This is a genomic window from Bacillus sp. ISL-7 (genome assembly GCF_018613065.1).
On sequence record NZ_JAGGQW010000035.1, the window covers coordinates 1 to 57,671 of the forward strand.

A 57,671-nucleotide genomic window follows, 5' to 3' on the forward strand; every position below is an offset into this window, starting at 1 on the left:
CCAATATTCGGGTTATAGTTCAGAAAAGGAATCAGGGTCTTCATTAGCCAACATATGTTAATCGTTCACGATTTTTAAAGACGTGGTCAATTGTCCCTCCGCCCAGACATTCATCGCCATTGTAAAAAACAACGGCTTGTCCTGGAGTGATGGCACGAATCGGCTCATCAAAAACGACCTCAACTTGAGCATCTTCTAAAAGACGCACGGTCACTTTATGGTCTTCCTGACGATAGCGGAATTTTGCCGTGCACGTAAATTCAGCTGGCTTTTCTCGGTCCGATACCCAGCTTACTCCGACAGCAGTAATGGAATCTGAATATAGTTTTTCATGATGAAAACCTTGGCCCACATAAAGAACATTTCTTTCTAAGTCCTTACCGATGGCAAACCACGGTTCACCCGCTCCACCAATTCCTAAGCCATGTCTTTGACCGATCGTATGATACATTAACCCCTCGTGCTTGCCCTTGACCTCACCATCGAACGTCTCCATGTTTCCTGGCTGAGCCGGCAGATATTGACCTAGGAAATCTTTAAAATTTCGTTCCCCGATGAAACAAATCCCTGTGCTATCTTTCTTTGTAGCAGTGGCAAGATTCGCTACTTTGGCAATTTCACGAACTTTTGGTTTTTCAAGATTACCTATCGGGAACATAACTTTACTAAGCTGCTCCTGCGTCAACTGGTTCAAGAAATAGGTTTGGTCCTTATTTTCGTCAAGACCGCGGAGCATCTTATATTCTCCATCACGATATTCAACTTGTGCATAATGACCAGTAGCCAGATAGTCCGCACCTAATTTCATTGCATGCTCTAAAAAGGCTTTAAATTTAATTTCCTTGTTACACATTACATCCGGATTAGGTGTCCTGCCTGCTTTATATTCTTCAAGGAAATAGGTAAATACCTTGTCCCAATATTGTTTTTCAAAATTTACCGCATAATAGGGGATCCCGATTTGATTACAAACGCGAATGACATCCTCATAGTCTTCGGTTGCCGTACAAAAACCGGTATCATCCGTGTCATCCCAGTTTTTCATAAAAATTCCGATGACATCGTAGCCTTGCTGCTTCAACAAAAGTGCTGCCACAGAAGAATCTACTCCCCCTGACATTCCAACAACAACCCTTGTGTTTTTTGGATCTTTTCTTTCCATTGATTTTCACCTCTCTTATGCTGCAAAGTCGTCGAAGATTTATTTTTTCAGACGAGTAACAACTTTAGCTGTTTCCTCAGCCGCCTTGATTACTTCCTCGGTAGTCGTATTAAAGCCAAAGCTGAAACGAATCGAATTAGTTAATCGTTCTGATTGTTTCCCAAACATGGCAACAAGCACGTGGGAAGGTTCAATTGAACCCGCAGTGCATGCTGAACCGCTCGAAACAGCAATTCCCGCTAAGTCGAGATTCACTAGCATCGCTTCCACACTTGTTCCAGGAAAGCTTAAGTTTAATACATGTGGTAATGAATATTCAAGCGATCCGTTTCTGTCAAATTCTACATCTAACTGACGGAGCCTTTCCATCAAGGTCTTTTTCAAATCAAAGAATCTATTACGCTTAGCTGTACGATCTTCATTTGCAATCAACACAGCTTCATGAAATCCAACAATCGCCGCAATATTTTCCGTCCCAGCACGTCTTTTTCTTTCTTGCTCACCGCCGAAGGAACGAGGAGACAGCTTCACATTGGACCTGGAATAAAGAAATCCTGCTCCTTTAGGCCCGTTTATTTTATGGGCAGAGACAGATAATAAATCAATCTGGCTTTCATTGACATCAATGTTTTCGACGCCGTAAGCCTGAACGGCATCGGTATGGAATATCGCTTGATGATCTTTTAATAACTGTCCAATCTCGGTAATTGGTTGGAGTGTGCCTACTTCATTATTACCATACATAATCGACACCAAAATGGTATCTTCCCTTAAGGCAGCACGAAGTTCAGTCATTGATATTCGCCCTGTTTCATCCACAGGTAAATACGTGACTTCAAAGTCCATTTTTTCTAACTTTTTGCACGCATGAAGAACCGCATGATGCTCCGCTGCGGAGGTAATAATATGCCTGCCATTTTGCTGATAGGTTTCCGCAACCCCAAATAACGCCATATTATCTGCTTCGGTTCCTCCACTTGTAAAAATAATCTCGTTTTCCTTTGCACCAATGCTGTCCGCTAGCACCGCGCGAGCTAAGTCAATCGAGTGCCGTGCTTCCCTGCCAAAAGAATGGATGCTTGAGGGATTTCCGAAAGTAGATTTCATCACCTCGAGCATTTTTTCAATAACCCTTGGATACATGGGAGATGTAGCAGCATGGTCGAGATAGATTCGTTCCACATTTACACCTTCTATCAAAATAATTCTCCAATGTTACTTTTTACCCTAAATATAAAACATATAACCATCCGGCTCTTCATCATTACTATGATTTGCTAAATCTTCTAACGTAGTGTTTTCCAAAACATCTTTAATAGCATCCCGAATCCGAATCCACAGCTCCCGTTTGGCCGGTTCTTCATCTTCAATACCTTCAACAGGTGTGATCGGTCCTTCTAGGACACGAATGACATCCCCTGCCGTAATTTTAGATGGAATGTCTGTTAAGATATAGCCACCGTATGCACCCCTAATGCTTTTTACTAAACCTGCATTACGCAATGGGGCAATTAATTGTTCCAAATAATGTTCCGATAAATCATTTGCTTGCGCAATCGTTTTTAATGAAGTCGGGCCCTCACCATGTTTTTTAGCAAGTTCAATCATGATCGTCAGACCATAGCGACCCTTTGTTGAGATTTTCATACCGCACCTCTATTCATATCTATATTAAAAATAAAAATCCTTAGTAATTTGATAGGCATTAAAATTATATCATATTCTTCTTTAATATGCTTTTTCAAGGAAAAATGATAATGTAAAGCTATACATAATCTAAATGACAATAGAAAAACCTTTTTTTGGAGAGATGTAACATGCAGCAAAAGCCTTTAGCCTTTCGGATGCGGCCTCGAACGATTGATGAAGTTGTCGGACAGGAGCATCTGGTAGGTGCAGGAAAAATAATTTCAAGAATGGTGAAGGCCAAACAGCTGACCTCGATGATCTTGTATGGACCTCCGGGTATTGGCAAAACTTCGATTGCCAGTGCGATTGCCGGCAGCACAAAGTACGCCTTTCGAACACTGAACGCGGTGACGAATAATAAAAAAGATATGGAAATTGTTGCTGCTGAAGCAAAAATGTCAGGAAAAGTTATTCTGCTCCTCGACGAAGTCCATCGTTTAGATAAAGCAAAGCAAGACTTTTTATTACCTTATTTAGAAAATGGAATGATTGTATTAATCGGTGCTACGACTAGTAATCCCTACCATGCCATCAATCCTGCGATCCGGAGCCGCTGTCAGATTTTTGAGTTAAAGCCGCTAACTCCGGATGAAGTCAAGCAGGCCTTGATTCGTGCTCTTGAGGATGACGAACGCGGTTTTGGTAAATTAAGGGTTGAAATTGAGGATGCCGCGTTAATGCATTTTGCACAAGGTTCGAATGGTGATGTAAGGAGTTCTTTGAACGCACTAGAATTAGCAATCCTTTCAACAGATAAGGATGAATCTGATATCATCCTTATCAATGTCGAAACCGCCGAAGAATGTTTGCAAAAGAAAAGCCTTGTTGCCGATAAAGACGGGGATGGCCACTATGATGTCTTGTCAGCCTTTCAAAAGTCGATTCGGGGCAGCGACGTCAATGCTGCTCTTCATTATCTAGGCCGATTAATTGAGGCCGGTGACCTGCCGAGTATCAGCCGCAGATTGATTGTCATCGCCTATGAAGATATCGGACTAGCCAGCCCACAAGCCGGCGCGCGCACGTTAGCGGCGATTGAAACCGCCGAAAGAATTGGTTTTCCAGAGGCAAGAATTCCACTTGCAAATGCCGTGATTGAACTATGTTTATCACCAAAATCTAACTCGGCTGTCTTAGCCATTCAGGCCGCGCTCGAAGATATTCAAAAAGGCATCGTCGGCGAAGTACCTGACCATCTAAAGGATGCCCATTATAAAGGGGCAAAAGAGCTTGGCAGAGGAATTGACTACAAATACCCACATGACTATGAAAACGGCTGGGTACCGCAACAATATTTACCCAACAAATTAAAACACAAACAATACTACCAACCAAAGAAAACCGGAAAATTCGAGCAGGCACTTGCAATTGTCTATGAGAAACTATCAAGGAAGAAATAATAATAAGGGTGTCAGGCACCATGTGAAAAATTCACATGGTGCCTGACACCCTTTTCTTTATCTAGGCAGCCACGTCTCGTTTTTTAAAGACAAGAAAGGCTAATAATTGGAATATTACAAAGTAGATGAGGAGCATGATGACTGAAAATGACATCGACATTCCTTCCATCATGGGTGTACCGTCCACATATTGCATTAAGTCGGTGTTGGCAAACAAGATGTATTTAGCCCAGCTAAATTTTATCGAAAGCAATACTGTAAATTGAGCCCCTGTGAATAACAAAAATAATGATAAGCCAATTGCTAGAGAACTGTTCCGGAAAACTGATGAAATCATAAACGCCATCGTTGCAAGCATTATCGTGTCAATGGATCTAAACCCATAATAATTCATTAGATAAACAATGATATTTTGCTCCGTTACCTGCCCATTGGAATAATTCAAATATGGCATAGGATGGTCAGGCGTTCCAAACAGGATGGAACCAAGTAAAGTAGAGAATGCAAATAGGATGGCCAACATCAGCAACGCAAACAACATAACGGTAAGATATTTGGATGCTAAGATTTTGCTGCGATTTATCGGCCGGATTAATAATAGCTTGATGGTACCCCAGTTGAATTCACTCGCAACAATCCCTGCCGAAATAATTATCGTAAATAATCCTGCTAGGATAATCAGTTGTGAAGCGTCTTTCACGAACGTCCAGACATTATATTTTTCATTATAGGGAATATGATGCTTTATCCGGTAGTCATTAATAGCAATTTCTTCCTTATAAAACTGCTTCTCCAGCTTCGAATTGCTTTGCTCCAACTGCTTCTTTAGTGCATCATTTTCCTGCTGTAAAGTTTGTTCCCAGTTTTTATCGAGGTTGAAATCCTGTTCCTGGTATTTGTGAAAAATACCAAAAATAGAAATGATAACAACCAGGATTGAAATCATTACATACGTTCCAGGGCGTCTAAAAATTTTCATCCATTCATTTTTAATTAAATTAACCACGACTTGGCGCCCCCTTTTCGGTGGTCAGTTCAAGGAAGCGATCTTCTAAAGTCTTGGCTACTTCTTTGATCGCAAAAACTTGAATATCCTCTGAAACAAATGTTTTCACTAGATTCGGAATTTCTTCTTTTGGAAGCTCCACATTTATACCATTCCTTGAACGGTTTGCTCGAACATTGGGATAGTGGGTCTCCAAAAGAGCCAAAGCCTTATCACTAGGGGCCACTTCGAGTTCATAGGTCATTTTAGTTTCACCGTTGACTAGCTCGTGAACAAGCTGCACATCGATCAAGCGCCCATTTTGAATAATCCCAATCCGGTCACACATCATTTCCATTTCTGAAAGCAAATGACTTGACACGATCACGGCTAGGTTTTTTTCACGTGCCAGGAGGCGGACATAGTCACGAATTTCCCTTATTCCAGCAGGGTCTAAACCGTTGGTTGGTTCATCAAGGATTAACACCTGTGGATCATGCAATAGACACTGCGCTAACCCTAATCTTTGTCTCATACCCAGGGAGTAGGTTTTTACCTTGTCATTTATGCGGTCAGTTAATCCCACAAGTTCCACTGTTTCGGCAATCTTCTCCTTGGAAATTCCTTTTGACATTCTTGCATAGTGGACCAGATTTTGATAGCCAGTTAGAAATTTATACATTTCCGGATTTTCAACAATCGCACCAATATGCCGCACCGCATCTTCAAAATCACTTTTAATACTTGAACCGCCAACACTGATATCACCTGCTGTTATACCCATTAAACCAACTATCATTCGAATAGTTGTAGTTTTCCCTGCTCCATTTGGACCTAAAAAACCAAATACCTCTCCTTTATTTACTTGAAAGCTAATATTATCTATTATTGTTCTTCCTTTAATTACTTTTGTAACATTTTTTAACTCAACGATTTTTTCCAACCTCTCACTCCTCTCAAGTATCCTCACCTAGTTTATCTTATTGCAGAAGTATTTACCTCATAATAGGGTTATTACCAAAAATGATTTCGGCAAATTTTAACAAAATATTCATATACTTTCCACTAAAAGTACCCTCTTTTTTGTAAAATAAGATTAGGTTCTATTAAAATGAGAGGAAGTGGACTATGGCATTAAAGTCTCGTTGTGAGTCGAAGGAATTAAAAATTATGAGATCTTTAAACATACGAAGTAATTTATCTCCAACAGAAAAGAAGTACTTTTTTAAGCTTGAAAAAGGATACCAAGGTGAATTTATGTTTGATCTGTTAACCGAAAAGCTTCAAGGTGATATGTTAGTAATAAACGACTTGTGCCTTGAAATTAACGACACTGTGTTTCAAATTGATACTTTAATCATTGCTCAAGATAGGATCTATCCATTTGAGGTAAAAAACTACTCCGGAGATTATTATTACGACACTGAAGGGTTCCATAAAATATTCGGGACAGTTATAACTAATCCATTAGACCAGATAAGACGCAGTAAATTATTACTCCTCCAGTTGCTTCAAAATCTTGGCTATAATATACCCGTTGAACCAACCATCATTTTTATTAACCCCGAGTTTACCTTATATCAAGCGCCTCTTAACCAGCCGATTATTTATCCAACTCAGATTGATTGTTTTATGAAAAAGTTTGATGGGACACCGTCAAAACTAAATGACAGACACAAAAAGTTAGCGGACCGATTAATATCTTTACATTCGAACGAATCACCCTATGCAACCCGATTACCTACTTATGAATATCGAAAACTTAAGAAAGGTATGGCTTGTAAAAAGTGCGACTCATTGATGATTTCTGGTGAGGATAATATTATTGTTGTGTGTAAAAAATGTAGGTATGTAGAAACGGTTGAATCAGCAGTACTACGTAGTGTCGTGGAACTAAAGTTCCTTTTCCCAGATATAAAAATTACTACTGTTTTGGTTTATGAATGGTGTCACGTAGTAAAGTCTAAAAAGATGATTAGAAGGGTACTAATGGAAAATTATAAAGCAATAGGGTATGGTCGATGGTTCTATTATGAATGAAGTGTGGATTGTATCTTAAATTGAGAAAAACATTTATCATAAATACCCTTTCCTTCTTTTATTAATAAGTTTGGTCACTTAGTGGATCCTAAGTGACCATTTTCTTTTGCTCTTCATATTTACAGTCACATAAAACATAAGATGTTGCCATCCCATCGTTCTTTTCACGGGTTCGGTCACGTAGACGGTTCCCTAACATCCTTTTATGAATGGTTCCGGTCACATAGAGCCCTCCTACGTTACCCTCTCATCCTTTTTGGAACGGGTTCGGTCACGTAGAACCCTTCCTACGTTACCCTCTCATCCTTTTTGGAACGGGTTCGGTCACGTAGACCCTTCCTACGTTACCCTCTCATCCTTTTTGGAACGGGTTCGGTCACGTAGAACCTTCCTACGTTACCCTCTCATCCTTTTTTGAATGGTTCCGGTCACGTAGACCCTTCCTACGTTACCCTCTCATCCTTTTTGGAACGGGTTCGGTCACGTAGAACCCTCCTACGTTACCCTCTCATCCTTTTTGGAAGGGTTCCGGTCACGTAGAACCCTTCTACGTTACCCTCTCATCCATCTTTGAACCATTTCGGTCTCGTAGAACCTTCCTACGTTGCTTTTTCCATTTATCCCGAGTTTAAGTAAGCCTTGTACCTACTTCGTAAAAAAAATAACCCTAAACGAATAAAAGTTTAGGGCCCCACTATAACGCTTATTTCTCATCAGATACTCGTTGGATTTTTATGCTGCTTAATAATTGTCTTACCACATAGCTTGCCATGATCAGACCTGCTGCAGATGGAACAAAGGCATTGGACGCTGGAGGCATCTGTGCTTTGCGGATAGGTGCATTTTCATTGCCGACTTCCTTTTTAATATCCTCACGAATAACTATCGGACTTTCATCGGAAAAAACAACCGGAATCCCTTTATGGATTCTTTCCTTGCGCAGCTTCGTGCGGATGACTTTTGCAATCGGATCCGTATGAGTTTTCGAAATATCAGCAATCTTAAAACGGGTTGGGTCCATTTTATTGGCTGCTCCCATACTTGAAATAATTGGGATATTTCTCTTCAAGCATTCCTTCATTAAATGAATTTTATAGACAATCGTGTCAGAAGCATCGACGACAAAATCCAAATTATGGCTAAAAATCTGTTCATATGTCTCTTCTGTATAAAACATTTTTAATGAAATGACTTCACAATCTGGATTGATATCTTTGATCCGCTCTTCCATAATCTCTACTTTAGGTCGACCAACAGTTGAAAGCAAAGCAATCAGCTGTCGGTTGATGTTGGTAATATCAACATCGTCTTTATCTATTAAAATTAACCGGCCAACGCCAGAACGGGCCAGGGCTTCAGCAGCAAAGGAGCCTACCCCGCCGATACCTAAAACAGCAACCGTGCTATTTTTCATAATATCAAGGCCTTCTTTGCCGATGGCAAGTTCATTACGTGAAAATTGATGCAGCATTATGTTCACTCCAATATATTAAATTCGTTAAGTTTCTTTTTCCCGATTAAAAATATATCATACACTCCATTAAAAACAAGTATCTTGATAGGAATAATAAAGTTGGAAAGCAAAATAAAACCTCCCGCAACGTTCAGGAGGTTGATTTTAAGCAAATAGAAAAGAGTCCCAATTATGCCGTCACTCTTAATTCCTTAGTTTTGATCCCGCCCTCAGCAGGTGGGTGTCCTGTTCCCGAAATTGTAAGTCCCCTTACCCGTATAAGGGTGAGGCATTTACGCAATCAGGAAACTCTAGACTCCCGTATAAATAATGTTCGGTCAAAACTTCAGGCAACGCAACGTACATTTCAGGACTCTTCTTTGATGCTTTTATAATAGCATATTAAAAATCGGTATTCAAGGTTTCATGAAAGCGATTTCCTGCTATTTTTTGACATTTAGTGACAAATTTAATTCCTTTAATTGCGCCTCAGAAACTTCACCAGGAGCGTTCGTTAACAAGCAGCTTGCACTTGCGGTTTTTGGAAAAGCAATCGTGTCCCTTAGATTCGTACTGCCAGCAAGCAGCATGACTAATCTATCAAGACCGAGCGCGATACCGCCGTGTGGAGGTGTCCCATATTCAAACGCATTTAACAAGAAACCAAATTGTTCCTTTGCTTCTTCAGATGTAAACCCAAGTACGCTGAACATCTTTTCTTGGATATCACGTTCAAAAATCCGGAGTGACCCTCCGCCTAGTTCATACCCGTTTAAGACAATATCATACGCTTGGGCACGTACTTTTGAAGGATCTGAATCTAAATACTCTAGATCTTCTCTAAACGGCATCGTAAACGGATGATGGGCAGCGTAATAACGGCCATCCTCTTCATCATACTCAAGAAGCGGCCAGTCCGTGACCCATAAGAAATTGAACAAACTTGGATCAATTAAATCTAAATCTCTAGCTAGCTTTTGTCGAAGTGCACCTAAAGCATCGGCGACAACCTTCTTCTTATCAGCAACAAAAAGTAGCAAATCTCCAGCAGAAGCTTCAAGCGTACTCGTAAGTGCCTTTGTGTCTTCTTCAGAGAAGAATTTTGCAATCGGACCCTTAAGCCCATCTTCGTCCACTTTAAGCCAAGCAAGCCCCTTCGCGCCATACACAGCAACGAAGTCTGTTAAGGCATCAATGTCTTTACGAGAGTATTTCTCAGCCGCACCTTTTACATTGATCGCTTTTACTTGACCGCCATTTGCCACTGCCGAAGCGAATACTTTAAAGCCTGAGTCCTTGACGATTTCTGAAAGATCGACAAGCTCTAGTCCAAAACGAGTATCAGGTTTATCCGATCCAAACCGGCTCATTGCTTCGTCGTAAGTCATGCGTGGGAAGGCAGCAGGTACGTCTACTCCTTTTACTTCTTTCATTAACTTCGTCATCATTTTTTCCATCATACCCATGATATCTTCTTGGCTTAAAAAGCTGGTTTCAATATCGATTTGTGTGAATTCCGGCTGACGGTCGGCACGTAAGTCCTCATCACGGAAACAGCGCGCAATTTGATAATAGCGTTCAATTCCCCCCACCATAAGTAACTGTTTAAAAAGTTGGGGTGATTGTGGTAACGCATAGAATTCTCCCGGATGAACACGGCTTGGCACTAAATAATCACGTGCACCCTCAGGCGTACTTTTTGTCAAAATGGGTGTTTCAATATCTAAAAAGCCTTCACCGTCCAGGAAATCCCTGATCTGCTTTGTTACTTGGTGACGCATTTTTAAGGTTTCAAAAATCACCGGACGGCGGAAGTCTAGGTAACGGTATTTTAACCGAACATCCTCTGAGGCATCGGTTTTGTCAGAAATCATGAATGGCGGTGTTTTCGCTTCATTAATGATCGTTACTTTTTCCGCTTGCACTTCAATTTTACCTGTTTTCAAATTATCATTGAAGGTTGCCTCATCGCGGGCTACCACAGTACCCACAATATCTAAAACAAATTCGTTACGGATCTTTTCAGCAATTTGCAACGCTTCTTTAGATAAATCAGGGTTAAACACTACTTGAACAACTCCTGAACGGTCGCGAAGGTCGATAAAAATTAATCCGCCTAGGTCGCGTCTTTTTTGGACCCAGCCTTTCAAGGTTACTTTTTCACCAACTGCTGATTCAGGTATTTCCCCACAAAAATATGATCTGCCAAACATAAAATATCCTCCCCTTATTCCTGCAACTCTTGGAATTGTTTAATAAAAGTTGCTAAATCGATTTCTACTTGCTCACCAGTCGCCATATTTTTCACATTAATCTTATTATTTTTAAGCTCCTCATCACCAAGAACCGCCACATATTTTGCTTTTAGACGATCGGCTGCTTTAAATTGAGCTTTAATTTTTCGATTTAAATAATCTCTTTCTGCTGAAAAGCCCGCCCTGCGCAGCTGCTGCAAAAGTCCGACCGTGTAATCCTTAGCTTCTTCCCCTAGTGCAGCGAGATAGCAATCAATGCTTTCGTTAATCTCCAGCTCGATTCCTTCTGCATTAAGAGCAGCAATAAAACGTTCGATACTTAAGGCAAAGCCGATTCCAGGCGTTTCAGGACCGCCAATTTCTTCTGCTAACCCGTTATAACGGCCGCCTCCACAAAGCGTGGTAATTGCACCAAAGCCTTCCGCATTACTCATAATTTCGAATGCGGTGTGGTTATAATAATCCAACCCGCGTACTAAGTTGGCATCCACTTCAAAGGGAATATCAAGTTGGGTTAAGTAGCGCTGTAATTTTTCAAAATAATTCTTTGAAAAATCATTCAGAAACTCAAGAATCGATGGCGCTGTTTCCATTAATTCATGCTCACGGTCCACTTTACAATCCAGAATACGGAGCGGATTTTTTTCGAGACGATTTTGACAATCATGACAAAACTCGCCAATTCTTGGTTTAAAGTGATTGACTAACGCATCACGGTGGGCGTTCCGACTTTCCTTATCACCCAAACTATTGATAATCAGCTTCAGCTTTTTTAAGCCCATTTCTTTATACAAGTTCATCGCGAGCGAAATAACTTCTGCATCGATGGCAGGGTCATTACTGCCTAAGGCTTCAATTCCAAACTGGACAAACTGGCGAAACCGTCCTGCTTGTGGGCGTTCATATCTAAACATGGGCCCCATATAATAAAGCTTTACAGGCTGATTAGGCAGCCCAAACATTTTTTTCTCAACATAGGAACGAACTACCGCTGCAGTTCCTTCTGGTCTAAGTGTGAGACTCCTTTTGCCCCTGTCTTCAAATGTGTACATTTCCTTTTGAACAATATCGGTGCTATCGCCAACGCCTCTTGAAAAAAGATCGGTATGTTCAAAAATTGGGGTGCGAATCTCCTTGTATTGATATTTCTCACAAAGTTCTCTCGCTTTTTCTTCAATCAGCTGCCACTTTTCAACCTCTCCGGGTAAAATGTCTTGCGTTCCCCGTGGAATGCTTATTGACATCGTGGAAAACCTCCTCATTTAATCAGTTATGTAAGTATTGTGTTTTGCTCCATTAGAGTAATCTTCGAAATCGATACCTCGCACGAAAGAAAACCGTTAGCTTTTCTGAAGATCGTCCAGCGTCTAATGAACTTCGCTAAACGGACGCTTCCGCTTTTCTTTTAAACAACAAAAAACTCCCATCCCTTGTATGAATACAAGGGACGAGAGTTATAATAATCCCGCGGTGCCACCCTAGTTGAAGGCATAGACTTCATGCACTTCCTCTTTAACAGTTAACGCCTGCTACGTTCTTCTCCTACTAGAGTTGATCCTTTTTCAGAGAGAAGCCTACGGAGTGTTCCTTCATTAAGTTCCATGTAGAAATGCTTTCAGCCTAGGGCATTTCCTCTCTTTTCATGACTGTGCTTAATTACTATGCTCCATCATTGGTTATGTCGCAATATGTCATTTTATTTTATTTATATTACGGAGCATCGAAGGTAATGTCAATAGTGTTTTAAGATCTTTCTAAATGTTTTTTTAACTTTCTGACATCACCGATCGTTAATCCAAATTCAGATGCCAGTTCAAACGAGGTAGTATTCTGTTCCTTTTGAATAAAATCATGAAAATCAACGCCGAAAAGTCGTCCATCCATTGACTGGATGTTCATTCCTTTTTCACTTGCTCTCATTACTTAATCACCTCTGCCCTTTCTTCAATACTGATATTATTTCCACCATTCGTGAAAAACTTGCATAATCAATAAGTATTTCTCAATGTTATTGGATTATATTTGCAATTTAGGAATGATTTTCAGCTTTTAATACGTTAAAATTGAATTAATAGAAAAGGAGGGTGTTATGGTCAAGAAGCATAGTTTATTGCTATTATCTTTTATTCTTATTTTTGGAGCCTTCCTGCCTCAAGGGAAAAGTGTAGCAGCTTCAGGTTCCATTACTATTTCCACCGATTTAGTCAATGTCCGCGGCGGCCCAGGCTTGAGTTATCCCCTTGTAAAAATAGCCAATCGGGGCGAGAAGTATCAAATTGTAAAGGAGCAAGGTGATTGGATTCAAATCCAATTATCATTTGGTAAAACTGGCTGGTTAGTTAATTGGCTAGTCGCAAAAGATAACGATTTCCAACAAGAAAGTAAACCAGAAAGTACTGCTACGAAAAATAATACAGGGATCGTCAATGGTGATACATTAAACATAAGACGTGAACCCTCCACATCGAGTCCCGTTATTGGGAAATTAACAGGTGGGACAAGCGTAACCATTTATTCTAAACAAAATAATTGGTTAGAGGTTGGCTTTTCTAATTTCAGGGGATGGGTCATTTCTGAGTTTATTGACAGCCAATCATCGAGTGCTCAAAATGGCACGACTCAAAACGAAAAGACTGCCAGTACCGTCACCGGAACCGTAACAGCGAATAGTCTTAGTGTTCGCTCAGCGGCCACATTAAATTCAAACCTCATTGGAACTGTAACCTATGGTTTAAGTTATAAGATAGTAGAAGAGAAGAATAACTGGGCAAAAATAGAATACAAGACTGGTAGTTTCGGATGGGTTGCCGGATGGTATCTTGATAAAAAAACAGTGAAATCCCAATCTGGACAAGCTGTGAAGGAAAGTATCATTACGATAATACATAACGGGACAAATATCCGAAAAGAACCAAATGTGCAATCAGGTGTCCTCGAGCGTGCAAACAAGGGCAGCAATTATCCCGTTAAAAGGGTAATTAATGACTGGTATGAGATTAAGCTGAAGAACGGAAATGCAGGGTATGTTGCTGGCTGGCTTGTTTCCATTAACGGAACGAAACAACAGATTGAAAAGCCCGGAGCCGAATTATATCTTAAAAATAAAACCATTGTTCTGGACCCAGGACATGGAGGAGTGGATAAAGGGGCTACTGGAGCGAGCGGAACATATGAAAAAGAGCTTACACTTAGGACTTCCCAGCTTTTATCTAATAAATTAAAAGCCGCAGGAGCCAATGTTTACGTAACGAGAAAAAATGATTCTTACTTACAACTCGCTGCTCGAGTGAATATGGCAAGTAATTACAAGGCGGATGCTTTTATCAGCCTTCATTACGATAGTAATTTAGATCGCAGTGTTCGAGGAATGACTGGCTTTTATTATCATTCCTATCAAAAAGCCCTGGCTGAATCCATTTTTACATCAACCATTGGACAAACAAAATTGATAAACCGTGGGGTGCGTTTTGGCGATTTCCATGTGATCCGTGAGAATAGTCAAAAAGCCGTTTTAATAGAACTTGGCTATTTAAGTAACCCGGAAGAAGAAATGACGATAAAATCCAGTGGATTCCAAGAAAATGCCGCTTCTGGTTTGTTTATTGGATTAGCCAGATATTTTAAAGAGAATGAATAAGGACCCTGGCAGGTTTCTACAAATTCCTCGAACTAGCAAACGCCAAAATTATAGGTACTCCTAGGAGCAAAAAGATAAATATTTCCAAATCAATGTAAGGCACCCTTTGCTAACTGTTACTTTAAACTGAAAAAAAATAGTATAAGAAAACAAACAAGCACACGACAATAACGTGTGCTTGTTTTGTTGTGGGCTACCGAGGCTGCTCTCCACCCATAATTTGGATCGCCTATAGGCTCCATTACCCAGGTTCGTAAAACAATTAGAATGTAATTATAACATCACAGTAAAGGTGCTTAATCGATCTTCCATTTGTTTTTTAGCATCATTCATCATGCCGTCGAGCAGTTCTTTCACGGTTGGAATATGTTCAATGAGTCCGGCCACCTGCCCGCTATTCATGAAACCATTCTCAGCATCTCCCTGGATCGCACCAGCAATGTGATGGTCCTCTGACGTCATTTTGAGGTATTGTTCTGAAGCCACTCCACTTCGTTCCGATTCGATAATGCTATCAGCATATGGTGCTTTTAAAACGCGTCTTACTTGTCCGACTGACCGGCCTAAAATAACGGTTTCGTTATCCCCAGCATCAAGAAGCCTTTGTTTATAGGTTGAATGAAATGGTGCTTCTTTCGTTGCTATCAAGCGGGTACCTAACTGTACACCAGCTGCTCCGAGCATCAAAGCCGCTGCCAGACCTTGACCATTTCCAATTCCACCCGCTGCCACAACCGGGATTGTGACATGGCGGCTTATTTGTGGAATGAGCGTAAATGTGGTTAATTCCATACTTGAATTAATACCAGCTGCTTCAAACCCTTCTGCCACCAATACATCTGCCCCTGCAGCCTCTGCCTTTTGAGCTTGTTTGACTGACGCGACAACCGCAATTACTTTTATTCCTTTTTCATGCAGGAGTGGAATAAAAGGAGCAGGATTGCCAGCCGATAATGAAACAATTGGTATTTCATGCTTAAACACAAGTTGAATCATTTCTTTTGTATAAGGACTAACATTAATTGGTATATTCAATGCAAAACTGTTATTCGTTTTATCTTTCGTTTCAAGAATAATGGCTTCGACCTGCTCAAGGGACATCGTTCCACATCCTATCGTACCAAGACCTCCAGCTTCAGATACAGCAGCCGTAAGTTGAGCATTGCTTATATTCCCCATTCCCCCCTGAATGATTGGATATTGAATAGAAAAAAGTTCGCAAATATATTTCATTTTTTCAACCCCCTATTAATTTCATGTTATACTATAATCAATAGAAAAACAATTCTGATTTTTTTAAAAGGAGCGAAAGAAATGATCATCCCATTCAATGGCATAACCCCTTCCATTCATAAAACAGTTTTCGTGGCACCTGGTGCTCACTTAATTGGCGATATTACGATTAAAGAAGAATCTTCCATCTGGTTTAATGCTGTGTTACGAGGGGATGAGGATTCGATTATTATTGGCGCAAGGTGCAGTATTCAAGATAACTCTACCATTCATTTATTCGAAGGATGTCCGTTATCATTGAAGACGAGGTTACAGTCGGGCACAACGTTATTCTGCACGGCTGCAAAGTGGGTAAACGTTCAATTATAGGTATGGGCTCTACCATATTAGACAACGTAGAAATCGGCGAAGAATGCATTATTGGTGCGAATACACTGATTGCCGCGGGCAAAAAGATACCGCCTCGCTCACTTGTCGTTGGATCACCGGGAAAAGTCGTCAGGGAATTAACCCATAAAGACCTAGAACTTATTCGCCTCTCTACTGATTCATATGTACAAAAAGGACGGGAATTTAAAGAGATCCTTAAATAGATAATTAAAGATTTTAAGAACAAAAGGCGGAAGCCCCTTGGCGCTGAAGCTAGACAACACGGAGCTGCGGAACAAAAAAGCTGCCCCGAAAGTCTTCCATTAAAGACTTTTGGGGCAGCTTTTATTTTTTTGAATGAATAATTAAAGGATGATTTTTCGCGTCATAGGAATGATCCTTTCTGCGCAAATCATTATCCGCTTCAAAGACATTTTCAAAAAACCTGCTAGCTGGTTCCGCTAAAAGTTGATAATACTGACTAAACAGCAGTGCCGCATGATTACCACTCCACATTGGCGGTAAAAGTTCCTTTGGCAGACCTGGATCAATGAACAGAAATTTTCTGTATTCATGAACAAGATTTGTTCTCTCCACAAAGCACTCTGAGTCGGACATTTCTCCTTTGCTTAGCACACTTTGATGTACAATGAATTGCTTACTGTACTTTGAGATAAACTCCTCATACTTACTCTCTATTTCCTCAAGCGGCCAGCTTTTTTCCACAAGGGATTGACTATCTTTTGGCCCTTTATAGTCAGAGACGAAGAAATCAACGTATTCACTAGTATCATACTTTTCGATTAAAAGATTCACTTCTTTTTCAAGGTTATTCGGTGAAATCCAGCAGGCATTAGAGAAACTGCCAAATCCACTCCACAATAGTTCCTGTCGAAGCTCATCACGAATCTGCCGTTTTTCTTCCGGAATCGAATACATTAAAATACGCCATTTTCTGTCCCATTTATGCGGGTTCAGTTTAAAAATTCGGTTGGCGGCCTCATCCATCCGGGAAACACCTCGTTCAGTCAAAAAGTAAAAACTTTTGTTTCCCTGCTTTTCTGACTGAATCCATCCTTGCTTCACCATTCGCGAAACAGCGACACGAACGCCCTGTTCATTATGCCCAAACTCTTTCAATAAACGAACCAAGCTGCCAATCCAAATTTTATTTCCATAGTGACGTAAATAATCTCCATAAATGGTGAAAATCATCGATTGTGTGTTTGCACCCATAACCTCTTCACTCTTTCTTTTCCCCTGTCCATTACTAATTTTGAACGAGACGTTTTTTTCTATTATATCATAAACGTCAATATCATCTCCCTGAAAATTGAGGTATTCTCCGCTCACTAAATGCATCGAGCGCCTCGATTCGGTCTTCTGTTGGAATCGTCAGTTCATACGCTTTCGCTTCAATTGCAAGCCCCGTCTGTAAATCTGTGTTCATTCCCTGAGTAATCGCATATTTCGCCTGTTTTAATGCAACAGGCCCATTTTTCATCATGTTTGCCGCAAATTGTTGACACTCTTTAGAAAGCACATCACGCGGCACCACTTTTAATACAATACCAAGGTCGAGCGCCTCCTCAGCTGAGATTTTTTTCGCCGTTAAAATTAATTCTTTGGCCTTCATTTCACCAATCAGTCGTGGAAGGCGCTGTGTTCCGCCTGCACCCGGAATGATTGCCCAGCTCGTTTCGGTCAACCCCATGGATACACCTTGTGCCGCAATCGCAAAGTCACACGACAGTAGCCACTCAAATCCTCCGCCCAGCGCGTAACCATTAACCGCTGCGATTGTCGGCTGCGGCAAGCTGGCAATACTATTAAACAAATCACGAATCGCTTTCACATTTCTTCTTACCTCTGACTCATTTAAGGTTTTTCTTTCTTTCAAATCAGCGCCGGCACTGAATGCTTTTGGGCCGGCTCCTGTAAAAATAACAACGCGTACCTCAGGATTTACATGAATGGAATCAACAGCCTCCTGCAGTTCACGAATTGTATCATAGTTAAAACAATTCAATACGTCCGGTCGGTTTACTGTTACATATCCGATATGACTTTTCACTTCATATAATACGTTTCCCATGGCCATTCCCTCTCTTTTTTTAAATAAAGGCCATCTCACATATTCGAGACAGCCTCTTTAGTTCTAGTCTATATTTTCAATAATCGCCGCTATCCCCTGACCGACTCCTACACACATTGTCGCCAGTCCATATTGAACATTTTGTTTTTTCATTTCATATAAAAGCGTCGTCAAAATACGGGCTCCACTTGCACCAAGTGGATGTCCAAACGCAATAGCACCGCCGTTTACATTGACCTTTTCCTGATCAAACTCAAGCTGGCGTATGCATTCCAGCGACTGTGAGGCAAAGGCTTCATTTAGTTCTACAAGACCGATATCGTTTACCGATAATTTTGCCCGATCAAGCGCTTTTCTCGTTGCATAAATTGGACCAAGGCCCATAACCGCAGGCTCAAGACCGGCAACCGCTCCAACCACATATTTTGCAAGGGGCTTCAAACCAAGTTCTTTTGCTTTATCCGCACTCATTAATAACAAAGCGGATGCACCGTCATTTACTCCGGATGCATTACCAGCTGTTACTGTGCCGCCTCCAAAAATCGGACGCAGTTTAGCAAGTTTTTCAATCGTTGTATCTGGACGTGGATGCTCGTCTTGATCAAAGACAACCTCGTTTCCTTTCCGATCATGAAAACGAACGGGTACAATTTCTTCCGCAAAACGATTGGATTCCATTGCTTTTTTTGCCCGCTGCTGGCTTTGAAGTGCAAACTGATCCTGTTCTTCCCGTGAAATTGAGCAGCGTTGCGCCACATTTTCAGCTGTCTGAGGCATGGAATCTGCTCCATACATCTCTTCTAGCTTTTTATTCGTAAATCGCCATCCAATCGTTGTATCCTGAAGCTCCATCGATCCCCGAGGGAAGTCACTCTCAGGTTTTGCCATGACATATGGTGCTCTTGTCATACTTTCCGTTCCCCCTGCGATGTAAATATCGCCTTCCCCTACAGCTATAGATCGTGCAGCATACATAACCGCATCAAGTCCTGATCCGCACAAACGATTAATAGTAGTTCCACCAACGTTCACTGGAAGACCAGCTAAAAGTGCGGACATTCTCGCTACATCTCGGTTATCCTCTCCTGCCTGATTCGCATTTCCGAAGATGACATCTTCAATTTGTTCCGGCGGCAGCCCTGGATTCCGCTCTGTCAGCGCTTTAATGACAATTGCTCCGAGATCATCTGGACGTACACTTTTTAATGCTCCTTTATACTTCCCGATAGGTGTTCTTACCGCATCAACAATGACAACGTCCCTCATTTTCCCACCAGCTCTTCAATTTTTGTATAGTCGTACACACCTTTACCAGACTTACGGCCCAGCCTTCCCGCTTTTACATACTGTTCAAGCAGTGGTGCTGGACGGTATTTTTCACCAAGTTTTTCATGTAAATATTTTAAATTATTTAAACGGGCATCTAGTCCTACTAAATCCCCCAGCTCAAATGGGCCCATCGGATAATTCAATCCTAGCTTGATTGCTTTATCAATTTCTTCAGGTGTTCCTAACCCTTCTTGAAGCATATAGAATGCTTCATTCCCAACCAGGCAGCTGATCCGGCTTGTTACAAAACCAGGAAATTCGTTAATGACCACTGTCTCTTTCCCCATCTTCTCAGCAACCTGTTTTATGACTGCTGCTGTTTCATCACTCGTTTCGAGGCCGCGTACAATTTCGACTAGCGGCATTTTCTGTACAGGATTGAAGAAATGCATCGCAATCGTTTTTTCAGGACGCTTTCCATAAGAACCAATTTCTGTCGGGCTCATAGTGGAAGTATTAGTAGCAAAATAGCAGTGATCCTGTGCATGTTCTTCTATTGTTTCGAAAACAGCTTTTTTAACTTCTGCACGCTCTGGAACGGCCTCTATAATTAAATCAGCTTTAATAGCAGCTTCTTTTAAATTGGAAGAATATAATAATCGACTTTTTCCTGCATCCGCTTCTTCAGAAGTGATTTTTCCGTAACGTACACCTTTTTCAAAAATAATATCAATCTCTTTTTTCGCGCTATCTAATGCAGATGGATTCACATCTACTAATGTTATGTCAAATCCTCCAGTTGCTCCTACATAGGCGATCCCTCTGCCCATTACTCCAGAGCCTACGACTACTATGTTTGTAATCATCTAACTTTCTCCTTCCACATAATAGAGGCTGACTGCGATAGAATCAGATTTGCATCCAGCTATACCCGAATGATTTTTCTGAAATATGTTTCAGCCAGCCTTTATTCACTATTTTGTATCTCGGTTTAATATCCATCAACGGCAGGACCCTGATAGAAGTCTCAACTTATTAAATGCCGAAAGGATTTAATGGGCGGCTTCCATAATAGGAAATAAAACTTTTCGTTTCAGTATAAAGATCTAATGTCTCAATACAAAGCTCCCGTCCGAAGCCTGATTGTTTATAACCGCCGAAAGGTGTTCCTGGGAAAGCTGAGAATGGGCAGTTTACCATGACAATCCCTGCTTGGATTTGGTTACCCACACGAGTTGCACGGGCACCATCTTTCGTCCAAAGGGCTGAACCAAGGCCGAACTCTGTGTCATTTGCTAGTTTAATTGCCTCTTTTTCATCTTTGAATTTCATGATTACAACAACTGGTCCAAAGATTTCTTCTTTCACTACTTTCATATTGTGATTTACATTACCAATGACCGTCGGCTCATACCAATAACCGCCTTCGAATCCTTCAACTACTGCCGGCTTTCCACCCACTAAGATTTCAGCTCCATCTGCAATAGCTGATTGAACATAACTATCAACAACATCTAATTGACCTTGATCGATAACTGATCCAACATGTGTTTCTTTATCTAATGGATTTCCTAATTTAAGCTTTTTCGTTTTTTCTACGAATCTAGTAACAAATTCATCATAGATATCCTCGTGCACGTATAAGCGAGATCTCGCCTCACAAGATTGTCCTGTATTATAGAAAATACCGAATAGTGACCCATCTATAGCCGCTTCAATATCAGCATCCTCGAACACGATATTCGGAGATTTCCCGCCAAGCTCCAATGTTACACGCTTTAATGTTTTAGAAGCCTTACCCATGATATCTCTACCAATTGGTGTAGAACCTGTGAAAGCGACTTTATTTACATTCGGATGTTCAACAAGATAATTTCCAACGTCAGAACCAGAACCAGGAATAATATTAACAACTCCCGCAGGAACTCCTGCTTCAATACAAATTTCCCCTAAAACAATGGCAGTTAACGGAGTTAATGAAGCTGGTTTCACAATGACAGAACATCCAACCGCGATTGCAGGTGCAATCTTCCACGCCGCCATCATCAATGGGTAGTTCCAAGGAATAATTTGTGCACATACACCCACAGGTTCTTTCTCTGTATAGTTATGGAATTGACCTGCCATATTATTTACGGAGCCACTATGTCCTACAATGGCACCTGCATAAAATTCAAAAACTTCAACAGCTTGCATAACTTGACCTTGTGCCGCTGAAATGGATTTACCACTATTTAAGACTTCTAATTCAACTAATTCATTAAAACGGGAACGCATAATTGCCGCAATTTTATTTAAAATTCGAGAGCGTTTATTAACAGGTGATTTTTTCCATTTCCCGTTTTCGAAAGCTCCAAGAGCTGCTTGTACTGCTCTTTCAGCATCTTCTTGTGTAGCCTTTGCAACCCTGGCAATGATTTCACCAGTGGCAGGATTGTAAGCATCAATAGTGGCTCCATTAGAACTTTCCACTCTTTCACCATTAATAACTAGATGGTAATAATCACGCTTCATTTCTACTTTTTCAAAAGTTGCTGCTTCTTGTACTTTTACCATTTCATCCCACTCCCTTTTTTATGTTACTCACCAATAAATTGAGCTTTGCGTTTCTCTGTAAATGCCGTTACCCCTTCAACATAATCTTTCGTTAAGCCGGCAATTCGTTGTCCTTCCGCTTCTTCTTTCAAATATTCTTCAAAAGAAATATGGTAGGAGGCTTCTAAATATCTTTTGATTAAGCCGATTGCTTTCGTTGGTCTGCTGGCAATATTTTCTGCAAAGGCTGTCACTTGTTCGTTCCAGTCCTCTACTCCGATTACTTTTGTAGCAAGACCCATTTTTTCTGCCTCAGCAGCAGGTACTTTTTCTCCCAATACAGATAGCTCTAATGCCTTTGCATGACCCACAATTCGTGAAAGGAAATACAGATTACCCGAATCAGGAATTAACCCAATATTGACAAAGGCATTTAGAAAGCTTGCTTTCTCAGAGATAAGACGGAAATCGCAGGCTAATGCCAGACTGAAGCCTGCCCCTGCAGCCACACCGTTTACTGCTGCAATAATTGGTTTTTCACAACTGACGATTTCCTTCATCATCGGACCGTAATCGTCACGGAGCATTTGCCCTAAATTCATGCTGTCATCCACATCTGCTAAGTCTTGACCGGAACAAAAGGCCCTTCCTTCTCCGGTAATGACAATCGCACGCACCTCATGAGACTTTGACGAGTGTTTAATTGCCTTTTGGATTTCTTTATTCATTTGTGATGTAAAAGCATTCAGTTTATCAGGTCGGTTTAGACTGAGCCAAGCTACCCCGTTTTCAATCCGAAAAGTAATTGTTTCGTACATAGCATAACTCCTTATCTGCCTGTAAAATTAGGCTTTCGTTTTTCTACAAACGCTTCCATGCCTTCCTTTTGATCTTCAGAAGCAAAGAGCAAGTAGAAATTCTTTCTTTCATATTGCATTCCTTCATATAAGGAGTAATCCACTGCCTTATTAACAGAGTCTTTGATTATTCTGACTGCTAAAGGCGGCTGTGCCGCAATCTTTCTTGCGAAGCCAATTGCTTCCTCCATCAATAATTCAGGTGCGACAATTTTATTAATAATGCCATATTTTAAGGCTGTTTCTGCATTGATTCTTTCGGCGGTCAAGATCCATTCAAGTGCCTTTGTTTTACCCACTAGCTTCGTCAGTCTTTGTGTCCCTCCTGCTCCAGGCATAACTCCAAGTGTTACTTCTGGAAAGGAAAACAGTGTATCTCCAGCAGCTATAAGTAAGTCACATGATAAGGCAAGCTCAAAGCCACCGCCGAATACAAAGCTTTTGACTGCACCAATGATAGGCTTTTTAACGAAACTTAACCGGTCCCAATCAGCAAATTGATTCAACAATTCCAATCTAACAGGATTGTCATTGGCCATCTCATCAATATCCGCTCCAGCAGAAAATGCTTTTCCATGACCGGATAATAAGATTACTTTCACTTGGGTATCACGGTCGAATTCTTCTGCTGCAGAAACAATTTCACCGACCATAGTCCGGTTCAGCGCATTCAATTGTTTCGGTCGGTTCAAAGTGATAAAGCCTATCCCATCCCCAATTGATGTCTCAATAAATTGAAACTGGTTCATTTTATACTTCCTCACCGATCATCATGGTTACGAGTTTCCCAGCAAAACCCATCAAGTCTTTTCCTGATGCTTTTCCTTCAGGGGAACGCATACCTTGTTGAAGTGCTTCATGATTTTCATAATACATTTCGCATAGAATGTGATATTCAGAGTCTTTCCCCATTGGTGTTCCGACTATTTTCGTAACGACCATTTTTTGAAGACCTGGGATTTTTTCTGTGATAGGACCGTGAACACTGAAATAATGTTCATCAAATTCTTCTTTATTTTCCGGCTGCTTATATAGAGCAATTAACTTTACCATTTTATTCCCTCCGTATTTTACATAAATTTAATCATTGGTTTCATTGCTTCAAATGGGTTTTTACATGATTTGCAATATAAAATGCTGCGGCACGCTGTTGGTCCGAATATGTTTTCCATCGTGACATACGTGGATTCACAATACGGACAATCTATATGCCACGATCCATCTTCTTTCATTTGTCGAGGGGGAGGGGAGATTCCGAATACCTTTAGCCCCGCTTTCCCCTTTTCCGTAATCCGGTCAGATGTCCAGGATGGGGAACGTAGGAATTCTACGCTCACTCCATCAACGCTTGGCAGTTGCTTAACGGCTGTTTCAACATTTTTTTGAATGATAGACAAAGCTGGACATCCTAGAAAGGTAGGCAGTATTTTTACTGAAACATCTGATCCTGATATCTCCACATTCTCCACCATTCCTAAATCTAGAATGCTGACTGTATTAATTTCAGGATCTTTTACGTTTTCCAGTAGTTTATATATTTCTTCTGATGTTAATAACACGGTAGACATAGTCCCCCTCCCCCTTTTCCTCTTGTATTACCAGGAAGCTGCTTTATTACTAGCGTATACTTCACTTAAAGTTTCGAGTGCCTTCACTAAATCCTCTGTGTGCTCCCCATTTCGTCCATCTCCTTGAGCCATTCCTACTTCAATGGGTTCTTGGAGCCCAACACTTTTCAATACAGGTGCAACGGCCTGATTCCACTTATTCAGTAAAACCGCTTCGCTTTCAATTAAACCTTGTTGCACAATTTTATTTCGATGTTCTCCAAGAGAGAAAACACCTTGAAAATCTTGAAACGTTTTTTCAATAGCTGCTTTCATTCGGGAAACAGCTTCTTCATGACCTGAACCTAAAAGTTGAACGAACCATGTTTTCCAGTGCATTAAATGATAGTAAAGTTCCATTTGCACCTTTGCGGCAACTTCAGCCAGCGGCTCATATGAACTTGAATGTAGTGATTGAATCTTAATCATTTTAGCTTGGGTATAAAAGTAATTTCGTACAACTGCAAAAGCCCAATCATAATCCGGTTCTTCCATATAATAGCCAGGTCCATTCACGAGTTCCAGGATAATCGCATTGCGCCTTGCATTCGCTGGACGGTCATGGGCCAGCTGATTTGCATTCCCTTCACCGAGTTCTTCTAACAATTGATAGAATATGGCCGCATGACCCATTGTATCTTGGGTGATGGATGAAGTTGCTACGTCTTCTTCAATGTGAGGAGCGAGACCCAGCCATTCAGATCCACGATAGGAATGGATAAAATCATCGTCTGCTAGTTGAAATAGCAACTCTTTAATTGCCGTATTCTCTACTGATGAATTATTTGCCATTTTTTACGCCTCCTGCCCAAGACAAAATTTCCTTCTCATCAAGCATTTCTTGTTCATATTTCCGCCATTTTTTTTTTAAATAGCCATACCCTTTTGTTGTGCGGTATTCTTTATTATCTAAACGTTGAAGCGTTTTCTTTTCTTCCGAAGTCATTTTACGTATATTCTGACGTTTCACAACCCAGATATCATCCACTGCTTCACGTCGCATAAAGTTTTCCTGTGCCATGAGGATCGCAATATCCTCATTTGGTGCGAGCAAGCTAAAATGATATTGTACTGGTGCAGTTGGGGTCTTGCGGCTAAATACTTCAAACTCTTCAAAATATGATTCTTGCCTAGTTTCCATGTTCCTTCCCCTCCCTTAGACAGTCTTTGGTGACAATGCTTCACGTACCCATTGGTTATTTTTGTAAGAAATTCTTCTAAGATTCAAGCGCTCTTGTGAACGAGGTCCTTCATTTCTAGCAATCTTCTTCAATTTATTCCAGTCAGGCTGTTTATAAATCCATTTTCCTGTTTCTTCATCAAAACGCAGCGTTTCATCCGGAATGGTAAAACCAAGTGAATGAATCCGCTTAATATACTTGCTAAAGAAAGATTGACGAAGTCCTTCATTCGTGCCCGTTCTGATTCTATACTTTAAGGTAACATCTTGTTTTGATGCACCCATTTCATTCTTGCTTGGCGGTCCGAAGAAAAGCAGCAAAGATTCCCACCAATAATTAAGGGCATCTTGCACCATTTGTCTCTGTTCTTCTGTCCCTTCAGCTAAAGCCATAATAATGGCTTCTCCGTGTTGAGCGTGGAAAACCTCTTCTGCACAAATTCTGTGTAAGGCACGGGCATATGGACCGTAAGATGCACCAAGCATATCCGTTTGGGTGATAATGGCCGCTCCGTCAACTAACCAGCCAATCAGCCCTGCATCTCCCCATGATTTAGCTTCCATATGGAAAACATTATGGAACTTTAAATCTCCAGTAAAAAGATCCTGCATCAGATCGTCCCGCTTTTTTCCATATGGTTTCAATAAATCTTCCGCCACACGAAGCAATAATTGTCCGTGTCCCATTTCGTCTTGTACCTTCGCCATAATCCCAAGTTTTCTATGCAAAGTAGGAGCTTTTGGTACCCATTCCTTTTCAGGAAGTGCTCCCATTATTTCGCTCATACCATGCATGGAAATTAATTTGATTAATGTATTCCGATATTCCTCTGGCATCCAATCATCTGCTTCAATTTTATCTCCAGCTTCGATCCTAGCTATAAATTGCTCCAGCTTTTCCTGTTCTGTTATTTCATTTAAAAGAACGCTCATTTCAAATCCCCCTTTTCTCAAAAGCAATATAACGTTTATTTAACGTAATTATATTTTATTGTTATATAAAAAGCAAGAATATTGCGTCATTTTTTTAAAATAAAAGAATGGGCGATACTCTCCTTTATTTCAACGATACTTTGAACCGTGACGACCTACTTTATCTTCGCTAAATCGTGGATGCGGTGCACGGGCACCAGAAATTTTTGATTACAATGACAAGGGAATGGCATTTGTTCTTCTTGACGAAAATGAAGGAACAGCATGCATCATTCCCTGCTGGGATAATGACAGATTCATTATACGCTGATCATAGCACTTTTTCGCTTATCAACAATACGAATGGCCTTTCCTTCAGAACGCGGGATGCCTTTTGGAATGTTGACGACGATATCCATCGTCACTAGACATGTGTTTTTCATATGGTGCTGGACCGTCTTCTTCAATTTCTGAACATTGGCATGTGTTAAGTCTCCATCAATTCCAGTATAGAAATCGCTTTCAATTTCAACATGTAATTCAACACTGTCCATTGCACCTTTCTTAACAAGGTGAATCTGATAATGAGGAACGAGTCCCTTCACTTGCAACAATGCCCGTTCAATTTCAGAAGGGAAAACGTTTACACCTCTGACAATGAGCATGTCATCTGTTCTGCCTTTTACCCTGGACATTCTCGTTGTCGTACGTCCACATTTACATTTTTCTCGGGTAATAGCGGCAAGATCCCCAGTTCGATAACGAATAATTGGTAGGGCTTCCTTCGTTAAGCTAGTAAAAACAAGTTCTCCAACTTCTCCATCTGCTACCGGTTCGAGTGTATCTGGATTAATCACTTCAATCAGGAAGTGATCATCTGCGATATGAAGTCCATCCTGTGCTTCATGACATTCTATCGCAACACCCGGTCCCATAACTTCACTTAGGCCGTAAATATCAACCGCTTTCAATTTTAGTTTCTTTTCAAGTGTCGCTCTCATTTCTTCCGACCAAGGCTCAGCGCCAAAAATACCATATTCAATTCCATTATCAGCAGGGTCTATCCCCATTTCTTCCATCTTTTCAGCCATATTTAGAATATAAGATGGCGTTCCGCAAATACCTCTCGGTTTCAAATCATTAATAAGTGTAATTTGCCGATCTGTGTTTCCCCCCGAAATTGGTAATGTTGCAGCGCCTAGCTTTTCTGCTCCGTAATGAAGACCAAGCCCGCCTGTAAACAATCCATAGCCATAGGCATTATGAAAAATATCTGATTTCCGACCGCCTGCAGTGACAATAGCACGGGCAACCATTACTGACCAGTTTTCAATATCATTTTTTGTATATCCTACAATTGTCGGCTTTCCGCTCGTTCCAGATGATCCATGAACGCGGACAACCTCATCCATGGGAACTGCAAATAGACCGAATGGGTATTGCTCACGAAAATTCTGTTTTTTGGTAAATGGAAGCTTTGTCACATCGCTTAACTGCTGAATATCTTCTGGCGTAATACCCAGTTCATCAAATTTCTCTTTGTAAAATGGTACATTCTTAAATACATTTCTAACCGTCTTTTGAAGTCGTGCCAGCTGCAAACTTTCCATTTCAATACGGGTAGCAGTTTCAATTTCTGGATTGTACATTTTGTCAGTCCCCCTCATTTGCTTTTCATTGTTCCTGAAATTACATAACGAAATTAAAACGAAAATAAAAAATCTAGTAATATACTTTTTCAGATTAATACGACATTTCCACGTTGTCAATAGTGTTAACTTTGAATTTTAATAGAAAATATAAAATTTTATTAAATATTTTAATTTACTTAATATTCTAATTATGATAGCTTTAAAACGAGAGTGACATATATCACTTTTTATCATTACCGTTTTAAAATCGTTCTATTCAAGGAGGGGTTATTATGGAATCACCAGTAAAAAAAAGCTACTTAACCGAAGAACATGTCGAAAAGAAGCCCTATTATCTATTGGTTGAAACCGAAGATTTTAAGGATTTACTTCAAAAGAAAAAAGCATTTATTATCCCTGTCACCACTTTCTTCCTGACGTTCTATTTTGTTCTACCTGTGTTAGCTGCTTATACATATCTATTAAAAGGAGAAGCTTTTCTCGGTATAACATGGGCATGGGTTTATGCACTTCTTCAGTTCGTTGTGGTTTGGATCGGTGGTATTGTCTACCTTAAGAAATCAGAGAAGTATGACAAAATGGCCCAAAATATTTTAACTAAATACCGGAAGGAGCTTGGCTGATGAGTACATTATCTCTTATACTTTTTTTAGGAATTATCTTGTTAACGCTTACAATAACCTATTATTCTTCTAAGAAAACGAAAAACGCGAGCGATTTTTATACAGCTGGCGGCGGGTTGACTGCATGGCAAAATGGATTGGCTGTAGCTGGTGACTTTATGTCTGCCGCTTCTTTTCTAGGTATTACAGGGGCTATCGCTCTGATTGGTTTCGATGGATTTTATATGAGCATTGGCAATCTTGTCGCGTTCCTTGTCTTATTATACTTTGTTTCGGAGCCGCTTCGTAATCTTGGAAAATACACGTTAGCCGATATGATTTCTGCTCGGTTTAAGTCCAAAAAGGTACGTGGGATCGCTGCAGCGAACACTCTTGTCATTTCTATTTTTTATATGATTGCTCAACTTGTTGGTGCGGGTGGATTGATTAAACTTCTTCTTGGGATCGATTACGGTCTTTCCGTTCTTCTCGTTGGTGTATTAATGACAATTTATGTTATTTTCGGTGGGATGCGGGCGACAAGCTGGGTACAAATAACAAAAGCCGCGCTTTTGCTGGGCGGTTCTTCCGTTTTGACGTTTATTGTATTTTCCCGATATAACTTTAACATCTCAGAAATGTTCCACCATGTTAAGACAGCAACACCCCTTGGTAATGACTTTTTAAATCCAGGTAATAAATACACGAATGGACTTGATATGATTTCATTTAATATGTCACTTGTCCTCGGCGCAGCAGGACTTCCGCATTTACTTGTCCGCTTCTTTACTGTAAAGGATGCGGCGACGGCACGAAAATCTGTTGTATATTCAACATGGTTTATTGGCGTATTTTTTATTATGACGATTTTCCTAGGGTTCGGTGCTGCTTCATTCGTCGGTTTTGACCGTATTGTTGAGGCTAACCCTGCTGGAAACATGGCCGCGCCGCTTCTCGCATTAACCGTAGGCGGTGAATTCTTGTTTGCATTCGTCTCAGCTGTCGCATTTGCCACTATTTTGGCGGTAGTATCCGGCCTTGTTTTAACGTCAGCATCCGCCTTTGCACATGACATTTATGGAGAAATTATTAAAGACGGAAAAATGACTGAAAAGCAGCAAGTTCTTGTAGCACGTATCTCGGCAATTAGTGTTGCGTCTATTTCAATCGTGCTAGCCTTGTTCGCACAGTCACTGAATGTTGCTTTCCTTTCGGTACTTGCATTAGGTATTGCAGCAAGCGCCAACTTGCCGGTTATTCTTTGCACAATTTACTGGAAACGATTTAATGCAATCGGAGCGATCACCGGCATGCTGTTTGGGTTAATCAGCTCTCTAGTTTTAGTTTTGCTTAGTCCGAATGTATGGAATCCCCAACCTGGAATGGGTATTTTCACAGGAGACCCTATTTTCACAATGAGCAACCCGACCATTTTCACCGTGCCTCTTGGCTTTATAGGTGCCTATATAGGTACAATGTTGTCTAAAACAAAAGAAGACGAAAATAAATTCGCAGAAGTATTGTTTAAATCAAACACTGGGTATGGCATTAGCTCAGCAAAAGATCATTAAGGAGAGGAAAATTCCATGACAATTCAATTAGATGATCAGGCAATTCACGATTTACATTACGATGAAATTAAGCAAGTTCTAAAAGACGAACCATTTGCATCTTTTCTTGGCATGAAGCTGACAAATCTCGGACCCGGCACAGCGGAAGCGGAATTAATTCCTGACGACCGGATGCTTAATGCACATGGAACAGTTCACGGTGCCATTATCTTTTCACTTGCAGATTACGTATTTGCCGCAGCGAGCAACTCATATGGTAAAACAGCTGTGGGTGTCACAACCAATGTTAACTTTATATCAGCTGGCACACGTGGCAGGACTTTAACTGCAAATGCAAAAGAAATAAAGAAAAATCACAAACTCGCTTGGTACAAAATCGATGTCCAAAGTGAAAATGAACTAATCGCAACAATGGAAGCGATGGTTTACAGAAAGAGCCATTATTTTGTTAAACAGGATAAATAAAGCTTTTATTAACCGGACAAATCAATCGATTCGTCCGGTTATTTTTTACAATGGAAGTAAGAAGTAAAACCAAAATTAATGGTACTCAAATTAAAGACGAACGATTTGTGATTCATATGGTCTCATATTGTTTCTTCATTTTTTTCTACTTGAGTGTTGTAATTTGAAATAATGATTTCCCGGCCTTCAATTGAAAGGGCTTTTCGTATACAAAAACAAAAAAGACTTAGCACCTAATCGAAAGTGCCAAGCCTTTTTTATGATTTACTTTCAAGTATCAACGTCACGGGACCGTCATTGATGAGTTCGACATCCATCATCGCACCGAATATGCCGGTTTCAACACGAATCCCTTTTTCTCGCAGCAAGCTGTTAAGTAACTCATATAGTTGAACAGCTTGGTCTGGCCGGGCCGCATCCATGAAGTTTGGCCTTCTCCCCTTTCGGCAATCACCGTAAAGAGTAAATTGCGAAACAGAAAGAATTTCACCGCCAACATCTAATAAAGATAGATTCATCTTTTCATCGGCATCCTCAAAAATACGGAGGTTGGCAATTTTATCGGCTAGGTAGATGGCATCCTCTTCCTTGTCAGCATGGGTGATACCGACAAGTAAGACAAGCCCCTTTGTTATTTGACCAGTTACTTCCCCGCCAACAGTTACGTTGGCACCTTTACTTCGTTGAACAACTACACGCATTTTTTGAAACTCCTTAATTCATCATTCGACGGACGGAATAAATATCGTGGATCTGTTTAATTCGTTCAACCACCTTTTGCAAATGGTTCACATTGTGTATGGCAATCGACATGCTAATCGTCGCCATTTTATTCCGATCCGATTTGCCTGAAACGGCAGAGATATTTGTTTTCGTTTCATTTACAGCTTGAAGTACTTCATTCAGAAGCCCTCTACGGTCATAACCGTTAATTTCAATATCAACATTATATTCTTTCCGATCATTTAAGGATGATTCCCACTCTACCGGGATTAACCTTGACTGAGCATCATTAGAATCAATGTTCGTACAGTCCGAACGATGTACAGAGACCCCGCGGCCTTTTGTAATAAAACCAACAATTTCATCGCCTGGAACCGGATTACAGCATCTTGATAACCGAATCAGTAAATTATCAATCCCGGAAACTCGGACACCGGATTCACGTTTTTTGGAAGATGGGAAGGTTTTTAGGTCCGTTATGGCATTAGTAATATTCGAACTCTGCTCCTGATCCCTCTTTTTGCGCCATTTCTCGGTTAATCGGTTGGCGACCTGTAAAGCCGTTACACCATTATAACCAACCGCTGCATACATATCTTCTTCACTGGAAAAATTAAACTTTTCAGCAACCTTTTTCAGATTGTCAGAGGTCAATATTTCTTTGATATCGAACTCCATATTACGAATTTCTTTTTCAACCATCTCTTTGCCTTTATCGACATTTTCATCGCGGCGCTGCTTCTTAAAGAAGGCCCGGATCTTATTTTTCGCTTGCGATGTTTGCGCCAGCTTCAACCAATCCTGACTTGGACCGTATGAATGTTTCGATGTAAGGATTTCGATGATATCACCAGTCTTAAGCCGGTAGTCCAGCGTCACCATTTTGCCATTCACTTTTGCGCCTATCGTCTTATTGCCAATTTCGGAGTGAATTCGATAAGCAAAATCAATAGGAACAGAACCAGACGGCAACTCCATGACATCACCTTTTGGTGTAAACACAAAAACCATATCCGAAAATAAGTCAATTTTCAATGACTCCATAAACTCTTCCGCATTGGCGGTATCATTTTGGAACTCCAGTATTTCTCTGAACCAGGTTAATTTCTGTTCAAACGAAGTGCTCTCGTTAAGTGCTTCTTTGCCCTCTTTATAAGCCCAGTGTGCTGCCACCCCGAATTCAGCAATCCGATGCATCTCATACGTTCTAATTTGAACCTCAAGCGGATCTCCTTTTGGGCCGATTACGGTAGTATGCAAGGATTGATACATATTAGGCTTCGGCATCGCGATATAATCCTTGAAACGGCCGGGCATTGGTTTCCAGCAAGTGTGAATAATCCCTAAAACAGCATAGCAATCTTTAATACTGTTTACGACGATTCGAACAGCTAGCAAATCATAAATTTCACTGAACTGCTTGTTTTGCAAAGCCATTTTCCGATAAATGCTATAAATATGCTTCGGACGGCCAGAAAGCTCTGCTTTAATGGACACTTCACCCATTCGGTTCTTTACTTCTTCAATGACATCCACTAAATATTGCTCACGTTCAGCGCGCTTCTTTTTCATTAAGTTAACAATTCGATAATATTGCTGCGGATTTAAATACCTTAAGGCTGTATCTTCCAGTTCCCATTTAATCTTAGAAATACCAAGACGATGTGCCAAAGGCGCAAAAATTTCAAGTGTTTCATTTGAAATCCGACGCTGCTTTTCTAAAGGAAGATGTTTAAGTGTCCGCATATTATGCAAACGGTCGGCAAGCTTAATTAGGATGACCCGGATATCCTGGGCCATTGCCACAAACATTTTTCTGTGGTTCTCTGCCTGCTGTTCCTCGTGAGATTTATATTTAATTTTCCCTAATTTGGTTACGCCGTCGACAAGCATGGCCACTTCGTCATTAAAAGAAGACTCAATATCTTTTAAAGATATACTCGTATCTTCAACGACGTCATGAAGAAAACCAGCTGCAACCGTGGCAGGATCCATCTCCAAGTCAGCTAGAATGCCAGCAACCTGGATCGGATGAATAATGTACGGTTCGCCCGATTTTCTATATTGTTCACGATGAGCATGTTTTGCAAATTCGTATGCTTTTTCCAAAAATTTAACATGTTCATCATTTAAATAATTCCGAGTCTTGTCGATGACTTGGTCGGCTGTTAACACTAGATCATTCGCCATGAAATCACCTTTATTTTCGTCTCATTTTATTTATATAAATGTCATTCTCTAAAAATTTGTTCTAAATAGGAATGATTGTTATTATTATCGAAAAAAAAAGCCAAGATGTAAAGAGATTGAGAGTCTTTTTCCACACTATTCAGAAAAAATTGTGCTAAACGCGCGCTTCCGCTTTTTTATATAAAGAGAGCACTCGCCCTGAGTGCCCTCTTTAATGGTTTAATAATGCATCAATGTTAAAACATCATAACCATCAAGTTTTTTTCTACCTTCTAAATAACTTAACTCAACTAAGAAAGCAATTCCTGCAACCACGCCGCCAAGTTGCTCCACTAATTGAATCGTCGCATCGATTGTTCCGCCTGTAGCCAATAAATCATCCGTGATTAAGACACGTTGGCCTGGTTGGATGGCATCTTTATGGATGGTTAGAACATCTTTACCATATTCAAGCCCGTAACCAACTTTAATCGTTTCCCGTGGAAGTTTACCTTCTTTACGGACTGGGGCAAAGCCTATGCCTAAGGCATATGCAACCGGACAGCCAATAATAAATCCTCGGGCTTCAGGTCCAACAATCAGATCAATTTGTCTTTCTTTTGCATAAGCAACGATTTGGTCTGTTGCATATTTATAGGCCTCACCATCATTCATTAAAGGGGTGATATCTTTAAATTTAATTCCTTCTTTTGGCCAGTCAGGTACGATTGTAATAAATTCTTTTAAGTCCATTCTTCAATTACCTCCTCAGTTTCAACCGACTCTTTAATAACTTGATCGAACCAGGCTTTTAAATCCTGGAAGGATGAAAACAATAGTTCTCTTTCAAGTTCATATTGTGCTTGTTTTATTTGGTAGGTTCGAGAGTCAGTTAGGTCACGCTTTTGCGCTCCGGTGTTTAAAGTTATAAATCCATTGTTTATTGTAACAAAATCCAGGTCAGAAAACACCTTTGACATAAAGTTTATCGTTTCCTGCGACCAACCGCGATGCTTTGCGAGGTCACCCCCATGTCGTTTAAGATCGATCGGACCCTTTTTTAACAGAAAAGCATAAAACCATTTAAAATGGTCACGGGTCGGGACAGTACTAAAGAAATCACTGGATTCTTTATAAAAATAAGCATAAATCCTAGCTGGTTGTTTCCCTTTAAATAAAAACTTTAGGATTTCTTTTGATGATGGAAAGTCAACCAGAACAATATTTGCCTTGTTCCCATCGAACGATTTTGCATCTTCCACATCTTTAATAAAAATGGTCTCATCGATTATATTAGGATTTATTTTTTCAAGGTGTTCTTGATTAAAAATAATAAATTTCCTGTTATCAGCAGGGACAGCATTTGAAAGGCTGTTGATTCGCTTTTGTCCACGATAATCAAATAATTGCCATGACTCCACGGCAATATCGTGGATGAAAATTTGTGGTTTACGTATATTGTTCCATTCGTTAACAGATAATTCTCCAATTAACGAAATTTTTGATGCAGGTGAAATATGATCCACTAAGGGTCCTAAACCAAAGCCTACCCCATCCAGATTAGCACCACTTTCATTCACTAATACCTTTAAGTGGTTTTGCTCACTCCCAATTTTTCTGATATTTGTAATATCGACATTGTTTATTAAAACCTTTGGTTTGGGATTGTCCATTCCAAAAGGAGCAAGTAGACTCATTTCATCTAATGATGATAGATTCACATGTTGAAGTTTAATTTCCTCATCGAGAAATGTTACTGGAATTAAATCCTCAGGAGTCAGTTGTTCTTCTGCCAGTAAATTTAACCTTGTGCGGAGTTCCGCAACATTCTCTAGGTTTAAGGTCATCCCTGCTGCCATGGGGTGACCGCCAAAATGCGGCAAAATATCACGGCAGGTTGATAAATTTTTAAATAGGTCAAAACCTGCAATACTGCGGGCCGAACCCTTTGCCACTCCCTTATCCGGGTCAAAATTCAGTACAATCGTTGGCCGGTAATACTTTTCAACGAGTCTTGAGGCAACAATTCCGATGACTCCGGCATTCCAGCCTTCCTTACCGATGACTAGAACTTTATTAGACTCAATCGGGAAATTCTTTTCAACCTCTTCCATCGCCTCAGTCGTAATCGAATTAACAATCGACTGTCTTGACTTATTGAGAGCATCCATTTCTGATGCTAGGCTTTCTGCTTCAAGTGGATCATCGGTTAAGATCAGCTGAACGGCTAAGTCAGCATCTTCTAAACGCCCCACGGCATTAATCCTTGGCGCGAGGGTAAAGCCAATTGTTTCTTCATTTATCGACATGGGATCGACCCCTGCCAGCTTTAAAATGGCTCTAAGGCCAATATTATTCGTTGTTTTTAGTTTTTCAAGTCCTTTTTTAGCGATCAGGCGATTCTCATCCTTTAACGAGACTAAATCCGCAATCGTCCCAATCACAGCTATTTCTAACAAATGCTCTGGAACCACTCCGTAAAGGGCATGGGCAAGTTTAAAGGCTACACCCACTCCTGCCAGTTCACGAAACGGATAGGTACTATCAGGAAGCTTGGGATGAATAATCGCAAGCGCCTCAGGTAATACCGGCCCAGGCTCATGGTGATCGGTAATGATGAGATCCATGCCTAGCTCTTTTGCAACGGATGCCTCATAGGTAGCTGATATTCCAGTATCCACAGTAATAATTAAATTTATTCCATTTTCTGCTGCACTCCGGAAAGCGGCCTCATTCGGGCCATATCCTTCAGTAAAACGATTAGGGATGTAAAATTGAACATTTGCACCAAGGTCACGAAGCGTGATCATTAATACTGATGTGCTGCTTACTCCATCAGCGTCATAATCGCCGAATATGAGGATTGGCTCTTGGTTTTCGATAGCTTCACGAATTCTCGTAACTGCAATATCCATTCCTGTTAGGAGAAAGGGATCGTGGAATTCTTCGTTTCCAAATAAAAAATACCGTGCAGACTCAACGGTATTAAAGCCACGGTTGACAAGCAGTGAAGCGACAAGAGGCGTTATTTTCAATTCAGTTTCTAGCTTTTTGATCAGTTGTTCATCGGATTTCCGAACAATCCATCTTGTTTTCGAACTTAACATGTGTATGTTCACCCCTCAGACCTTCTTATTATACAGGAGTAGGATACAGCTTTCAATCAAAAGAAAAACCGCAGGATATCTGCGGTTTTCAACTAAATTTATACTTGTGGTTGATCAGAGTACTTTCTTTTCTCTTTTACCGTTTTAATAACACCCTTCTTCTTCAGCTCTTTACATTTCATCACATACCATAAAGAACCTGCGACAAAGACGGAGGAATATACCCCAATAATTAATCCAACGAATAAAGCGATAGAGAAATTGCGAATCGCCGGGCTTCCAAAAATCATTAAGCATACTGTCGTAATGAGCACTGTTAAAACGGTGTTAAACGACCGTGTTAAAGTTTGGCGAATACTAACATTTACCACTTCAGCAATATCCTGAACTGTTTTAAGCCGTTTTTTCTTTTGCATATTCTCGCGAACCCTATCGAAAGTAACAATCGTATCATGGTTTGAGTAACCAATAATGGTCAAAATCGCGGCGATAAAGTTTAAATCTACTTCAAGTCTTGTAATACTAAAAATAGCAATCATGAAAAATGCATCATGAAGGATCGCAGCAATCGCGGCGATTGCCATATAAGCTTCAAATCGAATCGAAACGTAGAGAATGATACCAATTGAGGCAATCAAGACGGCAAAAAAGGCATTTTTCGCTAGTTCTTTTCCAATCGTCGGAGAAACGGTACTAACATTCGGCTCATAGCCAAATTGCTTTTTAAAATCTGCTTTTAAAGTTGAAATCTCATCTTTTGACAGTACCCCAATCATTCGGACGGCACCAATTTGCTTTTTATCACCAGAAATGACGACATCATCTGGAGTTAAATGAAGTTTGTTAAAAGCATTTTCCACCTGGGTAGTGGTTAAAGGTGTTTTTGATTGAACCTCTACACGCGTTCCGCTTGAAAAATCAATTCCTAAATTCATACGGAAAATAGCGAGAATGATTACACCCGCAACTAGAAGAACACCGGATAGGATGAATACTTTATTCCTAAGTCTAACAAAATCAATTTTATCAAATCGAGTAGGAAGATCGATTGTATCTACATTATCGTTAATAGATTTAATTTGGGACTTGCGTACTGAAAACCAACCAGGTTTATTATTTAATAAACCGCTTTGGACCCATAGCCCCAGTAATAACCTTGCACCGTAAACATTTGTGAGGAAGCTCATCAGGACACTCACTATTAACATTGTCGCAAACCCTTTTACAGAGCTTGTCCCGTAAAAGAATAATACACAAGCTGTTAAGATTGTTGTTAAGTTTGCGTCAAGAATAGCTGTAAAAGCATGCTGCTCACCAGCTTGGAACGCTGATTTAATGCTTCTACCTACCTTTAGTTCTTCTCTAATCCGTTCATAAGTAATAATGTTGGCGTCGACAGCCATTCCGATTCCGAGAATGATCGCGGCAATTCCCGGCAAGGTCAGAACCCCATTCATCCAATCGAAAATTAATAAGACGAGAAATATATAAATTGATAACGTAACAGTAGCAATGAAACCTGGAAAACGGTAATAGAAAAGCATGAAAAGATATATAATTACAACACCAATGATTCCGGCTAAGACCGTATCATGCAATGCCTGTTCCCCGAACTTAGCTCCGACGGAAGTTGAATACACCTCTTTTAACTTAACCGGTAAGGAGCCTGCATTTAAAAGCGAAGCCAAGGTTTGAGATTCTTTTGCAGTAAAACTGCCTACAATCGAAACTGTATTTTGATTAAATATTTGCTTTACTGTTGGGGCTGATAAAAATTTAGGGTTCGCTTTTGTTACTTCCTTTTTAAAAGAGTCTTTTCCTTCTTCAAAATCCAGCCAAATAACTAGAACATTGTTTGGTGCCATTTTCATAATTTCTTCGGACACCTTGCGGAATTTATCGGCACTTTTTAATGTTAAAGAAACGCTTGGTGCACCATTTTCATCAAAAGTTTGCTTAGCTCCGCCTTGTTTTAGGTCAGAACCATCCATCATCAGACGGTCATTAGCATCACGGAAGGTTAGATTTGCTTGAGTAGATAAGATTTCGCGAGCTTTATTCTGGTCTGTTACCCCAGCAAGCTGCACACGAATCCGGTTCTTTCCTTCAATTTGAATACTAGGTTCACTCACCCCAAGGACATTGATCCGCTTGTCGAGTGCCTCAGCGGTACTTGCCAAAACCTCTTTGTCAATCTTTTGACCTTTTTTCGCTTCCTTAACATCGTACAAAACCTCAAATCCACCTTGAAGGTCTAGTCCTAGCTTCATATTGTTTAAGATGTTCTTAGTTGTTGCTCCCATTGTGCTTCCTATAATTAGGACGACAAGAAAAAAAGCAACAATTCTACTGCGCTTTACCATTATGTATTGTTCCTCCTTAGTGCTTGTGCATTAGCACTGTTCCGTATAATCCTTATATAAATTACCAAAAAGTCACTTCCTTCATTATGAAAGAAGTTAGATTGGCTGTCAATTTACAATAATATGAATTCATAAGGCATTTTTATTTTAAAAGCTCTTTCAATTCATCTTCATCATCTAATGAGAATTCGGTCGTTTTATATGCCTCAATCGTCGCGAAACTGAGATAATCGCTCGCCTTAACAGACAGGATTTCTTGGATAATTTCGTACAGTTTCATTTCTTCCTTTACCTTTTTCCACTTTTTCTTAATTAAAAAATCCCAAAGTTCCTTCTCCGTTACAGAATCAATCCCTAGCAATTGAAACTCCGTGAGTTTACTTGCTACTGCTGGTTGGACCTGGGTGCGAAAATGTTCGAATCTGTGACTATTATCCATTATGACTGCCTCCTTGGGAGCTCTCCCAACTGAATTGAACTTTTCAAAAAGCTTTTACTACTTGTCATGCTTTGTCCACCATTAGGCATATAGATAATTGTATATGAATTCTTCTTATTTGAGAAGGTGGGAATCTGCATGTCGAAGTTTTTAAAGGGGACTTTTATCCTATTAATCGCAGGTCTTGTTACAAGAGTCCTTGGTTTTATTAATCGGATTGTAATAGCAAGGAGTATTGGGGAAGAAGGTGTTGGCTTATACATGATGGCGTTTCCTACATTCATCCTAGTAGTGACGCTTACTCAGTTAGGGCTCCCTGTTGCTATTTCAAAAAATATCGCGGAGGCAGAAGCAAAAGGAAATTTTGCAGAGATTAAAAAAATTCTTGTTGTATCCCTAGCGACGACTATTTCTTTATCACTTATATTTACGCCAGCGCTAATTTTACTTGCACCGATTCTATCAAAAACATTGTTTACTGACCCAAGAACCTTTTATCCTTTAATTGCAATAGCTCCTGTGGTTCCAGTAATTGCGATTTCCTCTGTGCTTCGGGGCTACTTTCAAGGCAGACAAAACATGCGTCCCTCGGCAATCTCACAAATTTTAGAACAATTTGTGCGAATAACTTTGATTGCTGTGATGACAAAAGCGTTCCTTCCTTATGGAATTGAATATGCCGCTGCAGCAGCAATGGTTTCTTCTGTAATCGGCGAACTTGTCTCACTCATTTACTTAATGACTGCCTTTAAATTAAAAAAACGTTTTAGGCTTAGGAAAAATTTCTTTCAATTTGTCCACAGCGGGAAACAAACCTTCAAAGAACTCATGGATATCGCTTTACCGACAATGGGGAGCAGAATGATTGGATCTGTGGCATGGTTCTTTGAACCCATAGTTGTCGTCCATAGCTTAGCCCTTGCTGGTGTCATCACTGTAGAAGCTACCAAACAATACGGTGCCTTAACGGGTTTTGCGATGCCACTGTTAATGTTACCGTCTTTCATCACCTTTTCTTTAGCTACATCACTTGTGCCTGCGATTAGCGAAGCCAATACGCAGAACAACAAAAAATTGATTGAATACCGGTTACAGCAAGCATTGCGCTTTGCCTTTTTATCGGGTGGACTGGCCGTTGTCGTTCTATATGTGCTGGCTAACCCATTGATGGAACTCATGTATGGCTCAGCAAAGGGCTCTTATTTTATTAGATTGATGGCTCCCTTCTTTTTATTTTATTACTATCAAGGACCGTTACAAGCTGTGTTACAAGCATTAAATCTTGCACGAGCAGCGATGATTAATAGTCTTATTGGTGCCATCGTTAAGACAGCTGTGATTTTTTTACTGGCTTCGCAAGCCTCATTTGGAATTAACGGGGTGGCATTAGGAATTATCGTTGGCTTTGTATTAGTCACTGTTCTTCATTTTGCAACGGTATTAAAAAAGATTTCCTTCTCATTTTACGTTCGCGATTATCTGAAGGGACTTCTAGTCATGGGAACTACAGGTTGGTTAGGCTATTGGTTATTTGAGAACACCTTCCTAACTGAACCGTTAACCATTAAGGTAATATTTTCGTTAATGGCCATGTCCATTTCCTATTTGATCATGATTATTTTGTTAGGTCTTATTAAAAAGGAAGAGCTAAAACGTATTCCCTGGCTTCGAAACTTGTTTGCCTAATTACTTTCTAAATAATAAGACACGCATTCTTAGCGTGTCTTTTGTTCATTCATCTTGTAGATCAATAAAGAATTTCCCATTTTCATAACTGCAAAAAGAAATCTTCTTTACATCGCGATAGCCCTGTTTTTTCAATTCCTGCCGAAGCCAGAGATTTGTTTTGTTAATTCTTTTTAAACTTTCTTCTTCAATGTTTCCATCTAGGATTAAAGGGATGGTAATATCGCCTAGTTCAGATTCATTATTATTATTCTTTAATTTTTCAATGACAGACAAACTTCCGGAGGATTCTAATATTGCAAACTCCACGTCTGCAATACTGCGAATGTTCTTTTCTCGGAGCTGGGTCATTAAATCATCAAAATTGTACCGCTGCTTCCGCATTGCGTTCTCATCTATTTTCCCCCTATTAATAATAATGCTTGGCTGCCCATCAATCAGATTACGAAATTTTTTACTTTTCAACGAAAAGATGGCTAAGGTTATTTGAATCAACATGAGCAACACCATTGGAACCACCGTATGGAACAAAGGTGTATGAATTCTTTCGATGGCCACAACTGCCATCTCACCAATCATAATAAAAACAACTAGATCTAAAATGCTTAATTCCCCAATTTCCCTTTTCCCCATGACTCGAAAAATGACTAGGATAACTGCATAAAATAAAAGCGTTCGAAATACAATCGTTAAATAATCCTCCACAACCGTCGCCCCTTTTTTTACGTTCAACGGTATTATTTGCAGAAATGGACAAAAAATTAGCGGAATAAAATACCAACCCGCTCTTACATTTGAAAAATTTACGGAAACTTATTCTACTTTCCGCCTTCTACGAATACGCTTGTACTAGGAGTGAAACATGTATCTAGGGTCTGGCGGTACTTTACATTTAGGCCTATTTGCCGGCCTGAATGCGACTGAAGGGGGAGAGTTAAAATCGAATCGAAAAGCTTTGGTACTTCAATTCTGTACGGATTAATTTTTATTCTTGTATTTGCCGTGATATGCAGCATTATTTTTGCGTTTATTCTCAAATTTACGTCTGCTCGTGAAGTATCACTACAATATGTCGTCACGGCATTATCATTCATCGGGCTATTCGGAGGCGGTTTTCTATCTGGCGGGAAAAGAAAAGAAAAGGGTTGGCTTATTGGTGGACTAACTGGACTTATCTACTCGATCGTTGTCTTTTTATTCCAATACTTAGGATATGATCGCCTGTTTAACGCCGAACAAGTAATTTATCATACTTGCTATACCTTAATTGCGATGATGGGTGGAATTCTAGGGGTAAACATTTCTACCAACAATTCACGGAGATCCGCTTAACATCGAAAAGAGGAAGGGCTGGGGCTGCTGGGCGCTGGAGCTAGACAATTAATAAATTAAAGGAAGCCATACAGGACGGCTTCCTTTTCGTTTGTTCTTATTTTGTTAGATTGACGCTTCCTTCACTTGCATCCGCTGTGACTTCACGAATGGCATTACGGTCAAATGTAAGACGGCTTCCGTCACCACATTTAATTACGGCTTTATTCTCATCAATTGAATCTATAAAACCATGTAATCCACCAATCGTGACTACTTTATCACCCTTTTTTAAATCACTTTGCATTCTCTGAACCGCTTTCTGGCGCTTTTGCTGCGGGCGAATTAATAGGAAATAAAATAACACAAACATTAATATTAATGGAACAATGGTACCAATTCCTCCTGACATCTTGTTTCCCTCCTTTCAAAAATTATCTATTAGAAATTTTTCGCATTCGGTTTGTTAAAACCATATTGCTCAAAAAATTCTTCTCTAAAATCACCAAGCCGGTCTTCCATGATGGCTTGTCTGACTTTCTCCATTAATCTTAACAGAAAATAGAGATTATGGTAAGACGTTAAACGAATTCCAAATGTTTCGTCACATTTAATTAAGTGACGAATGTATGCACGGCTATAATTTCGGCAGGTATAGCAATCGCAATTTTCATCCAGCGGGCCAAAATCTCTCGTAAATTGTGCATTTTTTACAACAAGTCGACCAGTGCTTGTCATCAATGTACCATTTCTGGCAATTCGTGTAGGCAGCACACAGTCGAACATATCAATTCCGCGAATCGAGCCATCAATTAATGAATCAGGTGATCCTACACCCATTAAATACCTTGGTTTATTTGTAGGTAAAAGTGGTGTCGTGTGTTCAAGCACGCGATTCATAATGTCCTTTGGTTCACCCACTGACAAACCGCCAACTGCATAGCCAGGGAAATCTAACGAAACAAGATCTTTCGCACTCTGCTTGCGAAGCTCCTCATATTCTCCCCCTTGGACGATTCCAAATAAGCCTTGGTCATTGGGGCGTCCATGTGCATTTAAACAGCGCTCCGCCCATCGTGATGTTCTCTCGACAGACTTCTGCATGTACTCATATGTTGCAGGGTATGGAGGGCATTCATCAAAGGCCATCATAATATCGGAACCAAGGGCATTTTGAATTTCCATCGCCTTTTCTGGTGATAAAAATAATTTTTCACCGCTCATATGGTTACGAAAATGAACTCCTTCTTCCTCAATTTTACGGAATTCACTTAAACTAAAAACTTGGAATCCACCCGAATCTGTTAGGATGGCTCGGTCCCAGTTCATAAATTTATGTAGTCCGCCTGCTTCTCTGATGATTTCGTGTCCCGGCCTGAGCCACAGGTGATAGGTATTACTTAAAATGATCCCCGCTCCCATTTCTTTTAAATCTTCGGGAGACATTGTTTTCACAGTTGCCAGCGTTCCTACCGGCATAAATGCAGGGGTATCAAACGAACCGTGAGGAGTATGGACTCTGCCAAGCCTGGCCCCTGTTTGTTTACATGTCTTGATTAATTCATAACGAATCGCAGTCAAATTTTTTTCTCCTTCCTTATGTACCTCTTAGATGATGAACATTGCATCGCCAAAGCTAAAAAAACGATACCGCTCTGTAACGGCAGTTTGATAAGCATGTAAAACATGTTCTCTGCCTGCTAACGCACTGACGAGCATAATCAGGGTTGATTTTGGCAAATGAAAGTTCGTTATCATGCCATCAATGGCTTTAAATTCGTACCCTGGGTAAATAAAAATATTGGTCCAGCCGCTGCCCTCGATAAAACGGCCATCATTTGCGGAGGCAATTGTTTCAAGGGTTCGTGTTGAGGTAGTCCCTACGGTAATAATTCTGCCCCCATTGTTCCGTACCTCGTTAAGCAGACGTGCTGTCCCCTCTGTGACGATATAAAATTCAGAGTGCATATCGTGTTCCAATACATCATCTACACTTACAGGACGGAAGGTTCCGAGCCCTACATGAAGGGTAATAAACGCGATATGAACACCTTTTTCTTTAATCGCTTCTAATAAGCTGTCTGTAAAATGAAGCCCTGCCGTTGGTGCCGCGGCTGAACCAGGTTCACGGGCAAACACGGTCTGATACCTATCCCGGTCCTCGAGCTGCTCTTTTATGTAGGGAGGAAGCGGCATTTCACCTAATTGGTCAAGCACCTCATAAAAAATACCTTCATATTTAAAATCTAATATTCTCCCGCCATGGTCCGAGGTCCCAGTGCAAACGGCCGTAAGAAGGCCATCACCGAAATCTATTTCCGTACCTTCCTTTACTCTCTTTGCAGGCTTGATAAGGGTCTCCCATTGATCGCCTTCCAGCTGCTTCAAGAGTAAGACTTCTATTTTTGCACCTGTATCTTTTTTGACGCCAAAAAGACGTGCAGGAAGTACCTTGGTATCATTTAAAACAAGGCAATCTCCTTCACGCAAATAGTCGATAACATTTTTAAACACTTCATGCTTTATTTCGCCTGATTCCTTATCTAGAACCATTAATCTGCTGTCCGTCCGATTTTGAAGCGGAACCTGTGCAATTAATTCCTCAGGCAAATGAAAATCAAACAAATCTACCTTCATATTATGACACCCTAATCTAAATTTAATAATCAATCAGTGGCAGGCGAATCCATCCCAAAATGGTGATAGACCAATGAGGTTACCACCCTGCCCCGTGGAGTTCTTTGCAAAAAGCCAATTTGTAATAAATATGGTTCATACACATCTTCAATCGTTTCGGCTTCTTCCCCAATCGATGCGGCAATCGTATCAAGGCCGACAGGGCCGCCGCGGAATCTTTCGATAATACCCTTCAGCAGTTTATGGTCGATATGGTCTAAACCAAGTCGATCTACTTGGAGGAGTTCGAGTGCTTCTCGTGCTAGGGCCAGCTCAATCGTCCCATTCCCTCTTACTTGGGCAAAATCTCTAACCCGGCGAAGAAGACGATTCGCAATTCTCGGGGTCCCTCTTGATCTCCTGGCTATTTCTTGCGCTGAAAGGTCATCGATTTCGGTACCGAACACTTCCGCTGTTCGCAGGACAATATTTTTTAATTGATCTTCCTTATAATACTCGAGTCTGCTTAAAACTCCAAACCGGTCTCTTAAAGGAGCTGATAGGGAACCTGCCCTCGTAGTCGCTCCAACAAGCGTAAAGGGTGGGAGGTCGAGGCGGACTGATCTCGCACTTGGGCCTTTACCAATGACAATATCAAGACAAAAATCTTCCATCGCTGGGTAAAGTACCTCTTCAATCGTCCTTTGCAGGCGATGAATTTCATCAATAAATAAAACGTCCCCAGGTTCGAGTGCAGTAAGAATCGCAGCTAAATCACCAGGCCTTTCAATCGCAGGTCCTGATGTGGTGCGAATGTTCACACCCATTTCATTGGCGATAATCACAGCGAGTGTTGTTTTCCCTAATCCGGGCGGACCATAAAGGAGCACATGGTCTAACGTTTCCTTACGCATTTTTGCGGCCTTAATATAAATATCAAGATTTTCCTTTACTTGATCCTGTCCGATGTATTGTCTTAAGGTTTGCGGCCTAAGGCTTTGTTCTATGCTGATTTCACTTTCATTGACTTCACTCGAAATAATTCGGTCATCCATGAATCATCACCTATTTTAAAAGCCGCTGAAGGGCTTTCTTAATGTATTGGTCCGTTGACATTTGTTCTTTTCTTAACTCAGGTGAAATCTTTTTGATTTCCTTTTCGGAATAACCCAATGCTTTCAGAGCAAGAATTGCTTCTTCCAAGTTCGAGTTGGTTGCTTGTGTATGTAAGTGAAGTTGGTCGGTATTAAATAAATTGGGGAAATAGTCGGGAACGATATCCTGCAATTTTCCTTTTAAGTCCAATATCATTTGCCGGGCTGTTTTTTTGCCGACCCCGGGGAATTTGACTAGGAAGCTTTCATCTTCATTTTCAACGGCAGTAACCACCTGTTGTACTTCACCGGAAGCAAGGATGGCCAACGCCCCTTTTGGACCGATTCCAGATACATTTAGTAATTTTGTAAAAAGCTTTTTCTCTTCTCTTGTTTCGAAGCCGTACAGGGCCATTACATCCTCACGAACGTAGTGGTAGGTATAGACTGTTACCATTGTTTCCATTTTACTAGCATAAATAAACGGATTGGGTGTAGATATTTGGTAGCCAATGCCGCTGTTCTCAACAACTATATATTCTGGTCCGACAAAATCGACGGTCCCTTTTATAAATTCGTACACTACATTCTCTCCCCTAGTTTTTCACTGTATTTCATTCTATCATACAATTTTAGGTTAGTTGTAGAAAATAGGCTGGTAGACGAAACATCAAACTATTCGGAATTCGGGATTCGCTGATAGAACTGAGAAATTCGCTGATTGAAGTTTGGGATTCGCTGATAGAGTTGGATTCGCTCATTGAATGACGAAATTCGCTCATTAAACCTCAAAATTCGCCCATTAAACTCTATTTTCCGCTAATAAATCATTAAGATTCACAAAATTACGACTCGAACAAAGAGAATTCAAAAAAAAAACCAGGCTGAAGTGGCGGCATCAGTCTGATTCGGTGATATTACTATTCTTTTTTTAAAGAATAAGGCTTAAATGTCTCTAAAACTTCAACAAATCGATCTTTTGTTTTGATTGGTATACCTTGAAGAAGTTCTTCCTGCTTCGTACTTTCCAACTTCTTAATATCTATTTGAAAAAATGATTGAATAATTCTCAATTGGTCCGGTCTTCCATTAAAAATGCTCAAAACACCATCTTCTGTTATCCCAAAAAAGCCATTCGCTTTAAGCAATGGTGATATGTCATTGACCTGTCTCCGAAATACCATGGTCGAATCATCGATATCAGCCAGCTGCCATTGGTCATATTTTGCCCAGAAATTCTCGGCAGACCAGCAAGTCTCGTGGACTACTTCTTGACTTATTTCCCCATCTAAATAGACCCTTTCCAAAATAACGGTTACATGTAAAGGTTCAGTCTTTTTATGGGTATCCATTTGTGAAGCAGTGGCGATAATGGTCATTCCTTTGGCATTAAAAATAAACATGAAGAGAAGAACAGCGAATCCGGCGAGACTATTCCGATACCATGCCATCCACTTATACCTCATGCTACTCACCTCTTATTGTTAAAAATTGAACAATCTATCCAGTACTAGTTTAGCCTTATTTTGCCTTTTTATCCTTCATGCAATATTAAAAGGGCAAAGCCCGTAAGCTTTGCCCTCTACCGCGGAAGGAATTACCTTCCGCCCTTTTCGTGCTGATTATCTTTGTTGAAATTGCGGTCGCGGCCAAGGGTTCCTTCATCGGTTATGACCTTTACCGTTCTTCCGTTTGCGTAGGGCCTCACAGCTCTCTTAATTGCACTTTTTGTAGCAGCGGCTTTATCTTGATCATTTAACACTACTGAAACAATGACAGTATTTCCATAAGCGACGGATCTTACGGTCTGTACATTCGGAATCGCTTCTACTTTGTTTCTGACTTTATTAGTAAAATTATCCTGGAAGTCAGGATCCGTAACAACCCCGGCATTTCCATTTTTTACATTCAGATGACCATGATAGTTCATATCGCTTGTACTAAAACGATTATCGCGTTGGAAAAAATTACGGTCTTTGGAAGCTAAAGGTAATGATGGATTTTTTGGATTTCCATTTTCGTCTCGTGATTGAAGCTGCCTTCTTCTGTTTTCATTTGTAACTTGATCCTCATCCCCAAGAGAATGGTCCATCATTTCCGTTATTGCCCCGTCATCATCCCTAAATAAATCGTTATCTGAAGTTGGGTGGTTTTCATTGGAATAATATCCAACCGGGCTTAACGAGTTGTTATTGTTTTTATTAACACCCGCACGATTATTATCATTTGCGCATCCAGCCAGCCCCAACATTAATGCGGCTGAAAGAGGAATCATCCACTGCTTCTTGTTCAAGCGAAAAACCCCCTCCATTAACATCCTGAGCATGAGCTTAACATGCTCATTAATAGGGTGTTATTTTCGGGGGGATTTCATTCAGACGGAAAATTCCAAAGCTGCTCAGTCCAATAACTCCCTTAGGTGGTCAATAAACTTTTTTCTTGCATAAAACTGACTAATGGTTAAGTCCATTACCTGTTTATATTTTGTATGATCTGTGTACGATTTTTCACGGATCATTCGATTCCATTCCCGAAAAATATCGGCGGGATAGGCTAAGGCAAATAAAAAAGCCTCTTCGTGTAAGTATTTTTTAATTTGTTTAAGGCTCGACAGTCTGTCAAATGACCAATCGATAAAAGGCAAAATTCGGTTTGCATATTGTAAATAATCAAATGATGCGGGTCCGATACTAATTAAATCAAAATCAATGAGATGTAACTGCCCCTCTGTATCCCTTAAAAAGTTATGATGGGCTACATCCCCATGCAATATTACGGTTGGTTCTTTTTGAAAAAAGACACGATTATTTTCCATACCTTCAAGTGACCATTTTGCCCAAGACAACATTTCCGAGATGAAGAGCTCATTGATAAAATACCCAAGATAGGGAAGATTATTGGAGAAAACATTTAACCTTTCTGTCCATTTTTCAATAAGGTGCCCTTTTGGCAGTAAGGTTCGATAGCGTGATTCAAACGAAGCTGTGGTTTGGTGAAATTGCTCTAATAACTCCATTCCTTCTTGGCGATTTTTATGAGTATGAAAAGAAAATACGTTTTTATTCGGCGGAATGTACTCCATACACCCGAAGTAAGTTCCCTCAAAAAAAAGCTGGTCTCTCACTGGGGATGTTAAAAACAAATATGTCTTTTTAAACCCTTCTTTTTTCAATGTTGCTGTAAAGGCTTCTTGGAGTCTAAGTCTACTGTTGGTATGATACCCTTTTATGACATAATCATTTTTATTCGTTCTTAAAAAAATAACGGATTTTCGAATCGGAATCATCTGAAGGATTCTATCATAGAACTTTGATTGAAAATAAGAGAGGAGACGATCAAAATAATCATCGTCTCCCTTTTTATTATTTGCTGTATTAAAGGCTCTCATCTTGGTAACCCGGCATACCGTAAGGACTTGTTCCAACCGGACCCATACCATATGGATTCATATAAGGAGGCTGTGCAGCATTAACAGGTCCTGTATATGGTGCGCTATAGATTGGCGGCGTTGGCGGTACAAAGTTTGTTGGCATGGCTGCTGGCTGCGGTGTGGCTTCCGGTCCAGGCATTCCAGCTGGTGCAGCTCCACAGCCGCAATCCCCCATCGCTCCGGTTCCTACTGGTAACCCCTGTGTTGGATTTGGCTGCTGCATGAATGGACCTGGTCCCTCCATTTCTGGTGTTCCAAAGCCTGCAGGTGCACTCATTGGACCACCCATATGCGGGTATCCGTATGGCATTTGGCCATATGGTGCACCCATTCCATACGGATTAGCCATTGCTGGATTTCCGAACGGGTTTCCAGGCATTACTGGATATGGAGCAAAGTCAGTTGGGTTGTGTAGTGTCTCGAATCCTGAAGGGCTTTCCATTGGATAACCTGTTGGCATTTGACCATATCCTCCTGGCATTTGCTGGTCATAGCCCGCTGGCATTTGGCCATATCCTCCTGGCATTTGACCATATCCTCCTGGCATTTGCTGACCAGTGCCCGCTGGCATTTGACCATATCCTCCTGGCACTTGTTGGCCATACCCTGCTGGCATTTGCTGCTCATAGCCCGCTGGCATTTGACCATATCCTCCTGGCATTTGACCATGTCCTGCTGGCATTTGTTGGCCACCTTGTGGCATTTGACCAAAAGCTGCTGGGGCCATTGAAGGGTAACCGATTGGCTGCTGTGGTGATTGCGCACCCATTACAGCACTAGGATTATACGCTGGGTTCATAACAGGTAGCTGCGGCATAAAGGATGATGATTCATCATCGAAATGCGGCGCTACAAACGATGCACCTGCAACTGACGGAGCATTACCAGGATACCCACTTGGCTGCATTGGCATCGACATACTACCATCTTGCATTTGTTGATAAGGCATTGGCATCGGCATACCACCATCTTGCATTTGATGATAAGGCATTGGCATCGACATACCACCATCTTGCATTTGCGGGTAAGGTATTGGCATCGGCATACCCCCACCTTGCATTTGCGGGTAAGGCATGAATGGGTTCGGGTTCATTTCCATCGGGAAACCAACTCCAAATGGTGGACAGAATCCAGGGCCAGGCATAACTGGCGTAACAGGTACACAAAAATCTTGTTGCGGTGCCACTTCTACAGGTGCTTCCATGACTGGTGGTGGAGCATAAACAATATTCTCTTTTATTGGAGTCTCTTTTATTGGTACTTCTTTGATTGGTACTTCTTTAATTGGTACCTCTTTAATTGGTACTTCTTTTTTTGGTACTTCTTTTATCTCAGGAAGTATATTGGCAGGTTTAGGCGGCTGTTGAACAGTCATATTTTGCATGTTCATCATGTAATAATTGTTGATATCTATTTCTGGGACTATTTGTAGAGGCATTTTTGGAGTATAAGGTGCTTTTGGTGCTTCCTTAATTGGAGCTTCCTTGATCGGTGCCTCCTTGATTGGCGCTTCTTTTATTGGTGCTTCTTTTATCGGTGCCTCCTTGATTGGAGCCTCTTTAATCGGTGCTTCTTTGATTGGCGCTTCCTTAATCGGTGCTTCTTTTACGGGTTTCTCTTTGACTAACGGTTGCTCAGCAAGCGGCTTTTCTTTCTTAACTCCTAAGTTGATTGTAGTACCAGGTTTGGTCCCCATAGGTGCTTCTTTTTTTATCGTTCCACCTGAAGTTGGGACTTTTATTTTCATACCGGGCATAATCATATCAGGGTTGCTGAGCTGTGAATTCATCTTTTTCAGCTCTTCAAAATTCACGCCGTACTTCTTGGCAATCTTCCAAAGAGTATCCCCTTTCTGTACGATATGGATCTTCACTCTGATTTCCCCTCCTATGGCATAAGTCCATATAGTCTATGTGAAAATGGGCAAAGTGCTATCCTTCTTCACAAAAACTTATGCTATTTTTCAAAAGAATATGAATCCCCCCTAAAATATAAAAAAGATGCAATCTGGTAAATTGCATCTTTTTTAATATTAATTATGAATTTAATAACATCCGTTCAAGCGCAAGTTTTGCATTTTCAGCAATCTCAGGACTTACTTTAATGATATTATTTGTCTCTTCTAGTGTATCTAGGCTCCAAACTAAATGCGGCAGATCGATTCGGTTCATGGTTAGACACGGACACATATGCGGATTTAACGAAATGATCTTTTTATCAGGGTGATTTTTTATTAACCGATTGACAAGATTCATCTCCGTTCCAATCGCCCAAGCTGTTCCGGGCTCAGCACTTTCAATCGCTTTGATAATATAACTTGTTGATCCGGCCATATCCGCTAGCTCCACTACCTCTCGGCGGCATTCCGGATGAACGATAATTTTCATATCAGGATATTGACTGCGTGTATCGCTAACATTTTGGACAGTGAAATTCTCATGAACCGAGCAATGCCCTTTCCAAAGGATTACTTTAATTTTTGAAAAATCACCTTCGTATTCCAGGACATGATTAATTGGATTCCAAATCGCCATATCGTCTAAACCTACGCCTAAATCAGCGGCAGTATTTCTGCCTAAATGCTGATCTGGTAAAAATAATATTCTTTCCTTCATTTCAAATGCCCACTTAACCATCGTCTCGGCATTGGATGAAGTGACCGTAGCCCCGCCATGTGCACCGACAAATGATTTAATTGCTGCGGTTGAATTGACATATGTTAATGGAAGAATCGTGTCTCCGAATATTTCCTGGAGCGTTTCCCATGCTCTTTCTGTTTGCTGGATATCCGCCATATCAGCCATCGAACAACCTGCGCGCATATCAGGCAAGATCACCTTTTGCTTTTCACTTGTTAAAATATCTGCCGTTTCTGCCATGAAATGTACACCACAGAAAACAATAAATTCAGCTTCTGTATTTTCAGCTGATAATTGTGCAAGTTGCAGGGAATCACCTGTTGCATCAGCAAACTGAACGACCTCGTCCTTTTGATAATGATGACCTGGAATAAACAGACGTGAACCGAGCTGTTTCTTTACCTCCGTCACACGGTTTTCAAGTTCTTCTCTCGTCATTTGTTTGTATTTTTCAGGAATCATGATATTTTTTTGTAATGTAGCCAAAATATTCATTTTACTCATCTCCCTTATTCCAAAGTACTTTTACACTGATGTCGAGTGCTTTATATGAATGAGTTAAGTACCCAAGTGAGATATAATCTACACCTGTATCCCGAAAATCAGCAATATTGGCTAATTGGATTCCGCCTGAGGCTTCGGTAATGATGTTAGCCGGGACTAATTTTATCAATTCCTTAATTTCATCAGGGGTCCGATTATCAAACATGATGACATCCGCCCCTGCATTTACGGCTTCAATCACCTGTGCTTCCGTCTCCGTTTCCACTTCGACCTTCACCATATGACCGGCATTTTTGCGAATCGCTTCTACCGCCTTGGTAATCGAGCCGGCAAACGAAATGTGGTTGTCTTTAATCATGACCCCATCGTATAATCCAAAACGGTGATTAAAACCGCCCCCAGTGCGAACAGCGTATTTTTCAAGCATCCGGAGTCCTGGCGTAGTTTTCCGTGTATCACAAACTTTTGTATGTCCACTATCAAGGGTGTGAACTGTTTGACGCGTTAAGGTAGCAATCCCGCTCATCCTTTGAATAAGATTAAGGATGACTCTTTCCCCTTTTAATAAGTCAGCTATTTTTCCAGAGACATGTGCTAACTTGTCGCCGTATTTGATTAACTGACCATCCTTCACAAACACTTGAGTTGAAATTTCGTTATTTAACAGCTGAAATCCAGTTTTGATAATTTCTTCTCCACAAAAAACACCATCATCTTTTGAAAGAAAAACAATTTCCCCATTTGTGCTATCACCAAATATTAGATCGGTCGTAATATCCTGTTCCCCGATATCTTCCATAAAAAATTTCTCAAGTTGCGAGCGCAGTTTCAATGTGTTCATTGGACTTCTCCATTCCCTGATTATAGTTATGAATAATTGATTTCCTTAACCAACTGTGATTTTCTTCTTTCGGATAATCACTTCTGAAGTGACCGCCCCGACTCTCTGTCCGCTTCAATGCAGATTCTGTGATTAGATTGGCGATGATCAGCATAAAAACCTTGGTCATGTCTTGTGTTGAACAAGTATCTAAATGGATCTTTTCGGCCTTATATTGAGAAACCCAAGCTTGCTGCTTTTTCAGATTTGCTTTATTTCGGACAATTCCAACCCGTTCCATCATTAATCCTTTAATTTTTTCAATGGTTGGCAAATTCATTTTTTCTTCCTTCGTTGGATAATAAAAATAATCCTGCACGAAACCTTGTGTTTCTTTACCCGCTTCATTGATCCATTTCGACAACTGTTCCCCTTGAAATAATCCCTCTAATAATGAATTACTAGCTAAACGATTTGCACCGTGCAATCCGGTGCAGGAGGCCTCACCGATCGCATAAAGCCCATCAATCGAAGATCGTCCAATTAAATCGGTTTTAATTCCTCCCATTAGAAAATGACTTCCGGGTGCGACAGGGATTTTCCCATCCGAGATACGGATTCCATTGTCCTCACAAATAGAGGTAATCGAAGGAAATCTTTTACTAAATTCTTCAATTTTGCTTATATCTAAATAAATTTGTTTGCCTTTTTTTATAAATTCATAGATCTTTTGCGAGACCACATGCCTCGGGCCAAGATCTTTTAAGGGGTGGACACCCTCCATAATAGGAGTACCATCCTCGGTAACTAGGGTCGCCCCTTCTCCCCTAACGGCTTCAGAAATTAACCCCTTTGTTTCACCGTTTATAGATAAAAGCGTAGGGTGAAATTGAATAAATTCCATATCAACGATATCAGCACCGGCTAAATAAGCCATCGCAATTCCATCGCCGCTGACTGTTTTAGCGTTGGAAGTGTAGGTATATAATTGTCCGCAGCCGCCTGTCGCGATAATGACATGATTACCGTAAAACCTTTGAATCGCACCTGTTGATGTTTTGGCTTTAACACCTATACAACGTTTCTGTTCGGAATTTAGCAGTAATTCATAGGCGAAGACATTCTCTTCGACCGTGATATTTTTCTTACGCTTAAGCTGACTAATCAGAAACTCCATGACGTTTTTGCCAGTGGCATCGCCACCGCCATGTACAATTCTCTTTTCGCTGTGAGCCCCTTCCATCCCAAGAAACAATTCCCCCGATTGATCTTTATCAAATATATCCCCTTGACAAGCAATGTTCTTGATCAGATCTGGTGCGGCATTAATGACTTGCTGAACAGCATCTCGATTGTTGTGAAATCTTCCCGCTTCAAGCGTATCGACAATATGTTTAGAAGGATGGTCATTAGCACCCACCGCTGCCGCAATTCCACCTTGGGCCAGATACGAATTCGCCGTTCGTAATTTCCCCTTTGTGAGAATTCTCACATTCAATTCATTATTTAATTGTACAGCCAGCTGTAAAGCGGCTATTCCACTTCCAATAATTAATATATCGTCATTTGTCATCTAATAATCCTCCTGACCTAACAGGTGTCTTGACATATATATTTACATAGATTTAAACTAAAAACAAGTATTTTTATAGAAAAGTAGAAATCACAGTGTTAACCATGGCTGTTGATTGCAGCGAAGGGCGCTTCGATCAACGTATGCTTTAAAATCAACAATGACCTTTACCACAACCAAAAAAATTCGAGTATTGGAGATGTATGATGAAATATTTTGATTTTGCAGCAACAACTCCATTAGATCCTGAAGCAGCCGAAGTGTATTTGAAAGTTGCCACTGAATACTTTGGCAATTCCAGCAGCCTCCATGATATTGGAGGACAATCAGCTGCCTTACTTGAAAATTGCCGTGAAGAACTGGCTAATCTTGTTGGGGTTGATAAAAATGGAATATTCTTCACTAGTGGAGGATCAGAAGGGAATTTTTTAGCTATAGAAGCCTTGTTATCCTCCCCTAAAAAGAAAGGGAATCATATTATCGCAGGTGTGGCGGAACATTCATCCATCCATGGGGCCCTTAACAGACTAAAGGAAGCTGGCTATGACATCACATTGCTTCCGTTAAATTCAAATGGCTTGATCAATCTTGAACAACTAGTAAAGTCGATTACACCAGAAACCATACTAATGACCCTGCAGCATGTTAATTCTGAGATTGGGACGATCCAGCCAATCGCTGAAATCGCTAAAATTTGCCAGGATCACACTATTCATCTGCACAGCGATTTTGTTCAATCTTTTGGAAAAATGGATCTAAAATCAATTGCTCCGCATGTCAGCAGTTTTTCTTTTTCCGGGCATAAAATCTATGGACCCAAAGGGATTGGGGGCGTCTATGTTGATCCCCGTATTAAATGGCAGTCATTTTTTCCAGGAACCTCTCATGAAAAAGGATTCCGTCCAGGCACGGTCAATGTCCCTGCAATTGCCGCAATGACAGTTGCCGCACAGAAAATAACTGGAAGCTTGCAAGCGGATCATAATAAATATCGATTGTTGCGGAAGGCTTTTATGGATACGCTTGAGCCCATTAAGGAACAAGTGAAGATTTATCAAGGTGACGAAGGTTCGCAGCTCGCTAGTATTATCGGGCTTCGGATTTCCGGAATTGAGGGCCAATGGATGATGCTGGAATGCAATCGATTAGGGTTCGCAATTTCAACGGGCAGCGCCTGTCAGATTGGCATGCAGTCCCCGGCCAAAGTCACGCAGGGACTAGGACTATCGACTGAAGCAGCTAAAGAGTTTATCCGCATCTCTTTTGGCCATTCCACTAGCTTGGAGGATGTTATTCAACTTGGGGAAAGTATCGTTAAAATCGTGAATGCCTTCAAGGCTGCTTCCGTTATATAAAAAATTTAAACTATGCTAAAATAGGTAAACAGCAATAGAAATAGGAGGAATTATATGGTCGAGCAAAAAAAAATATTGGGAGAGGAAAGGAGGTCTTTAATTCTACAACAGTTAAAAGATAGCCCTGTCCCGCTGACAGGAAGTGAACTTGCCAATCGAACCAATGTAAGCAGACAGGTGATCGTCGGGGATATCACTCTTCTTAAGGCTAAAAATGAACCCATTATTGCAACCAGCCAAGGTTATATTTATTTAAAGCAAAACTCCAGCACTTATTCCTTTGAAAGAACAATCGCATGTAGACATTTACCGGAAGACACAGAAAGGGAGCTAAATCTGTTAGTTGACCATGGTGTGTTAGTGAAAGATGTAAGAATTGAACACACGGTTTACGGAGATTTGACCGCATCGATTATGGTTTCAAATCGCCAAGAAGTTAAACAATTCTTGGAAAACATGCAAAAAACCAAAGCTTCCTTATTATCTGAGTTAACGGAAGGAATCCACCTTCATACCATTTCAGCCTCAAGCACCCAAGTCTTAGATAAAGCCGAAGCAGCCCTTAAGGCAGAAGGTTTTATGATTGAATAGCGCCTTGATAGACAGAACAATAAAAGGACCCGAAATACTCGGGTCCTTTCGTTATTAATCCAATTTCACCATAACGGATGGATAGCTTCCTAATAATTTAACACTACAGCCTAATGCCTCTAGCTCTGCCATTGCTCCAGGTATCAATACCTCATCAAATTCCATTTCGATATCAATAATGAAAAAATAATTGCCAATTCCAGTTTTCATCGGCCGAGATTCAATTTTTGATAAGTTTAACTTTCTCCAGGCGAACGCTGATAACACCTGATGAAGGGCTCCC

Annotated in this window: 53 protein-coding genes, 1 other RNA gene, 3 pseudogenes and 1 other annotated feature (1 of these 58 running past the window's edge); of the genes and pseudogenes, 12 read left to right on the forward strand and 45 right to left on the reverse strand. The window is 40.6% G+C overall.

Annotation, left to right across the window (positions count from 1 at the left end; all coding sequences use genetic code 11):
* Positions 1 to 43 precede the first annotated feature (43 nt).
* Genes mnmA through cymR form a run of 3 tightly spaced genes read right to left on the reverse strand, consistent with a single transcriptional unit; the run spans position 44 to position 2,809 of the window.
* Complete coding sequence (gene mnmA / locus J7E66_RS13275; protein WP_215000686.1) at positions 44 to 1,162, reverse strand: tRNA 2-thiouridine(34) synthase MnmA; 1,119 nt, start codon at positions 1,160 to 1,162, stop codon at positions 44 to 46.
* A gap of 39 nt (positions 1,163 to 1,201) precedes the next feature.
* The gene (locus J7E66_RS13280) at positions 1,202 to 2,344 is read right to left on the reverse strand and encodes a cysteine desulfurase family protein (protein ID WP_215001206.1); all 1,143 of its coding nucleotides are present in this window, start codon (positions 2,342 to 2,344) and stop codon (positions 1,202 to 1,204) included.
* A 45-nt stretch (positions 2,345 to 2,389) separates the two neighbouring features.
* On the reverse strand, positions 2,390 to 2,809 hold the full coding sequence (gene cymR / locus J7E66_RS13285) for a cysteine metabolism transcriptional regulator CymR (protein WP_088089084.1): 420 nt from the start codon (positions 2,807 to 2,809) through the stop codon (positions 2,390 to 2,392).
* 170 nt (positions 2,810 to 2,979) lie between these two features.
* Here cymR and J7E66_RS13290 point away from each other — a divergent pair, with 170 nt between their 5' ends.
* Entirely contained in the window at positions 2,980 to 4,251 is a 1,272-nt protein-coding gene (locus J7E66_RS13290; RefSeq protein WP_215000689.1) for a replication-associated recombination protein A, read from the forward strand.
* Positions 4,252 to 4,312: 61 nt separating this feature from the next.
* Here J7E66_RS13290 and J7E66_RS13295 read toward each other — a convergent pair whose 3' ends face one another.
* Together J7E66_RS13295 and J7E66_RS13300 are read right to left on the reverse strand one after the other, a co-directional pair.
* The gene (locus tag J7E66_RS13295) at positions 4,313 to 5,257 is read right to left on the reverse strand and encodes an ABC transporter permease (protein WP_215000692.1); all 945 of its coding nucleotides are present in this window, start codon (positions 5,255 to 5,257) and stop codon (positions 4,313 to 4,315) included.
* Positions 5,250 to 6,179 (reverse strand): ABC transporter ATP-binding protein, encoded by a 930-nt coding sequence (locus J7E66_RS13300; protein ID WP_215000695.1) that lies wholly within the window; start codon positions 6,177 to 6,179, stop codon positions 5,250 to 5,252. The genes J7E66_RS13295 and J7E66_RS13300 overlap by 8 nt, the downstream gene beginning before the upstream one ends.
* A gap of 185 nt (positions 6,180 to 6,364) precedes the next feature.
* On the opposite strand from J7E66_RS13300, the gene J7E66_RS13305 reads away from it, so the two are divergent.
* Entirely contained in the window at positions 6,365 to 7,276 is a 912-nt protein-coding gene (locus tag J7E66_RS13305; protein WP_215000699.1) for a nuclease-related domain-containing protein, read from the forward strand.
* An 88-nt stretch (positions 7,277 to 7,364) separates the two neighbouring features.
* Here the strand turns inward: J7E66_RS13305 and J7E66_RS32305 are convergent, their stop codons facing one another.
* The 6 genes from J7E66_RS32305 to J7E66_RS13330 all read right to left on the reverse strand — a co-directional run bounded on the left by J7E66_RS32305 (position 7,365) and on the right by J7E66_RS13330 (position 12,904).
* Positions 7,365 to 7,499, reverse strand: coding sequence for a hypothetical protein (locus tag J7E66_RS32305; protein WP_285289220.1), 135 nt, complete (start codon positions 7,497 to 7,499; stop codon positions 7,365 to 7,367).
* A gap of 480 nt (positions 7,500 to 7,979) precedes the next feature.
* Positions 7,980 to 8,747: a tRNA threonylcarbamoyladenosine dehydratase gene (locus J7E66_RS13310; protein ID WP_215000702.1), complete on the reverse strand. Its 768-nt coding sequence runs from the start codon at positions 8,745 to 8,747 to the stop codon at positions 7,980 to 7,982.
* Between the two features lie 161 nt (positions 8,748 to 8,908).
* Positions 8,909 to 9,106: non-coding RNA, 6S RNA (ssrS, locus tag J7E66_RS13315), on the reverse strand.
* 66 nt (positions 9,107 to 9,172) lie between these two features.
* A complete protein-coding gene (gene aspS / locus J7E66_RS13320) occupies positions 9,173 to 10,942 on the reverse strand; it encodes an aspartate--tRNA ligase (protein ID WP_215000705.1) in 1,770 nt (589 codons plus the stop codon).
* 14 nt (positions 10,943 to 10,956) lie between these two features.
* Positions 10,957 to 12,228, reverse strand: a complete 1,272-nt coding sequence (gene hisS / locus J7E66_RS13325; protein ID WP_215000708.1) for a histidine--tRNA ligase — start codon at positions 12,226 to 12,228, stop codon at positions 10,957 to 10,959.
* A gap of 196 nt (positions 12,229 to 12,424) precedes the next feature.
* Positions 12,425 to 12,666: a binding site (T-box leader), on the reverse strand.
* A 61-nt stretch (positions 12,667 to 12,727) separates the two neighbouring features.
* Positions 12,728 to 12,904: a hypothetical protein gene (locus J7E66_RS13330; RefSeq protein ID WP_215000711.1), complete on the reverse strand. Its 177-nt coding sequence runs from the start codon at positions 12,902 to 12,904 to the stop codon at positions 12,728 to 12,730.
* A gap of 169 nt (positions 12,905 to 13,073) precedes the next feature.
* Between J7E66_RS13330 and J7E66_RS13335 the strand changes: the two genes are divergently transcribed.
* Positions 13,074 to 14,621: an N-acetylmuramoyl-L-alanine amidase family protein gene (locus J7E66_RS13335; protein ID WP_215000713.1), complete on the forward strand. Its 1,548-nt coding sequence runs from the start codon at positions 13,074 to 13,076 to the stop codon at positions 14,619 to 14,621.
* A 273-nt stretch (positions 14,622 to 14,894) separates the two neighbouring features.
* On the opposite strand, the gene J7E66_RS13340 is transcribed toward J7E66_RS13335, so the two are convergent.
* Positions 14,895 to 15,854, reverse strand: a complete 960-nt coding sequence (locus tag J7E66_RS13340) for an NAD(P)H-dependent flavin oxidoreductase (protein WP_215000716.1) — start codon at positions 15,852 to 15,854, stop codon at positions 14,895 to 14,897.
* Between the two features lie 81 nt (positions 15,855 to 15,935).
* Between J7E66_RS13340 and J7E66_RS13345 the strand changes: the two are divergent.
* A pseudogene (locus tag J7E66_RS13345) lies at positions 15,936 to 16,447 on the forward strand (gamma carbonic anhydrase family protein).
* A gap of 121 nt (positions 16,448 to 16,568) precedes the next feature.
* Here J7E66_RS13345 and paaX read toward each other — a convergent pair.
* The 13 genes from paaX to J7E66_RS13410 all read right to left on the reverse strand — a co-directional run bounded on the left by paaX (position 16,569) and on the right by J7E66_RS13410 (position 28,327).
* Positions 16,569 to 17,459 (reverse strand): phenylacetic acid degradation operon negative regulatory protein PaaX, encoded by an 891-nt coding sequence (gene paaX, locus J7E66_RS13350; protein WP_215001208.1) that lies wholly within the window; start codon positions 17,457 to 17,459, stop codon positions 16,569 to 16,571.
* An 82-nt stretch (positions 17,460 to 17,541) separates the two neighbouring features.
* The gene (locus tag J7E66_RS13355) at positions 17,542 to 18,318 is read right to left on the reverse strand and encodes an enoyl-CoA hydratase-related protein (protein ID WP_215000718.1); all 777 of its coding nucleotides are present in this window, start codon (positions 18,316 to 18,318) and stop codon (positions 17,542 to 17,544) included.
* 63 nt (positions 18,319 to 18,381) lie between these two features.
* Positions 18,382 to 19,584, reverse strand: coding sequence for a thiolase family protein (locus tag J7E66_RS13360; protein ID WP_215000721.1), 1,203 nt, complete (start codon positions 19,582 to 19,584; stop codon positions 18,382 to 18,384).
* A complete protein-coding gene (locus J7E66_RS13365) occupies positions 19,581 to 20,453 on the reverse strand; it encodes a 3-hydroxyacyl-CoA dehydrogenase (protein WP_215000723.1) in 873 nt (290 codons plus the stop codon). Before J7E66_RS13365 ends, J7E66_RS13360 begins: the two co-directional genes overlap by 4 nt.
* Before the next feature lie 169 nt (positions 20,454 to 20,622).
* Entirely contained in the window at positions 20,623 to 22,143 is a 1,521-nt protein-coding gene (locus tag J7E66_RS13370) for an aldehyde dehydrogenase family protein (RefSeq protein ID WP_215000725.1), read from the reverse strand.
* Positions 22,144 to 22,166: 23 nt separating this feature from the next.
* The gene (locus J7E66_RS13375; protein ID WP_215000727.1) at positions 22,167 to 22,940 is read right to left on the reverse strand and encodes an enoyl-CoA hydratase-related protein; all 774 of its coding nucleotides are present in this window, start codon (positions 22,938 to 22,940) and stop codon (positions 22,167 to 22,169) included.
* Positions 22,941 to 22,951: 11 nt separating this feature from the next.
* Positions 22,952 to 23,728 carry an enoyl-CoA hydratase/isomerase family protein gene (locus tag J7E66_RS13380; protein WP_215000729.1) on the reverse strand — a complete coding sequence of 259 codons (777 nt, stop codon included), beginning with the start codon at positions 23,726 to 23,728 and terminating at the stop codon, positions 22,952 to 22,954.
* 1 nt (position 23,729) lies between these two features.
* On the reverse strand, positions 23,730 to 24,032 hold the full coding sequence (locus tag J7E66_RS13385) for an EthD family reductase (protein ID WP_215000730.1): 303 nt from the start codon (positions 24,030 to 24,032) through the stop codon (positions 23,730 to 23,732).
* A 17-nt stretch (positions 24,033 to 24,049) separates the two neighbouring features.
* The gene (paaD, locus tag J7E66_RS13390) at positions 24,050 to 24,547 is read right to left on the reverse strand and encodes a 1,2-phenylacetyl-CoA epoxidase subunit PaaD (RefSeq protein ID WP_215000733.1); all 498 of its coding nucleotides are present in this window, start codon (positions 24,545 to 24,547) and stop codon (positions 24,050 to 24,052) included.
* A 27-nt stretch (positions 24,548 to 24,574) separates the two neighbouring features.
* Complete coding sequence (gene paaC, locus J7E66_RS13395) at positions 24,575 to 25,378, reverse strand: 1,2-phenylacetyl-CoA epoxidase subunit PaaC (protein WP_215000735.1); 804 nt, start codon at positions 25,376 to 25,378, stop codon at positions 24,575 to 24,577.
* On the reverse strand, positions 25,368 to 25,727 hold the full coding sequence (paaB, locus tag J7E66_RS13400; protein WP_088089105.1) for a 1,2-phenylacetyl-CoA epoxidase subunit PaaB: 360 nt from the start codon (positions 25,725 to 25,727) through the stop codon (positions 25,368 to 25,370). Before paaB ends, paaC begins: the two co-directional genes overlap by 11 nt.
* A gap of 15 nt (positions 25,728 to 25,742) precedes the next feature.
* Positions 25,743 to 26,699, reverse strand: a complete 957-nt coding sequence (gene paaA / locus J7E66_RS13405) for a 1,2-phenylacetyl-CoA epoxidase subunit PaaA (RefSeq protein ID WP_215000738.1) — start codon at positions 26,697 to 26,699, stop codon at positions 25,743 to 25,745.
* Positions 26,700 to 26,998: 299 nt separating this feature from the next.
* A complete protein-coding gene (locus tag J7E66_RS13410) occupies positions 26,999 to 28,327 on the reverse strand; it encodes a phenylacetate--CoA ligase family protein (protein ID WP_215000741.1) in 1,329 nt (442 codons plus the stop codon).
* Between the two features lie 275 nt (positions 28,328 to 28,602).
* Between J7E66_RS13410 and J7E66_RS13415 the strand changes: the two genes are divergently transcribed.
* The 3 genes from J7E66_RS13415 to J7E66_RS13425 are packed head-to-tail and all read left to right on the forward strand — an operon-like array spanning position 28,603 to position 30,968.
* Positions 28,603 to 28,953 carry a DUF485 domain-containing protein gene (locus J7E66_RS13415; protein ID WP_215000744.1) on the forward strand — a complete coding sequence of 117 codons (351 nt, stop codon included), beginning with the start codon at positions 28,603 to 28,605 and terminating at the stop codon, positions 28,951 to 28,953.
* Positions 28,953 to 30,503, forward strand: coding sequence for a solute symporter family protein (locus tag J7E66_RS13420; RefSeq protein WP_215000747.1), 1,551 nt, complete (start codon positions 28,953 to 28,955; stop codon positions 30,501 to 30,503). The genes J7E66_RS13415 and J7E66_RS13420 overlap by 1 nt, the downstream gene beginning before the upstream one ends.
* A gap of 15 nt (positions 30,504 to 30,518) precedes the next feature.
* Entirely contained in the window at positions 30,519 to 30,968 is a 450-nt protein-coding gene (locus J7E66_RS13425; protein ID WP_215000750.1) for a PaaI family thioesterase, read from the forward strand.
* Between the two features lie 257 nt (positions 30,969 to 31,225).
* Here the strand turns inward: J7E66_RS13425 and dtd are convergent, their stop codons facing one another.
* The 6 genes from dtd to J7E66_RS13455 form a co-directional block, all read right to left on the reverse strand.
* Entirely contained in the window at positions 31,226 to 31,669 is a 444-nt protein-coding gene (gene dtd / locus J7E66_RS13430) for a D-aminoacyl-tRNA deacylase (RefSeq protein WP_215000753.1), read from the reverse strand.
* 13 nt (positions 31,670 to 31,682) lie between these two features.
* On the reverse strand, positions 31,683 to 33,881 hold the full coding sequence (locus J7E66_RS13435) for a RelA/SpoT family protein (RefSeq protein ID WP_215000756.1): 2,199 nt from the start codon (positions 33,879 to 33,881) through the stop codon (positions 31,683 to 31,685).
* A gap of 219 nt (positions 33,882 to 34,100) precedes the next feature.
* Entirely contained in the window at positions 34,101 to 34,613 is a 513-nt protein-coding gene (locus J7E66_RS13440) for an adenine phosphoribosyltransferase (RefSeq protein ID WP_088089113.1), read from the reverse strand.
* Entirely contained in the window at positions 34,604 to 36,967 is a 2,364-nt protein-coding gene (gene recJ / locus J7E66_RS13445; protein WP_215000759.1) for a single-stranded-DNA-specific exonuclease RecJ, read from the reverse strand. The genes J7E66_RS13440 and recJ overlap by 10 nt, the downstream gene beginning before the upstream one ends.
* A 98-nt stretch (positions 36,968 to 37,065) precedes the next feature.
* Positions 37,066 to 39,330, reverse strand: coding sequence for a protein translocase subunit SecDF (gene secDF / locus J7E66_RS13450; RefSeq protein ID WP_215000762.1), 2,265 nt, complete (start codon positions 39,328 to 39,330; stop codon positions 37,066 to 37,068).
* A gap of 142 nt (positions 39,331 to 39,472) precedes the next feature.
* Positions 39,473 to 39,769, reverse strand: coding sequence for a post-transcriptional regulator (locus tag J7E66_RS13455; RefSeq protein ID WP_215000765.1), 297 nt, complete (start codon positions 39,767 to 39,769; stop codon positions 39,473 to 39,475).
* 138 nt (positions 39,770 to 39,907) lie between these two features.
* On the opposite strand from J7E66_RS13455, the gene spoVB reads away from it, so the two are divergent.
* Positions 39,908 to 41,455 carry a stage V sporulation protein B gene (spoVB, locus tag J7E66_RS13460; protein WP_215000768.1) on the forward strand — a complete coding sequence of 516 codons (1,548 nt, stop codon included), beginning with the start codon at positions 39,908 to 39,910 and terminating at the stop codon, positions 41,453 to 41,455.
* A gap of 45 nt (positions 41,456 to 41,500) precedes the next feature.
* On the opposite strand, the gene J7E66_RS13465 is transcribed toward spoVB, so the two are convergent.
* Complete coding sequence (locus J7E66_RS13465) at positions 41,501 to 42,160, reverse strand: DUF421 domain-containing protein (RefSeq protein WP_215000771.1); 660 nt, start codon at positions 42,158 to 42,160, stop codon at positions 41,501 to 41,503.
* A 297-nt stretch (positions 42,161 to 42,457) separates the two neighbouring features.
* Between J7E66_RS13465 and J7E66_RS13470 the strand changes: the two genes are divergently transcribed.
* Complete coding sequence (locus J7E66_RS13470) at positions 42,458 to 42,787, forward strand: TIGR04086 family membrane protein (RefSeq protein WP_308162505.1); 330 nt, start codon at positions 42,458 to 42,460, stop codon at positions 42,785 to 42,787.
* 97 nt (positions 42,788 to 42,884) lie between these two features.
* On the opposite strand, the gene yajC is transcribed toward J7E66_RS13470, so the two are convergent.
* The 8 genes from yajC to J7E66_RS13510 form a co-directional block, all read right to left on the reverse strand.
* Entirely contained in the window at positions 42,885 to 43,178 is a 294-nt protein-coding gene (yajC, locus tag J7E66_RS13475) for a preprotein translocase subunit YajC (RefSeq protein WP_088089120.1), read from the reverse strand.
* A 29-nt stretch (positions 43,179 to 43,207) separates the two neighbouring features.
* The gene (gene tgt / locus J7E66_RS13480; protein WP_215000774.1) at positions 43,208 to 44,347 is read right to left on the reverse strand and encodes a tRNA guanosine(34) transglycosylase Tgt; all 1,140 of its coding nucleotides are present in this window, start codon (positions 44,345 to 44,347) and stop codon (positions 43,208 to 43,210) included.
* A gap of 27 nt (positions 44,348 to 44,374) precedes the next feature.
* Positions 44,375 to 45,403 (reverse strand): tRNA preQ1(34) S-adenosylmethionine ribosyltransferase-isomerase QueA, encoded by a 1,029-nt coding sequence (gene queA / locus J7E66_RS13485; RefSeq protein WP_215000777.1) that lies wholly within the window; start codon positions 45,401 to 45,403, stop codon positions 44,375 to 44,377.
* A 29-nt stretch (positions 45,404 to 45,432) separates the two neighbouring features.
* Positions 45,433 to 46,437: a Holliday junction branch migration DNA helicase RuvB gene (gene ruvB / locus J7E66_RS13490; protein WP_215000780.1), complete on the reverse strand. Its 1,005-nt coding sequence runs from the start codon at positions 46,435 to 46,437 to the stop codon at positions 45,433 to 45,435.
* A 10-nt stretch (positions 46,438 to 46,447) separates the two neighbouring features.
* Positions 46,448 to 47,059 carry a Holliday junction branch migration protein RuvA gene (gene ruvA / locus J7E66_RS13495; RefSeq protein ID WP_168245206.1) on the reverse strand — a complete coding sequence of 204 codons (612 nt, stop codon included), beginning with the start codon at positions 47,057 to 47,059 and terminating at the stop codon, positions 46,448 to 46,450.
* A 337-nt stretch (positions 47,060 to 47,396) separates the two neighbouring features.
* The gene (locus J7E66_RS13500) at positions 47,397 to 47,942 is read right to left on the reverse strand and encodes an intercompartmental signaling factor BofC (RefSeq protein ID WP_215000784.1); all 546 of its coding nucleotides are present in this window, start codon (positions 47,940 to 47,942) and stop codon (positions 47,397 to 47,399) included.
* 131 nt (positions 47,943 to 48,073) lie between these two features.
* A complete protein-coding gene (locus J7E66_RS13505) occupies positions 48,074 to 48,769 on the reverse strand; it encodes a YhcN/YlaJ family sporulation lipoprotein (RefSeq protein WP_215000788.1) in 696 nt (231 codons plus the stop codon).
* A gap of 105 nt (positions 48,770 to 48,874) precedes the next feature.
* Complete coding sequence (locus tag J7E66_RS13510) at positions 48,875 to 49,864, reverse strand: phosphotransferase (protein WP_215000791.1); 990 nt, start codon at positions 49,862 to 49,864, stop codon at positions 48,875 to 48,877.
* Positions 49,865 to 51,405: 1,541 nt separating this feature from the next.
* Between J7E66_RS13510 and J7E66_RS32870 the strand changes: the two are divergent.
* Positions 51,406 to 51,477, forward strand: a pseudogene (locus tag J7E66_RS32870) (pentapeptide repeat-containing protein); the annotation flags it as partial.
* Positions 51,478 to 51,604: 127 nt separating this feature from the next.
* Here J7E66_RS32870 and safA read toward each other — a convergent pair.
* The 4 genes and pseudogenes from safA to nadB all read right to left on the reverse strand — a co-directional run.
* Positions 51,605 to 51,779 (reverse strand): annotated as a pseudogene (gene safA / locus J7E66_RS32875) (SafA/ExsA family spore coat assembly protein); the annotation flags it as partial.
* A gap of 163 nt (positions 51,780 to 51,942) precedes the next feature.
* A complete protein-coding gene (gene nadA / locus J7E66_RS13520) occupies positions 51,943 to 53,040 on the reverse strand; it encodes a quinolinate synthase NadA (protein WP_215000798.1) in 1,098 nt (365 codons plus the stop codon).
* 1 nt (position 53,041) lies between these two features.
* Positions 53,042 to 53,890, reverse strand: a complete 849-nt coding sequence (nadC, locus tag J7E66_RS13525; RefSeq protein WP_215000801.1) for a carboxylating nicotinate-nucleotide diphosphorylase — start codon at positions 53,888 to 53,890, stop codon at positions 53,042 to 53,044.
* Positions 53,859 to 55,442, reverse strand: a complete 1,584-nt coding sequence (nadB, locus tag J7E66_RS13530) for an L-aspartate oxidase (protein WP_215000804.1) — start codon at positions 55,440 to 55,442, stop codon at positions 53,859 to 53,861. Before nadB ends, nadC begins: the two co-directional genes overlap by 32 nt.
* A 206-nt stretch (positions 55,443 to 55,648) precedes the next feature.
* Between nadB and J7E66_RS13535 the strand changes: the two genes are divergently transcribed.
* Both J7E66_RS13535 and J7E66_RS13540 read left to right on the forward strand, forming a co-directional pair.
* The gene (locus tag J7E66_RS13535) at positions 55,649 to 56,797 is read left to right on the forward strand and encodes an IscS subfamily cysteine desulfurase (RefSeq protein WP_215000806.1); all 1,149 of its coding nucleotides are present in this window, start codon (positions 55,649 to 55,651) and stop codon (positions 56,795 to 56,797) included.
* A 54-nt stretch (positions 56,798 to 56,851) separates the two neighbouring features.
* The gene (locus J7E66_RS13540) at positions 56,852 to 57,388 is read left to right on the forward strand and encodes a transcription repressor NadR (protein WP_215000809.1); all 537 of its coding nucleotides are present in this window, start codon (positions 56,852 to 56,854) and stop codon (positions 57,386 to 57,388) included.
* A gap of 54 nt (positions 57,389 to 57,442) precedes the next feature.
* On the opposite strand, the gene pheA is transcribed toward J7E66_RS13540, so the two are convergent.
* Positions 57,443 to 57,671 carry the 3' end of a prephenate dehydratase gene (pheA, locus tag J7E66_RS13545; protein ID WP_168245214.1) on the reverse strand. The gene runs 629 nt beyond the window's last position, so only the last 229 of its 858 coding nucleotides appear in the window; its start codon lies beyond the right edge, outside the window; its stop codon occupies positions 57,443 to 57,445.

Coding starts and splice junctions, on each gene's coding strand:
- J7E66_RS13440 (WP_088089113.1), bottom strand. CDS start 34,613: ATGGACTTAAAAGAATTTATTACAATCGTACCTGACTGGCCAAAAGAA.
- J7E66_RS13435 (WP_215000756.1), bottom strand. CDS start 33,881: ATGGCGAATGATCTAGTGTTAACAGCCGACCAAGTCATCGACAAGACT.
- J7E66_RS13500 (WP_215000784.1), bottom strand. CDS start 47,942: ATGAGGTATAAGTGGATGGCATGGTATCGGAATAGTCTCGCCGGATTC.
- paaC (WP_215000735.1), bottom strand. CDS start 25,378: ATGGCAAATAATTCATCAGTAGAGAATACGGCAATTAAAGAGTTGCTA.
- J7E66_RS13385 (WP_215000730.1), bottom strand. CDS start 24,032: ATGGTAAAGTTAATTGCTCTATATAAGCAGCCGGAAAATAAAGAAGAA.
- J7E66_RS13415 (WP_215000744.1), top strand. CDS start 28,603: ATGGAATCACCAGTAAAAAAAAGCTACTTAACCGAAGAACATGTCGAA.
- J7E66_RS13330 (WP_215000711.1), bottom strand. CDS start 12,904: ATGAGAGCAAGTGAAAAAGGAATGAACATCCAGTCAATGGATGGACGA.
- J7E66_RS13540 (WP_215000809.1), top strand. CDS start 56,852: ATGGTCGAGCAAAAAAAAATATTGGGAGAGGAAAGGAGGTCTTTAATT.
- recJ (WP_215000759.1), bottom strand. CDS start 36,967: ATGTTAAGTTCGAAAACAAGATGGATTGTTCGGAAATCCGATGAACAA.
- J7E66_RS13410 (WP_215000741.1), bottom strand. CDS start 28,327: ATGTACAATCCAGAAATTGAAACTGCTACCCGTATTGAAATGGAAAGT.
- paaB (WP_088089105.1), bottom strand. CDS start 25,727: ATGGAAACTAGGCAAGAATCATATTTTGAAGAGTTTGAAGTATTTAGC.
- J7E66_RS13375 (WP_215000727.1), bottom strand. CDS start 22,940: ATGTACGAAACAATTACTTTTCGGATTGAAAACGGGGTAGCTTGGCTC.
- J7E66_RS13360 (WP_215000721.1), bottom strand. CDS start 19,584: ATGAGGGACGTTGTCATTGTTGATGCGGTAAGAACACCTATCGGGAAG.
- J7E66_RS13365 (WP_215000723.1), bottom strand. CDS start 20,453: ATGATTACAAACATAGTAGTCGTAGGCTCTGGAGTAATGGGCAGAGGG.
- J7E66_RS13380 (WP_215000729.1), bottom strand. CDS start 23,728: ATGAACCAGTTTCAATTTATTGAGACATCAATTGGGGATGGGATAGGC.
- J7E66_RS13535 (WP_215000806.1), top strand. CDS start 55,649: ATGAAATATTTTGATTTTGCAGCAACAACTCCATTAGATCCTGAAGCA.
- J7E66_RS13290 (WP_215000689.1), top strand. CDS start 2,980: ATGCAGCAAAAGCCTTTAGCCTTTCGGATGCGGCCTCGAACGATTGAT.
- nadA (WP_215000798.1), bottom strand. CDS start 53,040: ATGAATATTTTGGCTACATTACAAAAAAATATCATGATTCCTGAAAAA.
- dtd (WP_215000753.1), bottom strand. CDS start 31,669: ATGCGTGTAGTTGTTCAACGAAGTAAAGGTGCCAACGTAACTGTTGGC.
- J7E66_RS13310 (WP_215000702.1), bottom strand. CDS start 8,747: ATGCTGCATCAATTTTCACGTAATGAACTTGCCATCGGCAAAGAAGGC.
- J7E66_RS13455 (WP_215000765.1), bottom strand. CDS start 39,769: ATGGATAATAGTCACAGATTCGAACATTTTCGCACCCAGGTCCAACCA.
- paaD (WP_215000733.1), bottom strand. CDS start 24,547: ATGTCTACCGTGTTATTAACATCAGAAGAAATATATAAACTACTGGAA.
- queA (WP_215000777.1), bottom strand. CDS start 45,403: ATGAAGGTAGATTTGTTTGATTTTCATTTGCCTGAGGAATTAATTGCA.
- mnmA (WP_215000686.1), bottom strand. CDS start 1,162: ATGGAAAGAAAAGATCCAAAAAACACAAGGGTTGTTGTTGGAATGTCA.
- J7E66_RS13425 (WP_215000750.1), top strand. CDS start 30,519: ATGACAATTCAATTAGATGATCAGGCAATTCACGATTTACATTACGAT.
- J7E66_RS13420 (WP_215000747.1), top strand. CDS start 28,953: ATGAGTACATTATCTCTTATACTTTTTTTAGGAATTATCTTGTTAACG.
- nadB (WP_215000804.1), bottom strand. CDS start 55,442: ATGACAAATGACGATATATTAATTATTGGAAGTGGAATAGCCGCTTTA.
- secDF (WP_215000762.1), bottom strand. CDS start 39,330: ATGGTAAAGCGCAGTAGAATTGTTGCTTTTTTTCTTGTCGTCCTAATT.
- J7E66_RS13335 (WP_215000713.1), top strand. CDS start 13,074: ATGGTCAAGAAGCATAGTTTATTGCTATTATCTTTTATTCTTATTTTT.
- J7E66_RS13370 (WP_215000725.1), bottom strand. CDS start 22,143: ATGGTAAAAGTACAAGAAGCAGCAACTTTTGAAAAAGTAGAAATGAAG.
- yajC (WP_088089120.1), bottom strand. CDS start 43,178: ATGTCAGGAGGAATTGGTACCATTGTTCCATTAATATTAATGTTTGTG.
- paaA (WP_215000738.1), bottom strand. CDS start 26,699: ATGAGCGTTCTTTTAAATGAAATAACAGAACAGGAAAAGCTGGAGCAA.
- J7E66_RS13305 (WP_215000699.1), top strand. CDS start 6,365: ATGGCATTAAAGTCTCGTTGTGAGTCGAAGGAATTAAAAATTATGAGA.
- nadC (WP_215000801.1), bottom strand. CDS start 53,890: ATGAACACATTGAAACTGCGCTCGCAACTTGAGAAATTTTTTATGGAA.
- aspS (WP_215000705.1), bottom strand. CDS start 10,942: ATGTTTGGCAGATCATATTTTTGTGGGGAAATACCTGAATCAGCAGTT.
- ruvB (WP_215000780.1), bottom strand. CDS start 46,437: ATGGATGACCGAATTATTTCGAGTGAAGTCAATGAAAGTGAAATCAGC.
- paaX (WP_215001208.1), bottom strand. CDS start 17,459: ATGGGTGCAAACACACAATCGATGATTTTCACCATTTATGGAGATTAT.
- J7E66_RS13340 (WP_215000716.1), bottom strand. CDS start 15,854: ATGAAATATATTTGCGAACTTTTTTCTATTCAATATCCAATCATTCAG.
- J7E66_RS13510 (WP_215000791.1), bottom strand. CDS start 49,864: ATGAGAGCCTTTAATACAGCAAATAATAAAAAGGGAGACGATGATTAT.
- hisS (WP_215000708.1), bottom strand. CDS start 12,228: ATGTCAATAAGCATTCCACGGGGAACGCAAGACATTTTACCCGGAGAG.
- spoVB (WP_215000768.1), top strand. CDS start 39,908: ATGTCGAAGTTTTTAAAGGGGACTTTTATCCTATTAATCGCAGGTCTT.
- cymR (WP_088089084.1), bottom strand. CDS start 2,809: ATGAAAATCTCAACAAAGGGTCGCTATGGTCTGACGATCATGATTGAA.
- J7E66_RS13355 (WP_215000718.1), bottom strand. CDS start 18,318: ATGGGAAACGTATTATATGAAGTGAAAAGTCATATCGGATATGTAACA.